We start from the raw sequence: 57,671 nt of genomic DNA on the forward strand, positions 1-57,671 counted from the left end.
CTTTCTCTCTTATGCGTCTGCATAAGCCGCCCGCTTACATCAGTGGTGGTGAGGTTATCTTCAATGGTGAGAACATCCTTGAATACAGTGATGACCGTATGCAAGCGTTCCGTTGGAGCGAGATGTCGATGGTATTCCAGAGTGCGATGAACGCACTCAATCCTGTATTACCAATGGAAGAGCAGTTCTGTGACGTAATTATGCGTCACACCAACATGACTCGTGAGCAAGCTAAGCAACGCGCAGAAGGTCTACTTGAAATCGTAGATATTCACCCGAGCCGATTGAGTGACTACCCTCACCAATTCTCTGGCGGCATGCGTCAGCGCTTGGTTATTGCTATCGCTTTAGCATTGAATCCAAAGCTTATCATTATGGATGAGCCAACGACCGCACTTGATGTGGTTGTTCAACGCGAAATCCTACAAAAGATCTATGCACTAAAAGAAGAGTTTGGCTTCTCGATTCTGTTCATCACCCATGACTTGTCATTGATGGTCGAGTTCTCTGACCGTATCGGCATCATGTACTCAGGTGAGCTCATCGAGGTTGCCAATGCTCAAGATATTCTAGAAAACCCTTACCACCCTTATACCAAAGGGCTGGGAAGTTCTTTCCCTCCACTAACAGGGCCAAAGACAAAACTAGCAGGCATTCCGGGTAACCCTCTGAACCTGTTAGAGATCCCTGAAGGGTGTCGTTTCCAAGCTCGTTGTGATCGTGTACATGAAACGTGTACCAAGGTGCCAACCAAGCTGCGTTCTATCGACCCGGGACATTTGTCTAACTGCCACCTGTACGGTGACCCAATAGTACAAAGGAAGCTATAGCTTGCACGCTGATTCAGCGTGAATAACGAATAAGGCGGCTCGACCGCCGAAATGCAAGCAAAGCGAATAAGGATTCTGGAGACAATTATGAGCAAAGATTTCGGTCAATTATTGGTAGAAGGCAAGAATGTCGTAAAAGACTTCCCAATAAGCAGTACCACAATTCAAACCCCAATGATGCGTGCGATTAACGACGTATCATTCAAGATGTATAAAAGTCGCGGCCTAGCTGTGGTTGGTGAGTCAGGTTCAGGCAAATCAACAACAGCAAAAATGATCGCAAAAATGTACGCACCTTCGGGCGGTACGATCGAATACAAAGGTCGTGATATCCAAGAGATCTCAAGCAGAAAAGATCTTATGCACTACCGTGAAGGCGTGCAGATGGTATGGCAAGACCCGTTTGGTTCTCTGAACCCAACACATAACATCTTTCACCACATAGCTCGACCATTGTTGATCCACAAAAAAGTATCTCCGGGCAACAAGAAAGAGTTACAGGAACGTGTGTACGATCTTCTAGAGCAAGTTGGCTTAGTGCCACCACAAGCAACGGCAGAGAAGTACCCTCATCAACTCTCTGGTGGTCAGCGTCAACGTGTCAACCTAGCCCGTAACATTGCAGTTGGTGCAGAAGTTGTATTAGCCGATGAACCAACATCGATGCTTGATGTATCGATTCGTGCTGGTGTTTTGAACCTGATGGAAGAAATGAAGTTTGAGAAACAAATGTCTCTACTTTACATCACTCACGATATCGCAACCGCTCGTTACATTGCTGAAGATCTTTCAGTGATGTACGTAGGACACATGGTGGAATGGGGCGATACCGATGATGTGATTGCTAACCCTCAGCATCCTTACACCCAACTGCTTGTTTCTGCGGTTCCAGATCCTAAAAAATCGATCCACGAACAACTCGCAGGCAACAAAGGTGAGATCCCTCTTTGGACACCAGTCTCAGCAGGTTGCCCATTTGCAGGCCGTTGCACTCATGCAATGGACAAGTGTAAAGAGCAGTTACCAGGGGTTACGCAGTTAGCTGATAACCACTTTGTGCGTTGTTACCTACACGAAAGCTAAGCAATAAAACCAAGTTAGGGTCTGCGGGCCCTAACTATTTATATACAAAACATTTTATATCCAAAACATTCAAGTACCTAGCCAATAGAAACTAGGACTGTCGGAGAATATTGATGCTGTTATTGACCAACCATATTGGCTACGAATCCACGGCTCCAAAGCAAGCTATTCTGCAAACGAAGAAAGCTCGCTTATCAAGTACGACTGCACTTTTGGTGTGTGCCGACAACCATATCACTGTCGGAAGTTTTGATGTGGTTAAACAAGGCCGCGTAGCAAATTGGCATCAAGGGCAATTCTTCACTATCGATTTCAGTTCATTCACTGAATCAGGTCGCTACTACCTACGTTTTGACAACCTACGCTCTGAAGTATTTGAGATTGGTAGCAACCTATTAATGAACCACACGTTTTCTGATGTGCTTCATTACTTTAAGTCACAACGCTGTGGCGGTAGTTTCGACAAAAAAGATCGACAAGCACAAATTATGGGCACTGACAGATACGTCGATGTCCACGGTGGATGGTATGACGCATCAGGTGATGTAAGTAAGTATTTTAGCCACCTGTCTTATGGTAACTACCTTAACCCACAACAAATTCCAATGGTCGTTTGGAACATGCTAAAAAGCGTGCGCTTGACTAGCAATAACTCAGACTTTCCTAAATTCTCTATGACTCGTTTAGTGGAAGAAGCCCTATTCGGTGCCGATTTCTTAGTGCGTATGCAAGACGCTGACGGATACTTTTACATGACGGTATTCGACAAGTGGAGTAAAGACATCAATCAACGTGACATCTGCGCATACGCCACTCAAGAAGGTAACAAATCAACGGACTTGCAAGCGGGCTACCGACAAGGTGCAGGTGTTGCTATCGCCGCATTAACTGCTGCATCTGAACTTGAAACCTCGGGCAGTTACTCGAGCCAAACTTATCTTGAAACTGCCGTTAGCGGTTATTGGCACCTAAAAGAACATAACCTGCAGTACCTAAACGATGGCGAAGAAAACATCATCGATGAATATTGTGCCCTACTCGCTGCCAATGAACTGTACCGAGTAACAGAGGACGATCAATACCTATTAGAAGCAAGAACTTGGGCTAGTCGCTTGATCGCACGTCAGCAATCTGATGATTCAGTTGAGCACTTTTGGTCAGCTAATGCTGATGGCTCTCGCCCCTATTTCCATGCAGCTGAAGCTGGCCTTCCTGTAATTGCTCTGTGCGAGTACATCGATAATGAAACTGACACTGAGTTGAAAGAACAAGCACGTGTGGTTGTTGAGCAAGCTTGTCAGTTCGAAATCAACATTACCGACAAAGTCATCAACCCATTTGGCTACCCAAGACAATACGTAAAATCTGTCGATGGTGATAAACGTGATGCCTTCTTCGTCGCTCAACAAAACGAAACTGGCTACTGGTGGCAAGGCGAAAACGCGCGTCTTGGCTCAATTGCGACCATGGCTTACCTAGTTCAACCGCACATTAAAGATAATGACCTTCAGCAGCGTCTAATCCAACTTTCACAAAATAGCCTTGACTGGATTTTGGGCCTCAACCCATACCACATGTGCATGCTTGATGGCCACGGTCATAACAACCCAGACTATCTACCACAACTTGGTTTCTTCAATGCCAAAGGCGGGATTTGCAATGGCATCACGGCAGGGTTCGAAGACGAACAAGACATCGCATTCAACCCACCAGCACAGAAAGACGACATGCTTCAAAACTGGCGCTGGGGTGAACAATGGATCCCTCATGGGGCGTGGTACTTACTGGCGACTGCAGCACAGTTCAATCATTTAGCACAGTGTAAGGAGCAATAATCATGACGCTTTACTACGTAGGTATTGATGGTGGCGGTACATCTTGCCGTGCTCGCATTCGTGATAACCAAGGCAAACTCATTGGTGAAGCGAAAAGTGGCAGTGCCAACATCCTTTTGGGTGTCGATGTTGCAATGAGTTCAATTGTTGATGCGATTACTAAAGCCGCACAACAAGGGCAACTCAACTCTAACGATTTTTCTAATATGCATGTTGGTTTGGCGCTAGCTGGTGCTGAACAGAAGTCAGCATGGCTCGACTTCATGGCACAAGCACACCCTTTCGCAAGTATGACACTCAATACAGACGCCTATGGTGCATGTATTGGTGCACATAATGGCCAAGATGGCGCGATCATGATTGGTGGTACAGGTTCATGTGGTATCTACCTAAACAACGGCGAACAACATGTGGTTGGCGGTCGTGAATTTCCAATTTCTGACCAAGGCGGCGGCGCAGTGATGGGCCTTCGTTTAATTCAGCAAGTCCTACTCGCTGAAGATGGTATTCGCAGTAAAACCCCATTAACTCAACATGTTATGAATCAATTTAATAATGATGTGGATGCGATTGTGGCGTGGTCAAAAGGCGCGATTCCAAAGGATTACGGTCAATTCTCACCCGTCATTTTTCAACTGGCAAATGAAGGCGATGAACTGGCTATAGAGATGCTTAAGCAGACTGCAGCCGATATCGAAATGTTTGTATTAGCGCTGCATCGAAAAGGCGCTGACAAGGTGTGCTTAATGGGAAGTATCGCTGAGCGTATTCTCAACTGGCTATCACCACCAGTACAACAATGGATCGTTAAACCTCAATTTGACGCTATCGAAGGCGCATTGATGTTTGCCGGCAAGTCACAACACAACTTGTATCAACAGGCTTAGCAGGGAAGTTATATGAATTATCGCATCGACTTAGCTGTTCTTTCTGAACAAAAAAATAACTGCCGATTTGGCCTTACGGTACATAATTTAAGTGACCTCGACGTAAAAGATTGGTCTCTGCATTTTGCATTTGACCGATTCATCCTTCCTGAGAGTCTATCGCAAGGTGAACTGACTCAAGTTGGAAGCTATTGCACGTTCAAACCAAGTGCGCCCGTGTTAAAGGCCAATAACCATTACTACCTTGAATTCAGTATTCAAAGCGCCCCATTCCGCTTCTATTCTGATGGCCTTAATGATGCCTTTATCCAATCACATCATGATGGAGAAACATCGGTACTGCCTGTCGCGATATCACCCATAGTACTGGCTTCGCCGTACCGTGAACGTAATCAAATGCCTGAAGTTAACGCTGCTGAAATTGCATTGATTCCTCAACCAAATCAGATCGAACTCAAGCAAGGTAGCTTCGCGCTAAGCTGTGAATGCAAGGTTGAGGTTCAATCTCACCTTGCAGATAAAGCCGTCTCTTGGTTGCAGCAAGAGTTACTTTCTACCTTTGAAATATCTCTTTCGAATGAGCTTTCAACTGAACTTTCAAAAAACGAAAGCGGCGACATTCTATTTCGCAGCAATCCAACATTAGACGAAGCAGAATACAAACTCCGCATTACTGAACAACAAATAATTGTTGAATCAGGTAGCCAGTCTGGGTTTACACACGCCGTGGCAAGTCTGATTCAATTGGTTCAACAACTGGATGTCGAAAATTTTTCTATTCCATGCTGCAAAATCGCCGATCACCCTCGCTTTAAGTACCGAGGCATGATGTTGGATTGCGCGCGCCACTTCCATTCAGTAGAGCAAGTGAAGCGCTTAATCAATCAACTAGCGCACTACAAATTCAACGTTTTTCATTGGCACCTAACCGATGATGAAGGTTGGAGAATCGAGATCAAGAGCCTACCTCAGCTAACTGAAGTCGGCGCATGGCGCGGTCCTGATCATGCATTAGAACCGCAATACACCCACATTGCGGATAACTATGGCGGTTTCTACACGCAACAACAGGTTCGTGAAGTCATTGAATACGCAGAGCAGCGTAGCATCACGGTGATCCCAGAGATCGATATCCCGGGACACTGCCGCGCCGCAATAAAGTCACTGCCTGACATGCTAGTTGAGCAAGCAGACACCACACAATACAAGAGTATTCAGCACTACAACGACAACGTACTAAATCCAGGCTTGCCAGGTACTTATCAGTTCCTAGATGCCGTTATTGAAGAAGTTGCAGAGCTTTTCCCTAGCGAATTGATCCACATGGGCGCAGACGAAGTACCACCCGGTGTGTGGACCAACAGCCCTGCTGCTCAAGCTCTGATGAAAGAACATCAATATCAAGACAGCAAAGATTTACAAGGCCACCTATTCCGTTATGCCGAAAACAAACTCAAACAACTCGGTAAGCGCATGGTGGGCTGGGAAGAAGCACAGCACGGCGACAAGGTGAGCAAAGAGACCATCATCTATTCATGGCTCAGTGAAGAAGCTGCTATCAATTGCGCTCGCCAAGGCTTTGATGTGGTGCTGCAACCAGCACAGTTTACCTATCTCGACATGACCCAAGATTATGCACCGGAAGAACCGGGCGTAGATTGGGCTGCCGTTATCCCCTTAGAACAAGCTTATACCTACGAAGCCCTCGCTGAGATATCCGACACCGATCCAATTCGTAAGCGGATCCGCGGAATTCAGTGTGCTCTATGGTGTGAGATCGTTACCAATCAAAAGCGCATGGATTACATGGTATTTCCAAGAATTAGCGCTTTAGCTGAAGGATGTTGGACACATAAAAACAACCGAAACTGGCTAGATTACCTATCTCGCCTAAAGGGTCACCTGCCATTACTCGACAGACTCAATGTTGATTATCGCAACCCTTGGAAAGCTGAATAAAACGAAGCCAAAGCACACTCAAGTCGAGTGCTTGCTTCCCTGATTAAGGTGCTCAGTCAGATTCGACTCAGCATCATTATTTAAAAATTAGCTGCATAGATGCAGTTTGTTAAAAAGGAAATGACAATGAAATACGGCTATTTCGATAACGATAATCGCGAATACGTCATCACTCGCCCTGATGTACCAGCACCTTGGACCAACTACCTAGGTACTGAAAAGTTTTGTACCGTAATTTCGCACAATGCTGGCGGCTACTCGTTCTACAATTCTCCGGAATACAACCGTGTTACTAAATTCCGTCCAAACGGCACCTTCGACCGTCCAGGACACTATGTTTACCTGCGTGATGATGAGACGGGCGATTACTGGTCTATCTCTTGGCAGCCAGTGGCAAAGAACCTAGATGAAGCGAACTACGAAGTTCGTCACGGCCTGTCATACTCAAAATTCAAGTGTGAATACAGTGGTATTACAGCAACCAAAACGTTATTCGTTCCTAAGGGTGAAGATGCGGAAGTTTGGGACGTCGTGCTGAAAAACAACACTGACAAACCAAGAACCATCAGTACTTTCTCATTTGTTGAGTTCTCGTTCAGCCATATTCAATCGGATAACCAGAACCATCAGATGTCTTTGTACTCTGCGGGGACGTCTTACCAAGAAGGTGTTCTTGAATACGACCTGTACTACAACACTAACGACTTTGAAGGTTTCTACTACCTAGCTTCAACTTTCTCACCAGACAGCTACGACGGCCAACGTGATAACTTCCTTGGCATGTACCGTGATGAAGCGAACCCAATTGCCGTTGAGAACGGTAAATGTTCTAACAGCGCTCAAACCTGTTACAACCACTGTGGTTCTCTGCACAAGCAATTTACGATTCAGCCGGGTGAAGAAGTTCGCTTTGCTTATGTACTCGGTATCGGTAAAGGAAACGGCGAGCGCCTACGTGAAAAGTACCAAGACACAGCCAACGTCGATGCCGCTTTCCAAGGCATCAAAGATCACTGGGACGAGCGTTGCAACAAATTCCAAGTTAAGTCTCCAAACGAAGGCTTAGACACCATGATCAACACATGGACGCTATACCAAGCGGAAACCTGTGTTGTTTGGTCTCGCTTTGCATCCTTCATTGAAGTGGGTGGTCGTACTGGCCTTGGTTACCGTGATACTGCGCAAGACGCAATCTCAGTACCTCATGCCAACCCACAAATGACCAAGAAACGTATTATCGACCTGCTTCGCGGCCAAGTGAAAGCGGGCTATGGTCTACACTTGTTCGATCCAGACTGGTTCGATCCAGAAAAAGCAGACATTGAACCTTCAAAATCACCAACGGTTGTTCCAACACCGTCAGATGACGACAAGATCCACGGCATTGAAGACACCTGTTCTGATGATCACTTATGGATCGTTCCGACTATCATCAAGTATGTAATGGAAACCGGTGAACACGACTTCTTTGATGAAGTAATTCCATACGCAGACGGTGGCGAAGCGACCGTTTATGAACACATGAAAGCGGCACTGAACTTCTCTGCAGAATACGTGGGGCAAACCGGTATCTGTAAGGGTCTTCGTGCAGACTGGAATGACTGTTTAAACCTTGGTGGCGGTGAATCTTCAATGGTTTCATTCTTGCACTTCTGGGCTCTACAAGAATTCCTAGATCTTGCTAAGTTCCGTAATAACGATGCTGACGTTGCTAAATACACAGAAATGGCCGCGAACGTACGTGAAGCGTGTGAAACACACCTATGGGATGACGAAGGTGGCTGGTACATCCGTGGTCTAACAAAAAATGGCGACAAGATCGGTACCGCTCAACAAGCTGAAGGTCGTGTACACCTTGAGTCAAACACGCTAGCGGTTCTATCTGGCGCGGTTTCTCAAGAGCGTGGCGAGAAAGCGATGGACGCTGTTGATGAGAACCTATTCTCTGAATACGGCTTGCACCTAAATTCTCCTTCATTCGCAACACCAAACGATGATATCGGCTTTGTGACTCGCGTTTATCAAGGCGTAAAAGAGAATGGCGCAATCTTCTCTCACCCGAACCCATGGGCTTGGGTAGCAGAAGCGAAGCTAGGTCGTGGTGACCGTGCGATGAAGTTCTACGACGCACTGAACCCGTACAACCAAAACGACATGATTGAAACACGTTACGCAGAACCATACTCGTACGTGCAGTTCATCATGGGTAAAGATCATCAAGACCATGGTCGTGCAAACCACCCTTGGTTAACGGGTACCTCTGGTTGGGCTTACTTCGCGGTAACCAACTTTATTCTTGGTGTTCGCACAGGCTTTGAAGGATTAACAGTCGATCCTTGTATCCCGACTGATTGGCCGGAATTCGAGGTTACTCGTCAATGGCGTGGCGCGACTTACAACATCACAGTGCAAAACCCGAATGCAGTAAGCAAAGGGGTTACCTCTATCACTATCAACGGTGAGTCAGTTGAAGGTGCAATCCCAGTACAAGCAGAAGGCAGCGTGAACGATGTTGTCGTTGTTCTAGGCTAGTCACTTAATTTAACGAACAGCTCTTGCCTCAAGTCTTTATCGACTTGAGGCAATGAGACTAAAAGGATTTTCTAATGATTAAATTTGGTACAGGTGGCTGGCGCGCTTTCATTGGTGAAGAGTTCACCAGAGACAATGTTCGCCTTGTAGCGCAAGCGCTCGCTAACATCATCAATAATGAAGATGCAGCCAAGAATGGCTTCGTTATTGGCTATGACCGTCGCTTCCTTTCAGATAAAGCGGCATGCTGGTTTGCAGAAGTACTTGCGGCGAACAACATCAAAGTAAGCTTCATTGATAAGTTCGTTCCAACACCTATCGTGATGTTCCAAGCAAAAGAGATGGGATGTATTTACTCTGCGTGTATTACCGCTTCTCACAACCCAGCGGACTATAACGGCATAAAGATCTTCATTGAAGGTGGACGCGATGCTGACGAGATCATCACAGAGAAGATCGAACAGCAAATCGCAACACTGACCAACGAAGATGTTATACGAGTCGATTTTGAACAAGCGTTAAACGACAAAGAAATCGAGATCATCAACCCGATGAACGACTTTGTTGATTCAATCATCAACTTCATCGATATCGATTCGATTAAGAAAGCCAACCTGCGCGTACTGATTGATCCAATGTTTGGTGTTGCGAAAAATGCTCTGCAAACCGTACTGATCAACGGTCGCTGTGATGTCGACGTAATCAACGATGGTAAGAACCCAGATTTCGGGGGTCTAATGCCTTCTCCGAATGCCGCTACGCTCTATCGCTTGAAGCACTTGGTGGCAGCAGAAGGATATGACATTGGTATTGGTACTGATGGCGATGCCGACCGTTTAGGCATCATTGATGAGAAAGGTCACTTCATTCACCCTAACGAAGTGCTACTCCTACTTTACTACTACTTACTGGAATACAAAGGCTGGAAGGGCTCTGTTGTTCGTAACATCGCCACCACGCATCTACTCGACAAAGTAGCGGCAGATCATGGTGAGAAGAGCTTTGAGGTTCCTGTAGGCTTTAAGCATATCAGCTCTCAAATGGAAGCAGATGATTCACTGATTGGTGGTGAAAGTTCGGGAGGTTTAACCATTCGAGGTCATATCAAAGGTAAGGATGGCGTATTTGCTTCAAGCTTACTGGTTGAGATGATCAGTGTAACAGGTAAAAAATTATCTGAGTTACTTGATGAAATCTACTCTAAGTATGGCTATGCCTACACGGCAGAAGGAGATTGCCAGTTTAAGCCTTCAGAGAAAGAAGCGCTCTACACCAAGATTTACGTAGAGAAACAACTGCCTGAATTTGAATACGAAATTGAAAAAGTTAGCTATGAAGATGGTGCCAAGGTGTACTTCAAGAATGGCGGCTGGGTGATCGCTCGTTTCTCAGGAACAGAGCCGTTACTACGAATCTTCGCAGAAATGGAAGATAAAGACACTGCAGAACGTGTTCTTCAAAAAGTGAAAGACTTCCTCTCTCTATAGACTTATAGAGTGCAGCAGTTTTGAATGGGACTTAACAAACCACTGCCTTGTTAAAGCCTATAGGTGAAGAACTCTTGCCCAGTACTCTGTATCAAAGTGCTGGGCTTTTTTACGAATGCATTTTACTTTTCGGCAGAACGATACTTACTGCGTATCATTAAAACGCCAACACACCTTTGGTATCTACTTTGACGGTGACTGGCATACCAACACCTAGAGCCTCAGAAGACGTTGCTAACAGTTTCTGACCGTTAGCTTCAATCACATAGCGACAGTGGTCGCCCATAAATTGTTGTTCCAACACTGACAGGTTACTGTCGACATCATGACTCGCCACTATATGCTGTGGTCTTAGTAACAACGCACATTCCGCTCCCACTTCGATCTGAGTTTGTGCTTTCGCTTCTATCAGACCCAAGCTCGTTTCAAATTCATTATCTGAAATACGCTTTGCATTCAAGTAGCTACCACCACCTAAGAAATCAGCAACAAACTTACTCGATGGGTGGAAGTACAACTCAGATGCAGAACCATATTGCTCAATCACACCATGGTTCATTACCGCCATTTTATCTGAAAAAGCGAATGCTTCTTCACGGCTGTGCGTTACAAAAATAGCAGTAACACCCTGCTTTTTAAATATTTTACGAATCTGAGAGATCAACTCATGGCGAACTTGAGTATCAATATTTGAGAAGGGTTCATCCAATAACAATAAGTCCGGCTTGTACGCTAAAGAACGAGCAATCGCTACGCGCTGCTGTTGACCACCAGAAAGTTGATGTGGGTATCGGTCACCGAATTCATCTAAGTGAACTAGCTCCAACATCTCTTGAACTTTCTCTTTCTTTTGCTGTTCAGAAAGACCTTTGAGGCCAAAGCAGATATTCTGGTTTACCGTCAAGTGCGGAAACAGGGCGTAATCTTGAAAGATCATTCCGATGTTTCTCTGCTCAGGTGGTAACCAGTTGTCTCCATCGTCGATGGTTTGACAGTTCAAGCTCATGACGCCACTACTCAATGGAAGCAAGCCGGCAATCGCTTTCAGCAGCGTAGTCTTACCACAACCACTGGCACCAAGCAGACAAACAATTTCACCATGCTCAACTTCTAAAGAAAGAGATTCCAAAATAGTTTGGGACTCGTACTTACAAGTCAGATCTTTAATTGATAATGCACAACTCATTAGTGTTTCTGCTCCAAGGAACGGTTTACGATAATCAGAGGAATTAAGCCCACTAACACCAATAATACAGCAGGCATCGCCGCCAACTCTAGGTGCTCATCTGAGGCATAGTTATAAACATAAGTCGCCAATGTTTCGAAATTGAAAGGGCGTAGCAGTAATGCTGCATTTAACTCTTTCATTGATTCGATAAATACCAATAATCCGGCGATCAATGCGCCTCGTTTAATCAAAGGTAAATGAACATGACGTAACATCTGGTTGGTATTGCAGCCCATTGTTTTAGATGCCATATCCAATGAAGGAGAAACTTTACTCAAGCTACTTTCAATGCTGCCAATTGCAACCGCTGAAAAACGCACGACCATGGCAAAGATAAGTGCAAACATAGAACCAGAGAAGATCAAACCTGGTCCTGTCCATTCCATCACTTTTGCAATATCGTTGACTAAGTGATCCATAAACAAAACTGGGACCATCACACCAATGGCTAACACGGTGCCTGGAACGGCATAGCCCATGGAAGCGATACGCATATAAGCCTGATTTTTCTTACTTGGGCTAACACGTTGATTGAAGTTCACAATCAAAGCAATAACGACACCAATAATTGCAGCAACTACCGAAACATAAAGGCTATTAACGGCATACTCTCTAAATTCAGGGGTCCAGCTTTGAGCAAAATATTTGTAGGCATAAATCATTAACTGGGCAAGAGGGAACAAGAATGCGACACACACCAACCCCCAACACCAAAACAATGCTAACCACTTCTTCCAACCGGAAAGGTCGTAACGAAAATCTTCACGACTACTGAATTGATTCTGGAATAATTTCTGTTTGCGACGGCTATAGCGCTCTGAACTCAATAGTAGGATCACGATAATCAGCATAATCGCCGATATTTTCGCAGCAGCCGTTAAGCTTGAGTAACCTAACCAAGTATCGTAAACCGCAGTCGTTAAGGTATTGACTGCAAAGTAACTTACGGTACCAAAGTCACCAATGGTTTCCATTGCAACCAGTGATAGCCCGACCGCCATTGATGGACGAACAAGCGGCAAGGAAATACGACGAAAGCTTTCCCAAGGTGAACACTTTAACAACCGAGCGGATTGCAATAAGGAGACGTTTTGCTCCATAAAAGCCGCGCGGCATAGCAAATAAACATAGGGGTAGAGAACAAGTGACAGAACAATAATAGCTCCGAACAAGGTTCTAATGTCTGGGAACCAGTACTCTCCGGGCCCCCAACCTGTTAAATCTCGTAGCAGAATTTGAACAGGACCTGCAAAGTCGAACCAATCGGTAAAGATATACCCGACAATATAGCCTGGCATTGCTAATGGCAGCACTAACGCCCACTGTAAAACGCGCTCTCCTGGAACACGGCACATTGCCATAATCCAAGCTGACGGAATACCAAAAGCCAAAGACAGGAATAAGGTTCCTATGACTAAAACCACCGTATTATAAGTATAGGTGGGCATTACTGTGGACATAAGATGAGAAAATAGCTCATCAGTTTCTCCAACAGCAGTCGTAAAAATCGCTAAAATCGGTAAAACCAGCAATACAGCAATGATGCAGCTACTGGTGTTCCATAAATAATTCTTTTCTTTCATCGCCTAACTACAACGAGGCTTAATGAAACACAAATGCATTTGCAAATACATCTCATGTCCTTTTAATGGGGGGTTATTTATACCCATATACTGTAATGACTTCAAGGTGAGATGCTCATAACTCTGGGGATTAACGGGGAGCTTTGTATCAAAAAGTGATTTTCCAAAACAAAACAACCCCAAGTTACCGAAATGGCGACTTGAGGCTGTCATTTTACTTGGGCCGAAGCCTACAGTAAAAAATTATAGATCGAACTTAACTTCGTCTAGTAGCTTGATTGCAGCTGCGTGGTGGTCAGCAATCTGGTCTAGAGAAATTGTATCAGCTTTGAATTCACCCCAAGAAGCAACAAGCTCTGAAGGTTTAACATCAGCTTTAACTGGGTATTCGTAGTTCACTTCTGCGTACATGCCTTGCGCCACGTCACCAGATAGGAATTCCATTAGCTTAACCGCGTTCTCTTTATTTGGAGAGAATTTAGCCATTGCCATACCAGAGATATTTACGTGAGTACCAGTTGTCTCTTGGTTAGGGAAGTTAAGGTAAACAGCGTCAGCCCAAGCTTTTTGCTCTTTATCGTTAACCATCTTACCTAGGTAGTAGCTGTTACCAAGAGAAACGTCACATAGACCTTCTTTGATCGCTTTAACTTGTGCACGGTCATTACCTTGAGGCTTACGTGCTAGGTTTGCTTTTACGCCTTCTAGCCATTCTTTCGTTTCAGCTTCACCTTTGTGAGCAATCATCGAAGATACTAGAGAAACGTTGTATGGGTGCTTACCACTACGTGTACAGATTTTACCTTTGAATTCTGGCTTAGCTAGATCAGCGTAAGTGAAATCTTCACCTAGACGACCAACACGGTCACGAGAAGAGTATACGCTACGTGTACGAGTTGTTAGAGCGAACCACTCGTTAGCTGTGTCTTGGTACTGAGCTGGGATATTCTTTTCTAGAACATCACTTTCTACAGCTTGAACTAAACCTTTTTCAGTTAGCTCAGATAGACGGCTGATATCAACAGTTAATACCACATCTGCTGGGCTGTATTCGCCCTCTTGAGCTAGCTTCTCTGCTAAACCTTTCTTAGCAAACTTAACATTCACCTCGATGCCTGTCTCTTTTGTGAACTCATCAAACATAGGTTCAACAAGGAAAGGTTGACGGTAAGAGTATACGTTTACTTCTTCAGCAGCGATTGCAGCCGTTGGTGCGATTGCGCTACATGCTAGAGCTGAAAGAGTTAGCAATTTTTTCATTGGTAAAGTCCTTTATATCGAAATGATAATCTATATCAGTTGCGTTATTATATTTATTAAAATATTAATTTCAATGATAGAGCACAAAAAAACCTGCTCATGAGAGCAGGTTTCAAGTGGGTAATATGTAAATATTTGTAAATTATGGATTAATACATAATGTTCTATTTTACAGACACAAACTCTGGATAGGCGCCGACACCACAATCGTGCATGTCCATACCTTCAAGTTCTTCATCTTCAGTTACTCGGATACCGATTGTTGCTTTAAGCACTGCCCATACCGCTAGGCTAGCACCGAATACCCATGCAAAGATTACTGCTGCACCCAATAGTTGAGCACCAAACGTTGCATCAGCATTGCTTAGTGGCACAGCCATTAGACCGAAGAAACCACACACACCGTGTACCGATATAGCACCTACTGGATCATCAATCTTAGCTTTGTCTAGAGCGATGATGCTGAATACAGCCAATGCACCAGATACCGAACCAATCGCTACAGCAAATAAAGGTGATGGTGATAAAGGATCTGCAGTGATTGCTACTAGGCCAGCTAACGCGCCGTTAAGAATCATTGTTAGGTCAGCTTTACCCCAAGTCGTTTTACATACTAGTAGTGCTGCGATAGCACCTGCTGCTGCTGCTGCGTTGGTGTTAAGGAAGATTTGGCCAACCGCTGTCGCGTTCTCAAAGTCAGAAACCATAAGTTGAGAACCACCGTTGAAACCGAACCAACCAAACCAAAGGATAAATGTACCTAGCGTTGCCAGTGGCATGTTTGAACCTGGAATCGGGTAGATCTCACCGTTCTTACCATATTTACCTTTACGAGCACCCAGCAGAAGAACACCCGCTAAGGCTGCTGAAGCACCAGCCATATGTACGATACCTGAACCAGCAAAGTCACTGAAGCCGGCTTCTGATAGGAAACCACCGCCCCAAGTCCAGTAACCTTCCATTGGGTAGATGAATGCTGTTAGCACGACAGAGAAGATAAGGAATGACCAAAGTTTCATTCGCTCAGCAACCGCGCCAGATACCACAGACATTGCTGTTGCAACGAAAACGACTTGGAAGAAGAAGTCTGATTCTAATGAGTGGTCTGCACCTTCACCTTGAGTACCAATCAGAGTACCAAATGACGGTAACCAGCCACCTTCGCCGTTATCGACATACATAATGTTGTAACCAACGACTAAGAAAGTCGTACAAGCAATCGCGTACAAACAAATGTTCTTAGTTAAAATTTCTGTGGTGTTCTTTGAACGAACTAGACCAGCTTCAAGCATTGCGAAGCCTGCAGCCATCCACATGACCAACGCACCTGAGATGAGGAAGAAAAAAGTGTCTAGTGCGTAACGTAGTTCCGTTACTGTTGTTGTAAGTTCCATATTAAAGTCTCCAGTCCTTGTAATTCTTTAAAGTGCTTCAGCATCCATTTCACCAGTACGAATTCGTACGGCTTGGCTTAGGTCATACACAAAAATTTTGCCATCGCCGATTTTTCCGGTGTGCGCCGCTTGGCTAATCGCTTCAACAACTCGGTCAACATTTTCAGCTTGGGTTGCAATCTCTAGCTTTACCTTGGGTAGGAAGTCCACCTGGTACTCTGCACCACGATACAATTCAGTGTGCCCCTTCTGACGACCAAAGCCTTTCACTTCAGAAACCGTCATACCTTCAATACCCACATCAGAGAGCGCTTCGCGTACATCGTCTAATTTGAATGGCTTTACAATGGCATTTATTAATTTCATATTCTTTCCTTAAATTCTTCACTTAATCCGTTAATACTCTTATTACAATCCAAGTAGCGTGCCATAAATTTAAGTTGTTGATTTTAAATAAAATAGAAACAATACCGTTTTAGAAACGAAAAAGGCCGCACCAATGTGGTGCGGCCTTTTCACTATCTTAATGCGTTGCACTGTCGTTGCTCTAGTTTTGGGCAACGAAACTTTCACGATGCAAAATCATTAGCAACTAGTAACCTAAAAAATCAATCCAACGTTCGATGAGCAACTCGAAATCGTCAATTCCGCAGCTTGCTTCGCTTTCACAATTATAGAAATCGAACTCACTACCCTCTTCCATCTCTTGTTCGTGCCCTAGCACATTTTCTTGAATCGTTACGTCGTCTTCATTGATCGCTAGGCTGATCTCTTTGCCTAGTAGCGTCACTTCATTGCTCAGATCTTGTCGAGATTGCTCAATCAACGCCATCACATGATTCAGTTTCTGCTTATCTTTCCCGATCTCTTCTTGAAGCCAGCGGCCAACAATTTCATGACCCATGCTGCACTTTACATAGTACTCGCCCATTAAAGTGTTTCGTGTAAATTCAAATTCCATAAAGGCTCCGTGCACTAATGACAGATAGGGTAAAAAATGAGGCGAGAGTATATAGCGAAGTCATCAAGAGATCGAGTCGCTCGTAAACTAACATTCAGACATAAAAAAACGCCTACCGAAGTAGACGCTCTATCATTTGGGTTCCTCTAAATAGTTGGAGTTGCAGCTAGGCGACAAGTACGTTCATCCCTATGAGCATAGAAGCTCTATGTGACTAGGGCGGCCGGCGCTCCGGTGAACGTACGCAGTCAACAACACTGCAGCTACAAATATAACGAGGAACTAAGCTGGTTCTTGGAAGATAACTGTGTCTGCTTTATCCGTGTACTGACCCATTTTATGGAAGTTCAAGTAACGGTAAGTATCGGCAGCGGTTGCATTGATCTTCTCAGCGTACGCTAAGTACTCTTCTTTAGTTGGGATACGACCAAGAATCGCACCAACAGCAGAAAGTTCAGCAGAAGCTAGATAAACGTTCGCACCATTACCTAAACGGTTCGGGAAGTTACGAGTAGACGTAGACATAACCGTCGAAGCATCAGCAACACGAGCTTGGTTACCCATACATAATGAACAACCCGGAGTTTCAATACGAACCCCAGCACGACCGAAGATGCCGTAGTAGCCTTCTTCTGTCAGTTGGTCTTTATCCATCTTAGTTGGCGGAGCAACCCATAGGCGAGTATTTAAAGAGCCATTAAACTCTTCTAGCATCTTACCTGCAGCACGGAAGTGACCGATGTTGGTCATACAAGAACCGATGAACACTTCTTGAATCTCAGTGCCTTGAACGTCAGAAAGAAGACGAGCATCATCTGGATCGTTTGGCGCACATAGGATTGGTTGATCGATGTCAGCAAGATCAATCTCGATAACGTGCGCGTATTCCGCATCTGAATCAGCAGATAGCAACTCAGGGTTCGCTAACCACTCTTCCATTGCCGTGATACGACGCTCAATCGTACGAACATCACCGTAACCTTCAGCGATCATCCACTTAAGCATAACGATATTCGAGTTCAGGTACTCATCGATAGACTCTTGAGATAGCTTAACCGTACAACCAGCCGCAGAACGCTCAGCTGATGCATCTGAAAGTTCAAATGCTTGCTCAACAGATAGGTGCTCAACACCTTCAATTTCTAGTACACGACCAGAGAACTCATTGATCTTTCCTGCTTTCTCTACCGTTAGTAGACCTTGCTTGATGCCGTAAAGCGGAATTGCATGTACTAGGTCACGTAGTGTGATACCCGGTTGCATTTCGCCTTTAAAGCGAACCAAGATAGATTCAGGCATATCAAGAGGCATAACGCCTGTTGCCGCAGCAAATGCTACCAAACCAGAACCAGCAGGGAATGAAATACCTAGAGGGAAACGAGTATGCGAGTCACCACCTGTACCTACAGTATCAGGAAGAAGCATACGGTTTAACCATGAGTGGATAACACCATCACCCGGACGAAGTGAAACACCCGCGCGGTTCATGATGAAATCAGGCAGTGTATGGTGAGTGTTTACATCAACTGGTTTCGGGTATGCAGATGTGTGACAGAAAGACTGCATCACAAGATCCGCAGAGAAGCCAAGACAAGCCAGATCTTTCAGCTCATCACGCGTCATAGGACCCGTAGTATCTTGAGAGCCCACTGTCGTCATTTTAGGTTCGCAGTACTGACCCGCACGCACACCTTCAACGCCACACGCTTTACCTACCATCTTCTGAGCTAATGTGTAGCCTTTATCAGAAGCAGAAGGATCGATTGGTTTAGCAAACAGATCGGTTTCAGCTAGGCCTAGAGCATCACGAGCACGACCCGTTAGGCCACGACCAATGATCAGTGGAATACGGCCACCAGCACGCACTTCATCAAGAAGTACTTTGCTTAGCTCAAAGTTTGAAATCACAGAACCGTTCTTGTGAACAACACCTTCGTACGGGTAGATATCAATGACATCGCCCATGTTCATGTCTTGTACGTTCAGTTCAATGGGTAGTGCGCCTGAATCTTCCATTGTGTTGTAGAAGATTGGTGCAATTTTACCACCCAGACAAACACCGCCAGTACGCTTGTTTGGTACGAATGGGATATCTTCACCCATGAACCAAAGTACTGAGTTTGTTGCCGATTTACGTGAAGAACCTGTACCAACAACATCACCAACGTAAGCCAGTGGAATGCCGTCTTTTTGCATTTCTTCAATTTGATTGATTGGACCAACGCTACCCTGTTCATCAGGAGTAATGCCATCACGTTCCATCTTCAGCATCGCTTTCGCGTGCACTGGGATATCAGGACGTGACCATGCATCAGGCGCTGGTGATAAGTCATCAGTGTTAGTTTCACCGGTAACTTTAAATACTTTAACGGTGATCTTTTCCGCTACTTTGTTTTTCGCTGTAAACCATTCAGCATCAGCCCAAGATTGAAGTACTTGTTGTGCTGAAGCATTACCTGCTTTCGCTTTATCTTCTACATCGTAAAACGCATCGAACATCAGTAGAGTATGAGACAGGGCTGTAACTGCGATTGGAGCAAGCTCAGCATCGTCTAACAGAGACACTAGAGACTCGATGTTGTAACCACCTTGCATAGTACCAAGCAGTTGTGCAGCTTTTGCTTTGCTTACTAGTGGAGAAGCTACTTCACCTTTAGTGATAGCCGTAAGGAAGCCAGCTTTTACGTAAGCAGCTTCATCTACACCCGGTGGAATGCGATTTTCTAGTAGGTCAAGAATGATTTCTTCTTCACCTTGAGGTGGATTCTTTAGAAGTTCAACTAGGCCAGCGACTTGCTCAGCATCTAGTGGTCTTGGGACAACTCCCTCGGCAGCACGTTCTTCGACGTGTTTACGGTAGGCTTCAAGCACGACTTTTTTCCTCTCATTGCGGTTCACTTCTTACCTTCATAATTATTAGTAAAATTAAGAAGCGAACATCCTTGGAAACTTGGCTCTCCATTGCCATTTTTGTCATTCAATTTGTATTGATGAGCGGCATCATAGAGGCCAAACTGTGGGCGGTAGAATAGCAAATTTAACGTTAAATTAAAATCTTATCATTTTGACCAACATAGCAAGTTAAGACGAAAGTCCCACTATTTTTGCCTATTTACGCAGTTAAACGGTGACTCTACGCATGATTATTTGTAGGAAGTACCGACAATCAGATACACCGAATCAAAGTTATCTTCGGTTCGACCATAAGCTAATATGATCGGCCCGATGGGTGAGTCGACACCCGCAAAAACAGAGCCTGCAGTATACATTGGAGCTTCATCCAGTTTTAAGTCATTGTTCGACCAAACACCACCATGTTCAATAGAGGCGCCCACGTAGAACGGTGATTCAAAGAGGCCGAAGTCATTTTCAAACCACTTATAACGGTAGATCAAACTGGTGTAAGCTAAGTTCTGACCGATCAAACTATTTCTTGGAATACCGGATAGATTGAGGAACCCTCCTAGCTCTTTCGGATCAATCGGAAAGACTGAGTTTTTACTTTCTACGATGCCGTAATCAACCTTTGCGACTAAAGTATGCTTTTCAATGCTTTGTGCTGCCATAAAATTGGCCGAAAGTTCAAAGACTGTATCACTCTCAGAAGAGAAATCTGAACCACCATTAGAGCTTTCATTCTCAAAATCGTCATGAGAGATAAGGTACTCTAAATCGACAAAATAACCTTCGGTAGGAAGACTGAAGTTATCTAGTGTATCCAATCTATAACTGGCAAAGGCACCAATACGTTTATAGCCACCACTTCCTAGTGAAGGTAATGATGCCACCTCAATACTGCCATCTGTATAACGTGCACCAAATTTCAGTTCTTGCCACAATGTCGGTTGATAGCCCAATGCAAATTCACTCAGATACTCTTGATAAGACATTGGTAAGTAGTCTTTGGTTGCATCCAGTGTAGGTTCTCCAATCTCGCCGATTCCTGCTGGCAGGTTTCGATTCTGGTTGCTGTAAGCAATAGACACAGATGTGAACAACTTTTGACTCGAAAAGAATGGTGAGAAGAGTTCCGCCTCAATGCGTTTGTCAGTACCCATCTCGATATTAGTTCTTAGCTCTGCACCATGCTTATTAATATCGGTAAAGTTGGCAGAGACACCGAGCGAATACTGGCTGGTAGTCGAGAAATCATCTTCAAGAAAAAATCGAAAATTGAGATAGTTGGGACCCCAAGATTTTTCGTTCACATCGACCAGCAGTTGATCCTCGCCATCAACATTTTCAAATTCATAAGTAACCAACTCGAACCGATCTAAAGCATAAAGATCTTTCACTTTAGATTCGATTTCACTGGTTTTAACAACCTGACCAGAATCGAGGTTTAAACGATTTTCGATCAACTTATCTGAATAGTGGGTGTTGTTGTTAATAATAACTCTATCAACGACAGTCTGGTCGCCATGTTTTAGCTGCTTTCGAGCTTGCTGTTTATGATCGATATACTTTTGATAGTCTGCGTTAGAGAGAGCCAACTTAGAAAGCTGATCCGTATACTGCCTTGTTGCTTCGTATCCAGCATGATAAGCCGTCGGCATTTTATCGAACTCGGTGGTCTCCATTTGCCCAACATCAGGACGTAGGAAAAAATCATCGTCTGTTAACGTCGCGGCTTGCTCTTGAGTGCTGCGTTGAACAAGGTAATTAGAGAGTTGGTCTGCTGCGGCTAAAAAGTTAGTGAAGTCTTCTTTGCTTTTGTAGTTAGTACTGATATCAATCGCAATAACTATGTCAGCACCCATCGCTCTAGCAACATCAACAGGCATGTTATTAGTGACACCACCATCGACCAACATTCGCCCATCAACTTCATAAGGAGGAAGTGCTCCAGGTACTGACATACTCGCCATCATCGCATCAACAAGGTGACCATGATCGATCACGACTTCTTCAAGGTCGATAATATCGGTTGCGACAGAGCGATATGGAATAGCGAGGCTGTCGAAAGAATCGAGGGGAGATAAATTACCAGTGGTCTCGCGCAGAATACGCAACATATTCTGACCTTGAACCACACCTTTTCTGGCTTTGATTTCGCCCCAACCTAAACCGAGATCGGTATTCAGTTGATAACGGTCTTCATATTCTTTGTCTCGCACACGGCGATCACTACGGTCAACGCGATCGCGATAACCACGATTCCAATCAACCGTATAAATAAAGCTCTCGATCTCATCTGCGCTCATCCCTGTCGCATAAAGACCACCAACGTATGCGCCCATGCTGGTACCGGTAATGTAATCAACCGGAATTTGCATCTCTTCTAGGGCTTTAAGCACACCGATGTGAGCTGCACCTTTTGCCCCACCACCAGCAAGAACGACAGCAACGGTTGGCCTTTTATGAGCTTCTTTAAGTTCAACATGTTCTGATGAATCAACCTGTGCTGCAGTAGCGGCAAACAGTTGAAAACTGATCACAGTACCGACAATACCCAAGCTACTCACTAACCAACGAGAAATCATTATCTAAACTATCCTTGTCATTCTTTTCTGTTATGACTTTACCACTGAAAAAGCTTCTTTAGCCACTGTTTTGGTTGACTTTCACAGCCCTTTTTAATGCTGCCACTTTTATCCCAGACCGGCAATTTGACTGTACCACCACAATCAAACTCTAACGCCCCTTCAGAAGTTCGAGTAAAGCTAGCGGTCGCAATTCCTGTTGGCCAAGGCAGTAATAGTTGTTCAGGCGTTCTTTGCTTCAGATAATCGGCATAGACACGCAACGCACCGCTAGAACCGGTTAGTTTAGTCGGTTTATTATCATCTCGGCCTAACCAAATCGTCGTGACTTCACGACCATCAACACCAACAAACCAACTATCTCGACTGTCATTACTTGTGCCCGTTTTACCAGCTAACCCAGCCCATGCAAATTGACCTTGTAAGAAACGACCTGTACCTTCCGATACACCCCGCTTCATCGCATAGGTTGTTAACCAAGCTGCTTGCTGGTCAACGCTTTGCGATACACGAGGAATCGATTGATACAGAACCTCACCATCATTATCAATAACCGAACGAAGCGCAGACAAAGGCGCAATGCGACCAGAGTTGGTAATGGTTTGGTACATCTGAGCAACTTGGAACGGAGTCAGTGAGAACGAACCCAAAAACATCGACGGTACTGGGCGAATTTCGTTTTTATCGACACCCAGTTTTCCAATGGTATCTGAGACGCTATCAATGCCTAACTGCATCCCCAAGCGAACCGTTGGTACGTTGTAAGACTTAGAAAGCGCCACATACAAGGGTACATCGCCACGGAACTTACGATCGAAGTTTCTTGGGCTCCATACGCTACCCTTACTGCCTTTCAAGCTCAGTGGCGTGTCCTTCAATGTTGTCGCCAACGTATACTTCTGAGGTTGCTCTAATGCGGTTAAGTAGATGGCAGGCTTAACCAAAGAACCAATAGGGCGACTCGCGTTCAAAGCACGGTTAAAACCATCGTAACCGGTACGTTTACCGCCGACCATCGCTCGAATTTCACCAGTATTGCGATCCACGGCAATAGCTGCGGCTTCCAGTTTGTTACCTGCCGTTTTCGATAAATCAGGCACTTTACGAGCAATCGACTTTTCTAACTTGTCTTGGGAAACGGGATCCAGAGAGGTAAAGACTCGAATCCCTTTTTTCGCTTCAAATCGATCGCCTACATACTTCTTAAGCTCAATGTTTACTTGCTGGAAGTAAGCTGGCTGACGACTAGCAATACGTGGGTTGTCTTGAATATCCAAATCACGACTCGCCGCTTCTTCGTATTGTCGCGGAGTTAATATGTCTTGCTGCATCAATAAGCGAAGAACCAGATCGCGTCGAGTCTTAGCACGCTCAGGGTAACGAACCGGATTGTAATACGACGGTCCTTTCACCATACCCACCAGCAATGCTAGTTGATCGATGCGGAGCTCTTGAATAGGTTGACCGAAATACAAACGAGACGCTAAACCGAAGCCATGAATCGCTTGCCCACCATTTTGACCAAGGTAAACCTCGTTTAAGTAAGCCTCTAGAATACGGTCTTTGCTGTAACGATGGTCCAAGATAAGCGCAATGTAGGCTTCACGAACCTTACGCCACAATGTACGCTCACTGGACAGGAATAGGTTTTTTGCCAACTGTTGTGTCAGCGTGCTACCGCCCTGTACCGTTCGCCCAGCTTTGACGTTAACGACCATTGCACGAGCGATTGCTAATGGCGATACCCCATCGTGTTGATAGAAGCTTCGGTCTTCAGTTGCTAATAAGGCATCAACCATCACTTCTGGGAACTGATTACGTTTTAAGAACAGGCGTTGCTCATCGTTACTTTTTTCAAGCATACCCAACATTTTCGGCTCAACACGTAGATAGCCCATGTCGCCTTTCTTCTCTAGCGACTGTATACGAGTTAACTCGTTACCGTTGAAATGCAGCATTACATGACGATCCGCTTCCGGTCCATCGACAAACTCGAACGGACGACGAATCATTTCAATCTTGGTTGAAGAAGAAGAGTACTCACCTGGGTGACGAGGAGAATTCACTTTACGGTAATTCAGCACATCCAATTCATTTTTGACTTGTACCAAACTAACGGCAGTACCAGGAGACAGATCCAACACACGAGCATAAACAACGGTTGGCAGATCAAAAAGCTGACCTTCAAAACGCTGCTTAACCACTGAATCCAGATAAATACCGACGAACAACAGCAATGCGGCAAGTGCTAAGCCAGCTTTCCAAGAAATGCCCCACAGAATCTTCAACCAACCTCTCTTGCCAGACGGCTTAGCCTTAGGTTTAGTCTTTTTCGCTGACGCTCTTGGCTTTCTAGGCTTGGCTTTGGTCGTTGGTGACTTCTTTGCTGGCGCTTTTTTAGGTGGTGCCTTTTTTGGCGTTAACATTTTGGTCATCATCGGTTCAACTGTCGTTTAGTTTTAGTGGTTGCTACATGGTTAGCAGGGTCATCCGGCCAAGGATGTTTGGGGTAACGGCCTTTCATTTCTTTTTGTACTTCTTTGTACGCGCCAGCCCAAAAGCCGGCTAAATCCTGAGTAATTTGCAGTGGTCGTTGCGCAGGAGAGAGCAACTCAAGCACGACCTTTTTACGCCCTTGGGCAATCAAGGGTGAATCTTGCTCACCAAAGACTTCCTGCATTCGAACAGAGATCATTGGCTCAGATTGATATTGATATCGAATCGACTTCTTACTGCCCGTAGGCATCAGGTAATTAGTCGGTAGCCATTGATCTATTTCTTGATTCAGAGGCCAGCCAAGATAAGCCGACAATGCTTGTTCAATCGATACATTCGACAGCCCTTTGGCTGACTTAATGCCATTCAGATAGGGTGATAGCCACTCATCAAGATTTTCAACCAAACTCGCATCATCCATCGCTGGCCAATCATGCTCTGGCATCCAAAGCTGTGCGCAGCGTACACGCTCAACGAGCTGTTTAGCTGAAGACGTCCAATGTAAACGCTCCAGTCCGCAGCGAGCGATATAATTGAGTAGCGCTTGGCTCGCCTGATTCGCATCGGGTTCTGGTAAAGCTTTGGTGCTGATAATCAGCTTGCCCAAAGACACTCGCTGCTCGGCAACTAAGCGACCACGTTTCTCATCCCAATCGGCGTAATCGGAACACACAAACAGTTTTGGAAATTCAACTTCTAGCTGCGCAATATCAACCGCGGTAGCTAAGAAAACTTGACTGGCTCGCCCTGTGCTGCGCATCAAATCAATCACAACGATATAGTCATTATTCGCCAATGGATCATCATCACGAACTTCAGCACCGTGACCATTCGCCAGAAGAAAAGCACTGCTGCTCGCACTTCTCGCTTGTGCAATTCGGTCTGGGAATGCAAAACAAAGCACTAATGGTAGCAATGATTCGTCAACTTGTGACAAATCTAAGTGATGATTGAGTTTGCTGGCGAGACTTTTCGCTCGCTGCATCACAACACTGTTTTTCGAGTGCTTTCTTTGCTTAAGTCGATGTAGCGAGTGTTGAATATCCGTCACATTGCGTTCCGGATCTTCGAGTAAAGCGGCAGCGACAATCGCGACATTCAACAAGGCTGGACTGTTTTGCTGAGCTTTGATCAGCATACTAGCGATACGCGGCTCAATGCCTAGGCGCTGAGCTTGCTTACCGATCGAAGTGAACTGCCCATTAGCGTCTAACAGTTCCAGATTTTGTAAGAGTTGCTTACCTTGTTCTGTTGAAGCTTTTGGTGGAACGTCTAACCATTGCAGTTCATCAGCACTCGCAGCGCCCCATTGCGTCAATTCAGACACCAACGAAGACAAATCAGAATGAAGAATTTCAGGTTCTGGTACAGCAGGTTGCTGCATAAGCTGTGTTTCGCTGTACAAGCGAACACATAAGCCTTCTTCGATTCGCCCAGCACGACCCGCTCTTTGCTCAGCAGAAGACTGCGAAATTTTCACTTGTTCAAGCTTGGTAATACCGGTTTTCAAATCAAACTTTGCAACTCGTTCTAACCCCGAATCAACCACTAAACGAATCCCCTCAATCGTCAAAGAAGTTTCCGCAATGTTAGTGGCTAATACCACTTTTCGACGCCCTTTCACCGATGGCGCGATCGCTCTCTGCTGCTGTTCAAAACTCAATTGGCCATACAACGGACACACGTCAATATCACTGACAAGTTGCCCAAGTTGTGATTCCACTTGTTTTATCGCCGAGACACCCGGTAAGAAAGCCAAAAGTGAACCCGATTCTTTCTCCATCAGAGAACGAATCACGTTGGCCATCTTAGGTGCTAAATATTCATTCGAGCCTAATGGCTGATAGCGGAAGTCGACAGGGAAAGTTCGGCCTTGCGATTCAACATACTTGGCATCAGGTAACAAAGATTGCAGAGCGTGTTGATCTAAGGTTGCCGACATCACCACCACTTTTAGATCGTCACGCAGCGCATCTTGGATCTCCAAGCTAAACGCCAATGCAGTATCTGCGTGAATGCTGCGTTCATGAAATTCATCAAAGATCACCATATCAACCCCTGTCAATTCAGGGTCGGTTTGGATCATTCTCGTCATGATCCCTTCAGTCACGATTTCCAAGCGAGTCGCACTACTGGTTTTAGATTCACCACGAACCCTATAACCTATGCTCTCTCCCACTTTCTCTCCTAGTTGGCTCGCTAAGTAAGTAGCAATATTCCTTGCAGCCAAACGCCTTGGTTCAAGCATAATGATTTTGCCTTGAACAGCATTAGTTTTAACCAACTGTAAAGGGAAGAATGTTGACTTACCGGCACCGGGAGCGGCCTTTAGAATAAGTTGAGTGTGTGTTTGTACGCCAGCGAGCAGATCTGGCATCACAGCTTCTATGGGCAGTTGTGGCAATGGGTGAACCTTGTGGTGTAATGTTGGCAACATTGTACATAAAAACCTACCTCTCTAAATAAGTAATATGCACTTCAATCCTCCATTAGAGCCAGCGACTCTTATTAAACGCTATAAACGCTTTCTCACTGACATCCAACTTCCAGACGGCAGCGAGCGTACTATCCACTGCGCTAACACCGGAGCGATGACAGGATGTGCGACTCCTGGCAATACGGTGTGGTACTCAACGTCAGACAATGCAAAAAGAAAGTACCCAAACAGCTGGGAGATCTCAGAAACAGACAAAGGTCACCGTATTTGTGTAAATACTGCGCGGGCAAACCAGCTAGCGGTGGAAGCAATTGAAAATGGGACTATAGTTGAACTCTTAGGTTATAACGCGTTACGAACCGAAGTGAAATATGGCAGTGAGAATAGTCGCATTGATATTCTGCTTGAAGATAACGAAAAGCCGCCTTGCTATATCGAAGTAAAAAGCGTCACTTTGCTCGACGAAGAAGTGTCAACTAAGCAACAAATATCAACTAAACAACAAGCGTCGACCGAAGGGCAAGGTTTTTTCCCTGATGCAGTGACAACTAGAGGCCAAAAACATCTGCGAGAACTCACAGAAATGGTCGAATCTGGAAGTAGAGCCGTACTTTTATTCACTGTTTTACATTCAGGCATTGAAAAAGTGTCTGCGGCACACCATATAGACGCCAAATATTCGTTATTACTAAAACAAGCACAAGACGCTGGAGTTGAAGTGCTTTGCTATAAAGCAGAGCTCAGCAGTACTCAAATACAACTAAAACAAGCCGTTGAATTTATCAATAGCTAAGCAAAAATGCTGAACTATTCACATTGATTGCAAGTTTTAACAAGAGTATTTGCCACCATTCGTTCTTTCTGCTATAGATACCCGCCTTAAAATTAGCTGCTTTGCAGTTGACTAGGTGTAAATAGGAGATGCTGTATGCCAGAATCTAAGAAAAAAGCGCTAGGCATCCTAGCCATCGCAGGTGTTGAACCGTACCAAGCAAAGACAGGTGAAGAGTACATGTCACCTGAGCAAACGGAACATTTTACAAAAATTTTATCAGCTTGGCGCAACCAGCTCAGGGAAGAAGTTGATCGTACTGTGCACCACATGCAGGACGAAGCAGCGAATTTTCCAGATCCTGTTGACCGAGCTTCTCAAGAAGAAGAATTCAGCCTAGAGTTACGTAACCGTGACCGTGAGCGCCGTCTTATCAAGAAAATTGAGAAGACACTAGATAAGATCGAAGAAGACGATTTCGGCTTCTGCGACTCTTGCGGTGTCGAGATTGGTATTCGTCGTCTTGAAGCTCGTCCAACTGCTGACCTTTGTATTGACTGTAAAACACTTGCAGAGATCAAAGAGAAACAGATGCAAGGTTAATTCTTGCGGATGTAAAGAAAGGGAGCTTTGGCTCCCTTTTTTGTTTGTTTTAAAAAGTGGTTTATATCGTTGTTGATAGCGATAAACTAATCACCAAACGTCTTAAGAATCGGCTACTGCGGTACCATCAAGATTAGGTTTCTCACTCATGAATTATATCGGACGCTTTGCACCATCACCGTCAGGTCCTCTTCATTTTGGCTCACTGGTTGCTGCTCTTGGTAGCTACTTTCAAGCGAAATCTAACCAAGGACAATGGTTAGTTCGTATGGAAGACCTCGATCCGCCAAGAGAAATGGCTGGCGCTGCAGACCTCATTCTTAAGACGCTTGAGGCTTACCACCTGTATTGGGACGGTGAAGTCGTTTATCAAAGCCAGCGTCATGACCTATATCAAGCTCAAATTGATCAATGGGTCACTGACAATCAGGCCTACTACTGTCAATGTACCCGTAAGCAAATAAAGTCCTTGGGTGGGTTTTATAGTGGCCACTGCCGAGACAAAGGTTTGGTTGATTCAGGCGAACAGGCGGTGCGCTTGTGTATGGACTTTCCCATCGAGTCCTTTGACGATGTTCGTCACGGCACGATTCAAATTCCCAAAGCATTGGCTGAAGAAGATTTTATTATCAAGCGCAGAGATGGGTTGTTTGCCTATAACTTGGCAGTTGTCCTTGATGACATCGAACAAGGGGTAACAGAAGTCGTTAGAGGTGCAGATCTGATAGAACCAACAGGTCGACAAATCAGTTTGTATAAGACGCTCAAGCAAAAAAACGTGAGCTACTTGCACTTACCATTGGCAACCGATGGCTTGGGGAATAAACTGTCAAAACAAAATCATGCCACCGCGATAGATCTCGACAACCCAAAACCGACGTTAATCAATGCGATGCGATTCTTAGGTTTTAATATCCCGAATGCTCTTTTCGAGGCGTCAATAGATGAAATTTTATTGTGGGGCTGCCAGCAATGGAACGTCTATCAGTTACCTGATAGTTTACAAAAAGAGCACAGCAATGAGTTCGAAACTAACGGCAAATCGCAATAACGATACATAAAAATACCGTAACAAATACCTGTGACTAAGCAGACGATGTTCTCAAATGGCTCGCGCTAAGCTATTATTAGCCGCAATTAAACTCTGCACTACCACTTTGGACTAAGAGAAAAACAAAGCTGGCGATACCTACTTTGTTATAAACTAATGAATACAAACGACAATACCCCAAGCGAACAACGCGGATTCCACGAATTAGCTCTGAATATTTATACTCGTCAAGAGCACAATATTTCACGCAAGCAGATCAGCGACAATGCACTTAAAGTGTTATATCGCCTGAATGGTGCGGGTTTTGACGCATTTCTAGTCGGTGGTGGTGTACGCGACATCTTATTGGGCTCTCAGCCAAAAGATTTTGATATCGCGACCAACGCAACGCCAGAGCAAATCAAGCACCTATTCAGAAACTGTCGCCTTATCGGTCGACGTTTTCGCTTGGCACATATCATGTTTGGTCGTGACATCATTGAAGTAGCAACTTTCCGTGGCCACCACCAAGAGCCATCGAAAAACGTTTCTGCGCAATCTGAAGAAGGTATGTTGCTACGCGATAACGTGTACGGCAATGTTGATGAAGATGCAGAACGTCGTGACTTCACAATCAATGCGATGTACTACAACATTGCAGACTATAGCATCCACGATTACGCGGGTGGTGTAGAAGATTTAGAAGATAAGCTGATCCGCCTGATTGGCGATCCAGAAACGCGTTACCGCGAAGACCCAGTACGCATGCTACGTGCAATGCGCTTCGCCGCTAAACTGGATTTTGATATTGAGGAAGATACAGCCGACCCAATTGAAGAGTTAGCACACCTTCTAAAAGATATCCCAGCAGCGCGCCTTTACGAAGAGTCTCTAAAATTACTGCAATCAGGTCACGGTTTAGAAACCTACCACTTGATGCGTGAGTACAACCTGTTCCAGCAGATGTTCCCTTCAGTAGCGGAACACTTCACAGAAGGCTACGACTCACATACCGAGCAGATGCTTGATTTGGTACTCGACTCGACTGACCTTCGCATCGAAGATGGCAAGCGAGTAAACCCCGCGTTTATGTTTGCTGCAATGCTTTGGTACCCAATGAACAAGTTGGCAGACAAGCTTGTCGCTGAACAGGGTATGGCGCACTACGATGCGATCATGGAAGCAAGTAACATCATTCTTGATCGACAAGTAAAATCAATTGCGATTCCTCGTCGCCATACCGCAACCATTCGCGAAGTTTGGCAACTGCAACTACGACTGCCTCGCCGCAACGGTAAACGTGCCGTTCGCCTGATGGAACTCAATAAGTTCCGTGCTGGCTACGATTTCCTAGAAATGCGTGGCGAAATTGAAGGTGGCGAAACCAAAGAACTAGCAAAATGGTGGGAGCGTTATCAGACAGCAGGACGCAATATGCGTCAAGCGATGGCTAATGACGTAGCAGCACCATCAAAGTCGGGTCATCGCCGCCGTAAGACTTACAGGAACAAAAAGAGTAAGCAATCAGAATGATAACGGCTTACATTGCGGTCGGCAGTAATCTTGCCGACCCTGTTAGCCAAGCAAACTTGGCTATCGAAACGCTAAAGAATCTTCCGCGAACAACGTTTGTTGCGACCTCACAGCTATATAGTAGCACTCCAATGGGGCCGCAAAACCAACCCGACTACATCAACGCGGTAGTAGCAATTAAAACAGAATTAACGCCAATTGAACTGCTTGATTGCACTCAAAAGATCGAGCAAGAGCAAGGGCGCGTCCGTAAAGACGAGCGTTGGGGTCCAAGAACCTTGGATCTCGATATCGTGTTATACGGCAATGAGGTGATCGATTCAGAGCGCTTAACCGTTCCTCATTACGGAATGAAAGAAAGAGAGTTTGTGCTCTACCCGCTTGCTGAAATCGCACCAAGTTTACAACTCCCTGATGGGACTGAGCTGACAGAACTACTAAAAATAGTAGATAAGAACGGGCTCAATGTTTGGCAGCAATAGCCAAGCGCATTAAGGAAAATCAATGAAAAAAGTAACCATTAACGACCTAATCAAGTGCAAACAAGAAGGCCGTAAATTCGCGACGTCGACAGCTTATGATGCGAGTTTTGCTCAATTATTCGAAAGCCAAGATATGCCAGTTCTACTTGTCGGTGACTCACTTGGCATGGTTCTACAAGGTCGTAACGATACATTACCAGTAACCGTTGAAGATATTGCTTACCATACTCGCTCAGTGCGTGCCGGTAGCCCAAACTGTCTTCTTATGGCTGACATGCCATTCATGAGTTACGCCACACCAGAGCAAGCCTGTGAGAACGCAGCAACCTTAATGCGCGCTGGTGCGAATATGGTGAAAATCGAAGGCGGAAGCTGGTTGATTGAAACTGTGAAGATGCTAACAGAACGTGCTGTACCAGTATGTGCACACTTAGGCTTAACGCCTCAATCGGTAAACATTTTTGGTGGTTACAAAGTTCAAGGTCGTGACAACGAGCAAGCCGATAAAATGGTTGCTGATGCGCTAGCACTACAAAATGCAGGTGCTCAAATCGTTCTTCTTGAATGTGTACCAGCTTCATTAGCAAAAAGAATTACAGAAGCTTGTGACGTACCGGTTATCGGCATCGGCGCAGGTAATGTTACCGATGGTCAGATCTTGGTTATGCATGACATGTTCGGTATTTCTGCGAACTACATGCCGAAATTCTCTAAGAATTTCCTAGCTGAAACAGGTGATATGCGTAAAGCCGTCGCTCTATACAAAGAAGAAGTAGAGAGCGCACGTTTCCCTGATGATGCTCATACAATCGCTTAGGAGTAACTATGCAAACTTTTGCTGAAATAGCGGCTCTTCGTGAGCAGATTAAACAGTTTAAGCGTGATGGACGTACGGTTGCTTTTGTCCCAACAATGGGAAACCTACATGAAGGTCACCTAACTCTGGTCAAGAAAGCTCGTGAACTGGCTGACATTGTTGTTGTAAGCATTTTTGTTAACCCAATGCAGTTTGATCGCGCCGACGACCTAAATAACTACCCTCGTACGTTAGAAGCCGATTTAAACAAACTAACAGGCGAAGGTGTTGAGTTAGTCTTTACGCCAACACCAGAGGTTATGTACCCAGATGGATTGGACAAACAGACGTTTGTTGAAGTCCCTGGTATATCTCATATGCTTGAAGGTGCCTCTCGCCCAGGTCATTTCCGCGGTGTATCAACAATTGTCACGAAACTGTTTAATATCGTTCAGCCAGACTTTGCATGCTTCGGTGAGAAAGATTTCCAACAACTTGCTGTGATTCGCCAGATGACAACTGACTTAGCGCTAGACATTGAAGTTGTGGGCGTAGCGACTGTTCGTGAAATGGATGGTTTAGCCATGAGCTCTCGCAATAGCAACCTAACGATTGATGAACGTCAGCGAGCTCCAGTTCTAGCGCGCACTATGCGTTGGATCAGCAGTGCTATTCGTGGTGGTCGTGATGATTACGCGTCTGTCATTGAAGATGCAACAGACCAACTGCGCGCAGCAGACCTACAACCGGATGAAATATTCATTTGTGATGTAAAAACGTTACAAGCGATCACTTCAGAATCGACTCAAGCAGTGATTCTAATGTCGGCTTTCCTAGGTAAGACTCGTCTTATCGACAACCAAGTTTTAGATTTGGTCACGGAAACGAAAGAAGAAGTGAAAGAAGAAACTGCTGAGTAATCGCTTTCTTCTCTTTACGTAAACCAGGTTATACCGCAAAGCACAAATGAAAAACATAAAAAAGGTCGATGTAATATCGACCTTTTTCTTTGCCTGCGATTCAGGATAATTAATAGCTCCTAGATAACTAATAGATCCTGGATAACTAATAGCTCTTGGATAACTAAAAGTTAACTACGTAAGCCGATCCCCTTTGTAACTAAGTAATGTGCAATGCCATACAGCACGACAATAAACACACCTAGTACGCCAAACGACGTCACAATACCCACATCAGACACACCCAAAAAACCATATCTAAACGCGTTTACCATATACACGATAGGGTTCAACTTCGATACACCTTGCCAGAATTCAGGCAATAGACTGATCGAGTAGAACACACCACCGAGATACGTCAGCGGCGTTAAAATGAAGGTTGGGATAATAGAAATATCATCAAACGTGCGTGCGAATACCGCGTTGATCAAGCCACCCAGAGCAAACACAACCGACGTGAGAAATACCGTCGCAATGATCACGCCCCAGTGGTCGACTTGAAGGTCAACAAAGAACAGCGATACAAAGGTGACGATAGTGCCCACTAACAAGCCACGCACCACGCCGCCCATTACGAAGCCGGCGATAATCACGTAGTTAGGAACAGGTGCTACAAGCAGCTCTTCAATGTTCTTCTGGAATTTGGCACTAAAGAACGATGAAGCAACGTTGGAATATGAGTTGGTGATCACCGACATCATGATCAGACCGGGCACAATGTATTCCATGTAGCTAAAGCCATTCATTTCACCAATACGCGCACCAATCAGGTTACCGAAGATGATGAAGTAAAGCGTCATGGTAATCGCTGGCGGCACCAGAGTTTGCACCCAGATACGCGTGAAGCGATTGATCTCTTTGGTCAACAAGCTGCAGAAAGCGGTCCAATATAGGCTGTACATATTATTTATTCCCCTCACGGACGATACTCACAAATAGCTCTTCTAGGCGGTTTGCTTTGTTACGCATAGAGAGAACTTTTACCTGCTGCTCACTCAATTGATCAAAGATGGTATTCAAACCTCGATTCTTGTCGATTTCGATTTCTAGCGAGCCATTAACCATCACTTGGCTATTCACACCTTCAAGTTTAGGTTCAGTCGCACCCTCTTCAAGATCAAGAATAAAGGTCTCGGCACTCAACTTACCCAACAGCGACTTCATTGTGGTGTTCTCAATCAACTCACCACGATTGATGATACCAATGTTACGACACAGCATTTCCGCTTCTTCTAGATAGTGCGTAGTTAAAATAATGGTGATGCCCTGCTTCTCGTTGATCTCCTTGAGGAATTCCCACATTGAACGACGCAATTCAATATCAACACCCGCCGTTGGTTCATCAAGAATTAACAAATGAGGCTCATGCATCAGTGCACGCGCGATCATCAAACGACGCTTCATACCACCAGATAAGTTACGCGCACGTTCGCCACGCTTTTCCCACAAATCGAGCTGAGATAAGTACTTTTTAGCGCGTTCTTTAGCAAGAGCTTTCGGTACACCGTAGTAACCGGCTTGTTGTAGCACGATCTGCTCAACCGTTTCGAACGGGTTAAAGTTAAACTCTTGCGGGACTAAACCTAAGTTCAACTTCGCTAACTCCAGATCGGTATCAATGTCGTAGCCAAACACTTTCACCTTGCCTGACGTTTTATTAACCAGTGAAGAGATAACACCAATGGTGGTGGATTTACCCGCACCATTTGGGCCAAGTAGTGCGTAAAAGTCGCCTTTTTCTACTTGTAAACTCACGCCCTTAAGAGCCTCAAAGCCCCCTGCATAAGTTTTTCTTAGTTGCTCAATTTCTAATGCATACATAGAGATAGACTGCCATTTGCTATAGATAAGATGTTGATGGCCGAATTTGAGGAAGAGAGTAATGCTTAATACGAGCTAGCAGAAAACTAACTCAAACTTGTTTACTCGGCCATTTTGCAAACAAGTTTATCGTTGATTAACGATTAATACAAATACCGAGTGAGGCTTTCTTTCGAAAGCGAACAAGAATATTAGGTACGTAAAGAGCTATTCAGTGTTCAGTAAACATAAAAAATGCCGTTAAGTTATTAACTTAACGGCATTAATCACAAATACTATATTTGGCGTCTATAACTGATTCATGTGAAATTATTGCTGAAGATTAAACTGACTCAAATTGATGTTCATCTCTATCAACATAGCTTGTTGCAGCTGTCAGGGCTTCATATCTGAATCGATAAGTATTGGATTCAGGTACAAGGTCAATCACATGGAATTTTTCTAATTGCTGACGAGTATTCTCATTAGGACACAATAAGTACACTTCACACTGCGCATCTAGGGCATCTTTAATCGCATTTTCTAGCGCTAAACCAACGGTAACATCAATCATAGGCACATCAGTTAGATCTAAGATCATCGCTTCATAATCAGAAATACTCGAGTGTTGACGTGAAATCGCTTTTGAAACACTGAATATCATCGGCCCAGAAAGGTAGAAGAACAGCACTTTACCATTGGCACTATCCAGTAACTGACGTTCACTGTCAGTTAATGGGATATCGTCTTCATCATCGCCATCACTGATCGCCTTAACTTGTCTAGCTTGCTCTCGACTCAGCCTTTCAATGATCAGAATGTTTGAGATAAAAACGCCCAGCCCGACCGCAATAATTAAATCAACGAATACGGTTAATAACATCACACCGTACATGACACCCATGCCGGCATAACTCACCTTGTGTGCGCGCTGAATAAAACTCCAATCAAGGATGTTGAAACCGACATACATCGCGATACCAGCCAACACCGCCATAGGGATCGGTTCTGTTAAGCCTCCCGCAACCAATACCACTAGCGCAAGCACCAAAGCACGAATAACACCAGAAAGCGGAGAACGAGCCCCTACCTGAATGTTGGTCACGGTGCCCATGGTTGCGCCCGCACCGGGTAGCGCACCAAACAGACCAGAAATCATATTCGCAATGCCTTGGCCACGAAGTTCTTTGTCTGAATCATGCTCTTTACGAGTCAATGAATCTCCGATAACCGCAGTCAAAAGCGTATCAATACAACCAAGAGTACCTAGCACCAAAGCATCGATAACCATTGTGGTGAATTGCTCAGAGCTGATAGTCGGAATAACAAGAGAAGGTAAGCCTGCGGGAATTTCACCAATACGGCGAATAGAATCGGTATCAAAGATAATAACGGATAAGAGCGTTACAGCCACTAAAGCGACCAATTGAGCGGGCACATACTTACGATATTTAGCAGGAAAACCGAAAAGGATACCAAGCGTTAACACCCCCAAAAACAGCTCACTGACTTTCAGATTTGCTAGCGTATCAGGAAGTGCCGAAAGTGTGCCCATCACTCCGCCAGAAGGGGCTGCGTGCCCTAGCAAAGGAGAAAGTTGCAGAATGACAAGAATCACGCCGATACCGGACATAAAGCCAGATATCACGCTATATGGCATCAAAGTGACGTACTTTCCTAGTTTTAATGTACCGAGTAATATCTGAAAAGCACCCGCCATCATTACCACGGTAAAGGTCATTGCCATCCCGGTTTCAGGGTACTTGGCCACCATGCTGGTCATTACTGCCGTCATGATCACTGTCATCGGCCCGGTAGGCTCTGATATCAAGCTGCTTGAGCCACCAAACAATGCCGCAAATAGGCCCACCATGATGGCGCCCCAAAGGCCAGCTTCCGCGCCCGCACCAGAAGCGACACCAAATGCCAACGCTAAAGGCAATGAGATGATGGCTGTAGTTACACCGCCAAACATATCTCCTTTGAGATTGATATCCGTAAAACGACTTCCAAACAAAACACACCTTCCTGATGATGAAATGACAAACCTTATCACTTTAACAAATGTATCAACGGTTCAGAAAGTGTTAATTTAATCACACTATTCGTCTCTTATATTCGGATTATGCCTTTTACGCTAAGTTAATGATTTTAACGACTAGTACACGTCAGATGAGTACTATTTGACACAGTTTTTACAAGATTGAATTTGTAACATTGTGTATAGTTAGAGTTCTTAATTAAGGGATGTAAGACGCAAAATGCCAGAGATTAAACAGCTTTTTGAAAACAACTCTAAATGGTCAGAAGAAATTCGCTCTCAACGACCAGAGTATTTTACAACGCTTGAAGAGGGTCAAAGCCCTGGTTTTCTATGGATAGGCTGCTCAGATAGCCGCGTTCCAGCCGAGCGTCTCACTGGTTTGTATTCTGGCGAACTGTTTGTTCACCGAAATGTCGCTAATCAAGTAGTTCATACCGACCTAAACTGCTTATCAGTAGTGCAATACGCTGTCGATGTACTCAAAGTGAAACACGTTATTGTTTGTGGTCACTACGGCTGTGGCGGTGTTAACGCAGCGATAGATAACCCTAAACTGGGTCTTATCAACAACTGGCTACTCCACATACGCGATAACTATCTTAAGTACCGTAAGCAAATTGAATCTCTGCCTCGTGAACAATGGGGTGACAAGTTATGCGAAATTAACGTTGCAGAACAAGTCTACAATCTTGGTAACTCGACCATCATGCAAAGCGCATGGGAACGTGGACAAGATATTGAAATCCACGGTGTGGTTTATGGTATTGGTAATGGCAAGCTGCAAGATCTTGGTGTTCGTTGCTCAAGTAATGATACTTTAGAAAACAGCCATTTAGCGGCGCTTGATAAAATCCTATCGTCTCCAATCCTAGGTTAATTCTTAACGTCTAACCAATAGATATAAGAAAGAATAGATATAAAAAAGGCTCGCGTTTTGCGAGCCTTTTTTGTTTGTGTTCAACAGAGTCGTTATTACTCTTGAGGTACAACTTTACCGATGTACGGTAGGTGACGATATTTTTGTGCGTAGTCGATACCCACACCAACAACGAATTCATCTGGGATTTCAAAACCAATCCACTTTGTGTCTACAATGACTTCACGACGAGAAGGCTTGTCTAATAACGTACAAATTTCGATAGATTTAGGACCACGCAGGCTCAGAATTTCTTTTACTTTAGTCAGCGTGTTACCAGTATCGATAATGTCTTCTACAAGTAGAACATCTTTACCTTGGATGTCATCATCAAGGTCTTTCAAAATACGAACATCACGTGAGCTTTCCATGCCGTTGCCGTAGCTAGACGCAGTCATGAAATCCACTTGGTGAGTTAAATCGATAGCACGAGCAAGATCCGCCATAAAGACAAAAGATCCGCGCAATAAGCCAACTAAAACTAGATCTTCGCTACCTTGGTAGTGCTCCGTGATCTGCTTGCCTAGTTCGTTCACTCGATCCTGAACTTCTTGCTCAGAGATCATGACTTCAACTGTATGCTTCATACTGCTCTCATTTTATTTGGTGATTGCGACGAATGTTGACACTTTCGTCAGTTGTGTCGCTCAATTTTGTGCGTAAGTCTAGCACTGCTCAAATACCCACACCACCTTATGCTTCGAATTTACTGTTAGATTCTCAATGAAATGTGCATTGGTGCGTTATCCAATACTCGCATCCTTTCACATCAACACTGATCACGCTTTATGTATCAAGTTTGATGTAACTGTCTATAAAACAAGCACAAGGGATTGACCATTCACATATGCACCATTACACTCATCTTGGCTTAAATAATAATAAAATCATTAATATAAAAATTCGTTGGCAAGGAAAAACAATATGGACTCAATAACGAAGAGACCTAGAACTAGGCTTTCACCCTTAAAAAGAAAACTTCAATTGATGGAAATCGCACTTGAAGTATTCTCTCGCCGTGGCATTGGCCGCGGTGGACACGCTGATATTGCCGACATCGCTCAGGTGTCAGTAGCAACAGTATTTAACTACTTCCCTACCCGTGAAGATCTGGTTGATGAAGTACTTAACCACGTTGTTCGTCAATTCTCGAACTTCCTTTCAGACAACATTGACCTAGATATTCACGCAAAAGAAAATCTACATAATATTGCGACTGAAATGGTGACGTTAGTGGCTCAAGATAGCAATTGGTTAAATGTATGGTTCGAATGGAGTGCATCAACTCGCGATGAAGTGTGGCCTCTGTTTGTAACCACTAACCGCACTAACCAGATGTTAGTACAAAACATGTTTAGCAAGGCGATTGAACGCGGCGAAGTCTGTGACGATCACGATCCTAAACACCTAGCAAATCTATTCCACGGCATTTGCTACTCTCTATTCATCCAAGCGAAACGTGTAGATACGCAAGAAGAACTTTCGACCTTGACGGATAGCTACTTGAACATGCTGTGCATTTATAAGTAGATTCGATCTTCGAACAAAACTAAAGGGTTGGCTTTTACGCTAACCCTTTTTTATTTCCTCTCACCTAATCAGATTCCCTATTCCTTCCTTCGTCACTCTAGAGAATGACGGATATAAAGAACCACTACGCTTCACTTCGTCATCCTCAAGAGCGAGGGACGAGCGAGTTGGGGATCTCTTACAAGCATGACGACCATCTTTTCTTCAGACATTAAAAAGCCGCTGACGAATCAGCGGCTTTTAAAAACATTAGCGAGTGGCTAAAAAAAGAATTACTTCTTCTTTTTCACTGCTTTCTTATTTGGAAGGTCAGTGATTGAACCTTCGAATACTTCCGCAGCAAGACCAACAGACTCGTGTAGAGTTGGGTGAGCGTGGATAGTCAGTGCGATATCTTCTGCATCGCAACCCATTTCGATTGCTAGGCCGATTTCGCCAAGAAGTTCACCACCGTTAGTACCAACAACAGCACCACCGATTACACGATGAGTCTCTTTATCGAAGATCATCTTAGTCATACCGTCAGCACAGTCTGAAGCGATTGCACGACCAGAAGCAGCCCAAGGGAAAGTAGCAACTTCGTAGTTCAGGCCTTCCGCTTTCGCTTCTTTCTCAGTCTTACCTACCCAAGCTACTTCTGGCTCAGTGTACGCAATTGATGGAATTACTTTAGGATCGAAGTAGTGCTTCTTACCAGAGATAACTTCAGCAGCTACGTGACCTTCATGCACACCTTTGTGAGCAAGCATTGGTTGACCAACAACATCACCGATCGCGTGGATGTGAGGAACGTTAGTACGCATTTGCTTATCAACGTTGATGAAACCGCGCTCATCAACTTCGATACCCGCTTTTTCAGCGTCGATAAGTGCACCGTTTGGAACACGACCGATAGCAACAAGAACAGCATCGTAGCGCTCAGCTTCTGCTGGTGCTTTCTTGCCTTCCATTGAAACGTAGATACCGTCTTCTTTCGCTTCAACCGCTGTCACTTTAGTTTCAAGCATTAGCTTGAACTTATCTTTAATGCGCTTAGTGAATACTTTAACGATGTCTTTATCCGCAGCAGGGATAACTTGATCGAACATCTCAACAACTTCAACTTTAGAACCTAGAGAGTGGTAAACCGTACCCATCTCAAGACCGATGATACCACCGCCCATGATAAGCAGTTTTTCTGGCACTTCGTTTAGCTCTAGTGCATCCGTAGAGTCCCAAATACGTGGGTCTTCATGTGGGATGAACGGAAGTTTGATTGGGCGAGAACCCGCAGCAATGATTGCGTTGTCGAAGTTAACTGTCGTTGCTTCGCCTTCGCCTTCAACAAGAATGCTGTTAGGACCAGTGAACTTACCAAAACCGTTAACAACTGTAACGTTACGCATCTTAGCCATACCGCCAAGACCGCCAGTCAGTTGATCAACTACTTTTTCTTTCCAGATACGGATCTTGCTGATGTCCGTCTGTGGCTCGCCGAATACAACGCCGTGCTCTGCCATCGCTTTTGCTTCTTCAATTACTTTAGATACGTGAAGAAGTGCTTTTGATGGAATACAACCAACGTTTAGACATACACCACCAAGAGTGCTGTAACGTTCAACTAGTACTGTTTCTAGACCTAAATCCGCACAACGGAATGCCGCTGAGTAACCAGCAGGACCTGAACCAAGTACAACAACTTGGGCTTTAATTTCTTTGCTCATTGTGACCTCTTGTAGTCATTATCCCTAACAGGCTGAGTAGATGTTCTTAAAATTATTGGGCTTTCAAACAGGAAACATTTTACAGAGATGTTAACAGTGTGAAAGTAGCTTTAAGTTAGCCTGTGAGCTAGACAACAATTCCCCCGCAGTTTATGAGAAATGCCGGAAACTGTTCTCTAAAAATAGTCTTTATATAAAGAATTAAGGTGACCCGAAAGTCACCTTAATAATTACTTTCTCAATTACAGTACTAGACGACGAATGTCAGATAGTGCGCTGTTTAGGAAAGTAATGAAGCGTGCACCTTCAGCACCATCGATCACACGGTGATCGTATGATAGAGACAGTGGAAGCTGTAGACGTGGTTGGAACTCTTTGCCATTCCAAACAGGCTTAATTTCAGACTTAGATACACCTAGGATACCTACTTCTGGAGCATTTACGATTGGAGTAAATGCAGTACCGCCAATACCACCAAGGCTAGAGATTGTGAAACAACCGCCTTGCATGTCTGCCGCTGTTAGCTTACCAGAACGTGCTTTCTTAGAAACAGCCATTAGCTCTTCAGATAGCTCGTAAATGCCTTTCTTGTTCACGTCTTTGAAAACAGGAACAACTAGGCCGTTTGGTGTATCAACAGCGATACCCACGTTTACGTACTTCTTAAGAATGATGCTTTCGCCATCTTCAGAAAGAGAAGAGTTAAACGCTGGGAATGCTTCTAACGCTTTAGCAACAGCTTTCATGATGAACACAAGTGGAGTGATCTTCATGCCAGTGTCTTTCTTCGCTTCGATTGCGTTCTGTTCTTTACGGAATGCTTCTAGCTCAGTGATGTCTGCGTTGTCCCACTGTGTAACGTGCGGGATCATTACCCAGTTACGGTGTAGGTTAGCGCCAGAGATCTTCTTAATCTTAGAAAGCTTCTGAACTTCAGTTTCGCCGAACTTGCTGAAGTCAACTTTTGGCCATGGTAGTAGACCAAGAGCAGAACCATCGCCGCCTTTGCCAGATGCTGCTGCACCAGACTCAAGACGCTTAAGTGCATCTTTAACGTAAGACTGAACGTCTTCTTTAAGTACGCGACTCTTACGACCAGTACCTTTAACTTTCGCTAGGTTTACACCGAATTCACGAGCTAGACGACGAACAACTGGAGATGCGTGAGCGTACTCGCCGTTCTCTTGGAAGTCGCCAGCTGCTGGAGCTACTGCTTCAGCTTTAGGTGCAGGTGCTGCTGCCGGAGCTGCTGCTTGTGCTGGAGCTGGAGCCGCTACTGCTACTGGAGCTGCGCCTTCAACAACGAAAGTCATGATTGAAGAGCCTGTTGACACTTTGTCGCCAGCTGCAATCTTGATTTCTTTTACTGTACCAGCGAATGGTGCAGGCACTTCCATTGAAGCTTTGTCGCCTTCAACAGTAATTAGAGATTGCTCTTCTTCTACTGTATCGCCAACCGCTACCATGATCTCAGTAACTTCTACTTCGTCACCACCGATATCAGGAACGTTCACTTCTTTCTCAGCAGATGCTGCTGGAGCCGCTGCAGCTGGTGCCGCCGCTGGAGCAGGAGCTGCTGCAACTGGAGCACCAGAACCCGCTACTTCAAATACCATCACTAGAGAACCAGTAGATACTGAATCACCAGAAGCGATCTTGATTTCTTTAACGATACCAGCGAATGGTGCAGGAACTTCCATTGAAGCCTTGTCACCTTCAACAGTAAGAAGAGATTGCTCTTCTTCTACTGCGTCGCCAATAGCTACCATGATTTCAGTTACTTCAACTTCATCACCGCCGATATCAGGAACGTGAACTTCTTTAAGCTCGTTCGCAACAGAAGGGGCCGCAGCTGCAGGAGCAGCTGCAACCGGTGCCGCCGCTTCAACTGCTGGCGCTGCTGCACCTTCCGCTTCGAAGATCATGATAAGAGAGCCAGTAGAAACAGAATCACCTTCTGCTATTTTGATTTCTTTAACGATACCCGCTTGAGACGCAGGAACTTCCATTGAAGCTTTGTCGCCTTCAACAGTGATCAGTGACTGTTCTTCTTCAACCTTGTCGCCAACGTTTACAAGAATCTCAGTTACTTCAACCTCGTCAGCACCGATGTCTGGTACATTAATTTCGATTGTCATTGTATTTACCTACCTTAATGCCAGTCTTATGCGTATTGCGGGTTAATTTTGTCTGCGTCGATGCCGAATTTAGCAATTGCTTCAGCAACTACTGATTTCTCAACATCACCACGTTTAGCCAGTTCAGTAAGTGCTGCAACAACAACGTAGCCTGCATTTACTTCGAAGTGACGACGTAGGTTTTCACGGCTGTCTGAGCGACCGAAACCGTCAGTACCAAGTACTTTGTAAGACTCAGAAGGCATGAATGCACGTACTTGCTCAGCGTAGTTCTTCATGTAATCCGTAACTGCGATTGCAGGTTCGTTACCAAGAACAGTTGTGATGTACGGTACTTTCTCTTCAGCTTCTGGGTGAAGCATGTTGTCACGCTCTACCGCTTGGCCGTCACGAGTCAATTCGTTGAACGACGTTACAGAGAATACATCAGATGCTACGCCGTACTCTTCGCTCAGGATCTTAGCGGCTTTACGCGCTTCGTTCATGATAGTACCAGAGCTCATTAATTGAACCTTAGACTTAGAACCTGCGTAAGACTCAAGCTTGTAAATACCCTTACGGATGCCTTCTTCAGCGCCTTCTGGCATTGCTGGCATTGCGTAGTTTTCGTTCATTACTGTTAGGTAGTAGTAAACATTCTCTTGGTTCTCACCGTACATGCGACGGATACCGTCTTGCATGATTACCGCTAGCTCGTAAGCAAACGTTGGGTCGTAAGAGATACAGTTAGGTACAGTGTTCGCCATGATGTGCGAGTGGCCATCTTCGTGCTGTAGACCTTCGCCGTTTAGAGTTGTACGGCCTGCAGTTGCACCAAGTAGGAAACCACGAGCTTGTTGGTCACCTGCTAACCAAGCCATGTCACCAATACGTTGGAAACCGAACATTGAGTAGTAGATGTAGAACGGAATCATCGGTAGATCGTTTGTGCTGTATGAAGTTGCAGCTGCAACCCATGAAGCCATAGAACCTAGTTCGTTGATACCTTCTTGAAGAACTTGACCAGACGTTGCTTCTTTGTAGTAAGAAACGATGCCTTTATCTTCAGGCGTGTAGTCTTGACCGTGTGGGTTGTAGATACCAACCTGACGGAATAGACCTTCCATACCGAATGTACGAGCTTCATCACAGATGATAGGAACAATGTTCTTACCAATGTTCTTATCTTTAAGAAGGATGTTAAGCGTACGTACATAAGCCATCGTTGTAGAGATATCACGCTTCTGTTCACCCAGTAGAGGTGCGAATGCGTCTAGCTCAGGAACTTTGAACTCTTGAGTGAATTTTGGCAGACGCTGAGGAGTGTAACCTTGTAGTGCTTTACGACGAGCATGTAGGTATTCGTACTCAGCTGAACCTTCTTCCAGTGTTAGGTAAGGAAGCTCAGATACTTTCTCATCAGAAAGGATGTCTTGTAGGCCTAGACGGTCACGTAGGTATTGTACGTGAGTCATGTCCATCTTCTTAACACCGTGAGCGATGTTCTTACCTTCTGCAGCTTCACCCATACCGTAACCTTTAACTGTCTTAGCTAGGATTACTGTTGGTTTGCCACCTGTCTCTTTTGCATTGTTGAATGCAGCGAACAGTTTAGAAGAATCGTGACCACCACGTTTCAGTTCGAAGATTTGGTCGTCAGTCATGTCTGCAACTAGTGCAGCTGTTTCTGGGTACTTACCAAAGAAGTGCTCACGTACGTATGCGCCATCTTTAGATTTGAATGTTTGGTAGTCACCATCGATAGTTTCATTCATTAGTTGAAGAAGCTTACCAGTCGTGTCTTTAGCTAGTAGAGAATCCCAGTTGCTACCCCAGATAACTTTAACAACGTTCCAACCTGCGCCTTTAAATAGGCCTTCAAGTTCTTGGATGATGCTACCGTTACCCATTACAGGGCCGTCTAGACGCTGTAGGTTACAGTTGATTAGGAAACATAGGTTGTCTAGCTTCTCACGCGCAGCGAAAGAGATAGCACCACGTGATTCTGGCTCATCCATCTCACCGTCACCTAGGAACGCGTATACACGCTGACCTGAAGTATCTTTCATGCCACGACCTTCAAGGTACTTAAGGAAGCGCGCTTGGTAGATAGCAGAGATAGGGCCTAGACCCATAGATACTGTTGGGAACTGCCAGAATTCAGGCATTAGTTTAGGGTGCGGGTATGAAGGGATACCTTTACCATCAACTTCTTGACGGAAGTTATCTAGCTGTTCTTCAGTTAGACGACCTTCAACGAATGCACGAGAGTAGATACCAGGAGAGATGTGACCTTGGTAGTAAACTAGATCGCCACCGTCTGTCTCGTTTGGAGCACGGAAGAAGTGGTTAAAACATACTTCGTAGAACGCAGCAGCTGACTGGTAAGAAGCCATGTGACCACCAAGGTCTAGGTCTTTCTTAGAAGCACGCAATACAATCATGATTGCGTTCCAGCGAATAATCGAACGAATACGACGCTCAAGAGTTACGTCACCAGGGTAAGCTGGCTCTTGTGCTGCTGGAATTGTGTTGATGTAGTTCGTGTTGATGCCTGTAGCCATATCAACACCATCTAAACGCGCTTTATCTAGAACTTGTTCTAGTAAAAACTGTGCACGTTCTACACCTTCTTCACGTACTACTGACTCAAGAGCTTCTAACCAATCTTGAGTTTCCAGAGCATCAACGTCATGCTTCATGTCAGACATGGCGATCTATCCTTTTTGTTAGTTGGATTCTACTAAACACGTAAAAAGCCGAAGTATTACGACTATTTACCCTGTTGGATTCGACGTAAAGAACGTTCGCGGCGCGACTCTTCTTTGGTCAAATCCATCAATGTTTCTTCGATGTAAGCTAAATGAGAGTGTGACATTTCACGCGCCTGTTCTGGCTGTCCTGAAACGATCGCATCTACAATATTAGCTCGATGTATACTCACTTTCTCCACAACGTCTTTACGACGATGCAACAGTTTTAAATTTTCTAAGACGTTTTGTTCGAGTAACGGAGCCAAACTACGAACAATGTGCAATAACACCACATTGTGCGCTGCCTCTGTTAAAGCAATAAGAAAAGCCATCACAGCTGCAGACTCGGCTTCAATATCACCCTTATCTTGCGCACCGCGAATTTTTTCTTGGCATGCTTGAATTCGAGCAAAGTCTTCATCAGTACCACGTAATGCCGCGAAGTAAGCCGAAATCCCTTCCATCGCATGACGCGATTCCAACAAGTCTAGTTGGGTTTCAGAATGGGAGGACAACAAATTAAGCAAAGGATCTGAAAAGCTTTTCCAGATATTTTCGCTAACAAACGTACCTCCACCTTGACGGCGAGTAAGCAAGCGTTTTGCTTCTAAACGTTGTATCGCTTCTCGGATTGAAGGACGAGACACATCGAACTGTTTCGCCAGTTCACGCTCAGGCGGCAGCTGCTGCCCTGGAGCCAGTGTTCCTTCCACTATCAACCTTTCTAACTCTTGTTCGATAACGTCCGAGAGTTTTGGCTGACGAATCCTTTGATAAGCCATAGTTTGTTGTTCTTCTTTTTCTTCGCTGACAATTGGTATTACCAATTTTAAGTTGGGCAGAAATTAACATAATTAAAACGCCACTGTCCAGACTAAAATTGACCTGAATCATAGAACACAGCACGAATTAACCATGATTTAACAAATGAAATTTAAAACAGCAACCAATTTGGTCTTACCATTTACAGGGGTAATACTTTTGGGGAGTATCCGTGCTAGAAAGTTTCAGGATAAAAATGGATTGTTTCAGAAAGATGAGTGCCACTTGATTAAAAATCAAACCAAGCGCACATTAGAGGTAGAAATCCTGTTCATAAGTTTTAATATTAGATCGTTTGATAAGCTCGTCACACTCTCGATTTATTGACGCCCTCCCCCTAACCACTTTATTTACATCGCAACAACAAAAATTCACAAGTCATTATGCTAGGCGTTGACTATTCAACCACCAGCAACAATAAGAGCATCTTCGATAATGAGGCTTAAACCTTGAGTTCGCCTTTAAACTTCTGCCAGTCGAAAACCAAACCAGGGTCAGTTTTGCGTAGCGGGGCTATATATTGATGACCAGTGATACGCTCGGTGGTTATTTGAGGGAAAGTCGATACGATCGTTTCTGTTAATCGAGAAAGCGCTTGGTACTGCTGCTCTGTATAAGCGATAAAGTCGCTTCCTTCCAGCTCAATACCAATCGAGTAATCATTACACCTTTTACGCCCCGAAAAGCTCGACTGGCCTGCGTGCCAAGCTCGGTCAAGAAATGACACAAACTGTACCACCTCACCATCACGGCGAATCAAGCAATGTGCCGAAACGCCCATTTGATGAATCACTTTAAAAAATGGATGATCTGCCGGATCAAGTTTGCCCGTGAAAAACTGTTCAATGTAAGGGCCGCCAAATTGGCCCGGTGGTAAACTAATGTTATGAACCACCAGCAGAGAGATATCGTCGGTGCTGGGTCTAGCATCAAAATACGGAGAAGGAACATGCCGAGCATTGTCGTACCATCCGTTGGAGCTCATCGTCATCTTAGTCTCGCTTTCTTTTCTACTAGCGCAATAAGATTGTGACTTTGCCCATAGAGCAGTCGCGCTAGCCTCTTTAATTTGAAGTTAAGCAAGAGTATCATTCCATTCCCACTCCCTTTCAAGATTAGATTTGCGATGAAAAACACACATAACAGCCACCAACGCCTTGATTACTTAAAAGAGCAACTGCCGCTAGAGATCACTCGCGCAGTCGCTGAGACCATCAAAGAAGATCTAGGTGGAACGTTAGATCCAGCGGCTGATATTACGGCAAGTCTAATCCCTGCAGACGCAATCAACAGCGCAACCATCATTACCCGTGAGCGCGGTGTGTTCTGTGGTAAAGCTTGGGCTGATGAAGTGTTTAAGCAATTGGGCGGTGAAGTCACTGTCGAGTGGAACGTAGAAGACGGTGACAAAGTTGAACCAAACCAAACACTTTGCACGCTAACAGGACCTGCTCGCGCACTTTTAACCGGTGAGCGTAACGCAATGAACTTCATTCAAACACTATCTGGTTGTGCGACGGCGACAGCAATCTACGCTGACAAAATCAAACACACAGAATGCCGCCTATTAGACACGCGTAAAACAATTCCAGGCCTTCGCAGCGCACTAAAATACGCTGTGGCTTGTGGTGGTGGCTTCAACCACCGTATTGGTGTTTTCGATGCCTACCTAATCAAAGAAAACCATATCATCGCATGTGGTGGCATTGAGAAAGCGATCTCGACAGCAAAAGAGCTGAACCCGGGTAAGCCAGTGGAAGTGGAAACAGAAAGCCTAGCAGAGCTTGAGCAAGCGATCAGCGCCGGTGCAGACATCATCATGCTAGACAACTTCACCACAGACATGATGCGTGAAGCCGTTAAAATTAACGCAGGTCGTGCAGCACTAGAAAACTCAGGTAACGTGACTTTAGATACGATTGCAGAATTCGCTGAAACGGGTGTCGATTACATCTCTGTGGGAGCACTTACTAAGCATCTAAAAGCAATGGACCTTTCAATGCGATTCAAAGCTTAATCTCATCGTTCTATCAATCACTTAACTTCAAGGCATGGCAATCAGCCATGCCTTTTTATTGCTTTTATTATCAGTATATCAATCAGTTAACTAAGCTGATCGCATAATTTTGCGCTCCATATGAAACAACACACCAATAAATACAAAACCACTCGCGCCTGCATCTGAACACCATTCCACTTCTAAATCTCAACTTCTATTCTTTCCATCAACGGGTGCTTGCACTGAAACAAACTAACGAATGGAATAGAACTATGAAAAACAAAAGAAAAAACCAGAAAGGCTTTACGCTGATTGAATTGATGATTGTGGTTGCGATCATTGGTGTGCTGTCTGCAATTGCAATTCCGGCTTATAAAGATTATGTATCTAAAAGTGAACTATCCTCTGGTTTAGCCACAATGAGAGCACTAATTACACCAGCAGAATTAATCCATCAAGAAAAGGGCGTGATCGTTCAAGCTACCGCTTTGGGCGATCTAGGAACAGCTACAGATGCAAATTCACTTGGTAAAATAACAGTTTCAGCTGACGACACACTGTTATTCACTTTTGGAGCAACTAGCTCAATAAGTGCAGCAACCTTAACATTTGCTAGAGGTAACTCTGGGTGGGTTTGTACTAACAGTAAACAAGCAACGATCCCTCTAGATGGCTGTGTGTAGTGCTAACCAACCTCCCAACAGTTCTCCGTCAGGCTAACTTACTTAGCCTGACTCAAGAACAAGCCGTTGCGGAACATGTACAAGCTTCAGGTATTTCTACACCTGAAGCTTTGCTCACTCTGGGCTTATTCACCGGCGAGAGCCTCGCTAATAACATCAAAACCATTTTCGGTTTGCCGTTAGTGCAACTGGCCAATACTGACTATGAAATCTTGTGTGACCAATTGGGACTTCGAGAATTGATCACTAAGTATCGTGCTATCCCAGTTGTTCTCACTAACTCTACTCTCACGCTCGCCTCTGCCGATCCAACCGACTTGCAAGCTGAAGACGATTTTAGATTCGCGACTGGATTGCAGATAGAACTCGTTGTCGCTAACTATTCAGAATTAGAAGGCGCCATACGAAAGCTGTATGGTCGCTCTATTTCCGGGCAAGACTCTAAGCGCAAAGAGATCACCCAAGATGAGCTCGCCAATCTTGTTGAAGTCTCTGACGATGAAATGAGTTCAATTGAAGATCTCAGTCAAGACGATTCCCCTGTCAGTCGATTTATCAATCAGATACTGGTTGATGCGGTGCGTAAAGGTGCATCAGACATCCACTTCGAACCTTATGAAGAAAACTACCGAGTGCGTCTGCGTTGCGATGGCATTCTTGTTGAGGTCCAACAGCCCGCGTCTCATTTAAGCCGTCGGTTATCCGCTCGTTTAAAGATTCTCGCCAAACTTGATATCGCTGAACGTCGCTTACCTCAAGACGGCCGTATTAAGCTGCGTTTGAACGACGAGCTGGCGATCGATATGCGTGTGTCGACTCTACCGACATTGTGGGGAGAAAAGATCGTACTGCGTCTTCTAGACAGCAGCGCAGCCAATTTAGATATCGATAAATTAGGTTACAGCGAGGATCAAAAAGCGCTCTATCTCAATGCCCTAAAACGCCCGCAAGGGATGATCTTAATGACTGGGCCCACAGGCAGTGGCAAAACGGTCTCTCTTTACACTGGACTTCGCATGCTTAACACCTCTGAGCGTAATATCTCAACAGCTGAAGATCCGGCGGAGATCAACCTGTGTGGTATCAATCAGGTACAGGTGACGCCAAAGATCGGTTTTGGGTTTGCCGAAGCACTACGATCGTTCTTGCGACAAGATCCTGATGTAGTGATGGTCGGTGAGATCCGTGATTTAGAAACCGCAGAGATCGCGATCAAAGCGTCGCAAACGGGTCACTTAGTCCTCTCGACACTCCATACTAACTCAGCTTCGGAAACCGTGACTCGGCTCGCCCATATGGGGATAGAACCCTTTAACCTCGCTTCGTCATTGAGCCTGATTATCGCGCAGCGACTGGCAAGGCGGCTGTGTAACCACTGTAAAGCAGCTGACAACTCGCCGGACATATTTCTACGTCACTCTATTCCTAACAATCAAACACTCTACAAAGCCACCCCACAAGGGTGCAATGAGTGTAATCAGGGCTATTCCGGTCGAGTAGGTATCTACGAAGTAATGCCGTTCACCGACAAACTAAAAAATAGTCTGATCAATAAACCTAACGCGTTAGAGATTGAAGATCTCGCGCGTAGAGAAGGAATGAGAACACTGCAAGAATCCGGTATCGATAAGTTGCTTGAAGGCACCACCAGCTATCAAGAACTGCAACGTGTTCTGTATCTATAATCCATCGGAGCACTCATGAGCACTAAACTGCAGTCACAATTAAAAAACTACCACTGGAAAGGCATAAACAGCTCAGGCAAAAAGGTGTCAGGGCAAACCTTGGCACTCGCTGAATTAGAAGTACGAGAAAAGCTCAAAGATCAGCATATTCAGATTAAGAAAATCAAAAAGAAAAGCATCTCAGCAGTCACTCGTTTAACACACCGAGTCAAAGCCAAAGACATCACCATTTTGACTCGACAACTTGCGACCATGCTTGCCACTGGCGTGCCTATCGTTCAGGCCATTAAGCTAGTGTCAGACAATCACCGTAAAGCTGAAATGAAATCAATTCTATTGCACATCTGTCGAGGTGTCGAAGCGGGAACCCCTATATCAAAAGCGATGCGGACGGCAAGCTCTCACTTTGACGACCTGTACACCGACTTGGTCGCTACTGGCGAGCTTTCCGGAAACCTAGCGCAAGTCTTTGAGCGCTTAGCAACCTATAGAGAAAAGAGTGAGCAGCTAAAGTCTAAGGTCATAAAAGCACTGATTTACCCCACAATGGTGGTCGCTGTCGCTTTGACTGTCTCTTACTTAATGCTCACCATGGTCATTCCTGAATTTGAATCGATGTTTTCAGGCTTCGGGGCAGATCTCCCTTGGTTTACTCAACAAGTACTCTCCCTTTCGCATTGGGTACAGGCTTACAGTCTTTATGCTGCTGTTGGCATATGGTTAGTCACATTATTTACCTACCAACTACGTCAACGGTCTTATTCCATTCGTTTATCATTCAGCCGTCTAGGCTTGCGATTCCCTATTCTTGGCGGAGTATTGGCCAAAGCCTCAATCGCCAAATTCAGCCGAACCTTATCAACCAGTTTTAGTTCAGGGATTCCTATTTTAACCAGCCTGAAGACCACAGCCAAAACCGCAGGTAACTTGCATTATGAATCGGCCATCATCGAGGTTCATCGTGAAACTGCCGCTGGCATGCCGATGTATATCGCGATGCGCAATACCGATGCCTTTCCTGAGATGGTTTTGCAGATGGTCATGATAGGAGAAGAGTCCGGTAACCTTGATGACATGCTCAATAAAATCGCATCTATTTATGAATTTGAAGTCGACAACACCGTCGATAATTTAGGTAAGATTCTAGAGCCACTGATCATCGTATTTTTAGGCACCGCTATTGGTGGGCTTGTTGTCGCGATGTACTTACCGATCTTTAATCTTATGAGTGTGTTAGGATAGCTAAAAGCAACCAAACACCCCTCAAGCAGAGAACCACTGCTTGTATTGATTAAGTGGTAAAGGACACTATGGAAGTATTTCACTACTATCCTTGGCTATTCCCCGTATTAGCTTTCATTTTTAGCCTTCTTATTGGCAGTTTCCTCAACGTAGTCATACACCGTTTACCGATTATGATGGAACGAGAGTGGCAACAAGAGTGCTCGGAGTATTTCTCTCAATATAAAATTCCAGCGCCAGAGGGGAAGTTCAATCTCAGTATCCCTCGTTCGGCTTGCCCGAAATGTAAAACCCAATTAAGAATCGTCGACAATGTTCCAGTATTAAGCTGGTTGTTCTTGAAAGGTAAGTGTCATAGCTGTGCTAACCCAATCAGTGCTCGCTATCCATTGGTCGAACTGCTGACTGCAATACTATGCACCGTAGTGGCTAGCCACTTTGGTTTCAGTTACTACGCCATTGCTTTGATTTTTTTCACCTTTGCATTGATTGCCGCAACCTTTATCGACCTAGATACCATGCTGTTACCTGATCAAATCACCTTACCTTTGGTTTGGTCTGGTATCGCTTTGGCACTGTTTAACATCAGTCCTGTATCGCTTCAAGATTCCGTCGTTGGCGCAATGGCTGGCTATCTAGCTTTGTGGTCTGTTTATTGGTTGTTCAAGCTACTAACAGGCAAAGAAGGCATGGGATATGGAGACTTCAAACTCCTAGCCGCATTAGGTGCATGGCTGGGGTGGCAACATCTGCCGATGATCATCCTTTTATCTTCGCTTGTCGGCCTTGTTTTCGGATTAACTCAGCTTCGCCTGAAACAGCAAGGTATAGATAAAGCGTTCCCATTTGGACCTTACCTGGCGATTGCGGGTTGGGTAAGTTTGATGTGGGGCAATGACATCATGGGTTGGTATTTCACTTCTGTACTAGGGATTTAATCATGGCAATCATTATCGGATTAAGCGGTGGGATCGCCAGTGGTAAAACGACGGTAGCTAATCTCTTCAGCGAACATTTTCACATTGATATTGTCGATGCTGATATCGTGGCACGTGAAGTGGTGGCGTTGGGCAGTGAAGGTCTAAAACAGATTGCGACTCATTTTGGTGAAGAGGTATTGCTCGAAGATGGGGCGCTAAACCGAGCTAAACTGCGCGAAGTGATCTTTTCTGATCCCACAGAGAAACAATGGCTCAATGAACTGCTTCACCCTATGATCCGCGACAAAATTGACAGTGACCTGTCTAAAATCACATCCCCATATGGTTTATTAGTCGCACCGCTATTGGTTGAAAACCAAATGCAAGGCATGACCGATCGCGTATTAATCGTTGATGTGCCGGTAGAAGTGCAAATAGAACGTACGATGAGTCGCGATAATGTTTCTAGGGAACAAGTTGAATCAATATTAAAATCACAGGTATCAAGAGAACAGCGCTTAGCAGTTGCAGATGACGTGATTAAAAACCATACTAAAAACCAAGAACTTTTGCCTCAAATCACAGATTTACATCAAAAGTATCTGGCAATCAGTGCTGTAGATGGGTCAGAATAGAACAATGTTGAATGAAGGTTTGCTCGATGATCACCCATAAATTTGAACATCCTCTAAATGAGAAAACACGCATCTACTTAAGAGTTGAATCACTCTTGAGGCAGTTACACCTGTCTTCTGCATTTTCCGATGCTCAACAGTATCAACTCTTTTTCCGTTCTATCTTTGATCTGATTGAAATATTCGAACAGATACAACTTAAGAGCGAACTCGCAAAAGATATTGAGAAACAGCGTGTAACCTATAAAAGTTGGTTAGATGTTGAAGGTGTCGATCAAGAGATGCTGACATCATTGCTCAATGATATTAGTCATATCTATCGTGAACTGATGCAGGCGGAACGTTTTGGGCAATCATTAAAAGAGGACCGCTTCCTTAGCGCCATTCGTCAACGCTTTAACTTGCCAGGTGGCTCATGTTGCTTTGATTTACCGGCTCTACATTATTGGCTTCATCTTCCTCTTGATAAGAGAGTTAGAGATGCTGAGACATGGATGAATAGCCTACAGCCTCTGTATGAAGCACTAACACTATGGTTGAAGCTCACCAGAGAGACTGGTCACTTTAAGGATCAGATCGCTCGTACAGGTTTCTTCCAAAGCGATGCTGATGAAGCGAATATCCTTCGCCTTTCAATTCCAATGCAGTACGGTGCCTACCCGATGATCTCGGGACATAAAAACCGTTTCGCTATTAAATTTATGAGCTTTGAAACTGGGCAAGCCTGTACTCAAGATATTGAATTTGAGTTGGCTATCTGCAGCTAATTCATTTCCTTTATTGTTTGGCTTGAGTCCTCACTCGAGCCTAAACTCACTATTATTACACCTTCAAATTAAGAATCACTATGTCGAAGAAAATCACCATCGTTAAATGCCCTCAATGTAACACTGACGTTGAATGGGGCGAACAAAGCCCGCACCGCCCGTTTTGCAGCAAGCAATGTCAGATGATTGATTTCGGGGAATGGGCTGACGAAGAGAACAGCATCGCTGGTGCTCCAGACATGTCGGATAGCGATGGTTGGTCGGAAGACCCACACTAGGCGCGAGTAGCGAGTAGCGAGTAGCGAGTAAATTTTGAAGGGTTGGCGTTTTACGGCAATCCTTTTTTATTGCCTATAACACGGCACTAATGGGGATTCCCTACTCCTTCCTTCGTCAGTCTAGGGAATGACAGCTCCTGTTGATTCAAAAACTCCCTCAGCGGTTCGACAGCCTATCAAGGTATCAAGGCTTGTCATTCGTCATCCTCAAGAGTGAGGAACGAGCAAGTTGGAGATCTCTTACCTGTGAGACTCTAAATAGCAGACACAAAAAAGCGGAGCCAAATGGCTCCGCTTTTATCGATAGAATGCAAAAAGAATTACTTCTTAGTAAGCTTCTCTTTAATACGAGCTGACTTACCAGAACGCTCACGTAGGTAGTACAACTTGGCACGACGTACTGCACCACGGCGTTTAACTTCGATGCTATCAACCATTGGAGAGTGAGTTTGGAACGCACGCTCTACGCCTTCACCGTTCGAGATCTTACGAACTGTGAATGCAGAGTGTAGACCACGGTTACGAATAGCGATTACAACGCCTTCGAAAGCCTGTAGACGCTCACGGTCACCTTCTTTTACCTTAACCTTAACTACAACAGTGTCACCTGGTGCGAATTTAGGAAGGTCTGATTTTAGTTGCTCTTCTTCAAGAGCCTTGATGATGTTGCTCATTTGTATAAATTCCTAGAATAAACTGATACTAAATTTAATAGGTTACTGCTTGCTTTTCGTTAAGAGCGTTGCTCTTTAATGAATTCAGCCAGTAATTGTTCCTGTTCGTCAGTCAGAGCTAGGTTTTCCAGGAGTTCTGGTCTTCTTAGCCAAGTTCGGCCCAACGATTGTTTCAATCGCCAGCGACGAATGTCCTTATGGTTTCCAGACTTGAGTACCGATGGCACATCTTTATCGTCTAGCACCTCAGGGCGCGTATAATGGGGACAATCTAGCAAACCATTTGCAAAAGAATCTTCTTCTGCTGATGCGAAATCTCCAAGTACACCCGGAACAAACCGAGATACTGAATCAATCAACGTCATGGCTGGCAGCTCGCCACCCGTCATCACAAAATCTCCAATCGACCATTCTTCGTCGACTTCAGATTGAATGATGCGCTCATCTACCCCTTCATAGCGACCACAAATAAGAAGCAAGTTCTCGTTTGTTGCCAGCTCTTCAACACCTTGTTGGTCGAGTTTACGACCTTGAGGTGAAAGGTAAATAACCTTCGTCTTTCCCGGTGCTGCCTGTTTGGCTGTTTGGATAGCATCGCGCAAAGGCTGAACCATCATTAACATGCCAGGACCACCACCGTAAGGTCTGTCATCAACAGTGCGATGTTTATCATGAGTGAAATCACGAGGATTCCATGTTTCAATAGATAAAAGACCTTTTTTAACCGCTTGACCTGTTACTCCAAAATCAGTAACAGAACGGAACATTTCAGGAAAAAGGCTAATAATGCCAACCCACATGTGTTCTCTCGCTCTGTAATTTGGAGTTAGAATCCAGGATCCCAGTCAACTTCGATCCGGCGAGCTTCGCGATCAACTTTCTTGATCACTTGCTCTTCAAGGTACGGGATTAACCGTTCCTTTTGGCCAAAAGCATCTTTAAGATTTGCTTTGATTACTAGAACATCGTTCGAGCCAGTTTCTAATAGGTCAGTGACCTCACCAAGGTTGTAACCTTTAGTGGTAAAAACTTGCATACCGAACAATTCGCGCCAGTAGAATTCATCTTCTGACAATTCAGGTAATGAAGCAGGGTCAATAGCAATTTCAAAGTTGGTCATCAGTTGCGCGTCTTCACGTACATCTAATCCCGCTAGCTTACATACATAGCCTTGACCATGACGTTTCCAGCTTTCAACTTTATACTCAACCCACTCGCCCTTTAGCTTTAAATACCAAGGACTGTAATCAAATATGCTTTCAGCATTGTCTGTGTAGGAGAACACTTTAAGCCAGCCACGAATACCATAGGTAGACCCAAGTTTACCCATAACAATTCTTTCGTTTTGCTCGCTCATCGTTTCTTTACCCTTCATCGACATAAGCTATTTCTCTTTTTAAAAAAGAATTAAGCCGCTTTTTGAGCGTCTTTAACTAGCTTAGCTACGCGGTCAGATAGAGATGCGCCTTGACC

The 57,671-nt window shown here is 44.7% G+C and carries 46 protein-coding genes and 1 pseudogene (2 of these 47 only partly in view); 24 read left to right on the forward strand and 23 right to left on the reverse strand.

All coding sequences use genetic code 11. The features are described from left to right. The 7 genes from AB4513_RS03940 to AB4513_RS03970 all read left to right on the forward strand — a co-directional run. Positions 1-830, forward strand: partial view of an ABC transporter ATP-binding protein gene (locus tag AB4513_RS03940; protein ID WP_009847564.1) — the 3' portion only. Its footprint begins 154 nt before the window's first position; 830 of the gene's 984 nt are visible here — the last part of the coding sequence; its start codon lies off the left edge, out of view; its stop codon occupies positions 828-830. An 87-nt stretch (positions 831-917) separates the two neighbouring features. Next, positions 918-1,913 carry an ABC transporter ATP-binding protein gene (locus tag AB4513_RS03945; RefSeq protein ID WP_009847565.1) on the forward strand — a complete coding sequence of 332 codons (996 nt, stop codon included), beginning with the start codon at positions 918-920 and terminating at the stop codon, positions 1,911-1,913. 113 nt (positions 1,914-2,026) lie between these two features. Then, the gene (locus AB4513_RS03950) at positions 2,027-3,748 is read left to right on the forward strand and encodes a glycoside hydrolase family 9 protein (protein WP_009847566.1); all 1,722 of its coding nucleotides are present in this window, start codon (positions 2,027-2,029) and stop codon (positions 3,746-3,748) included. A 2-nt stretch (positions 3,749-3,750) separates the two neighbouring features. Next, positions 3,751-4,635 (forward strand): N-acetylglucosamine kinase, encoded by an 885-nt coding sequence (locus AB4513_RS03955; protein ID WP_009847567.1) that lies wholly within the window; start codon positions 3,751-3,753, stop codon positions 4,633-4,635. A gap of 12 nt (positions 4,636-4,647) precedes the next feature. Beyond that, positions 4,648-6,594, forward strand: a complete 1,947-nt coding sequence (locus tag AB4513_RS03960) for a beta-N-acetylhexosaminidase (protein ID WP_009847568.1) — start codon at positions 4,648-4,650, stop codon at positions 6,592-6,594. A gap of 126 nt (positions 6,595-6,720) precedes the next feature. Continuing rightward, positions 6,721-9,126: a GH36-type glycosyl hydrolase domain-containing protein gene (locus tag AB4513_RS03965; protein WP_102257746.1), complete on the forward strand. Its 2,406-nt coding sequence runs from the start codon at positions 6,721-6,723 to the stop codon at positions 9,124-9,126. A 74-nt stretch (positions 9,127-9,200) separates the two neighbouring features. Beyond that, a complete protein-coding gene (locus AB4513_RS03970) occupies positions 9,201-10,613 on the forward strand; it encodes a phosphoglucomutase/phosphomannomutase family protein (RefSeq protein ID WP_009847570.1) in 1,413 nt (470 codons plus the stop codon). Positions 10,614-10,770: 157 nt separating this feature from the next. Here the strand turns inward: AB4513_RS03970 and AB4513_RS03975 are convergent, their stop codons facing one another. The 10 genes from AB4513_RS03975 to hrpB form a co-directional block, all read right to left on the reverse strand. After that, positions 10,771-11,799, reverse strand: coding sequence for an ABC transporter ATP-binding protein (locus AB4513_RS03975; protein WP_009847571.1), 1,029 nt, complete (start codon positions 11,797-11,799; stop codon positions 10,771-10,773). Then, complete coding sequence (locus AB4513_RS03980; RefSeq protein ID WP_009847572.1) at positions 11,799-13,424, reverse strand: iron ABC transporter permease; 1,626 nt, start codon at positions 13,422-13,424, stop codon at positions 11,799-11,801. The genes AB4513_RS03975 and AB4513_RS03980 overlap by 1 nt, the downstream gene beginning before the upstream one ends. 243 nt (positions 13,425-13,667) lie before the next feature. Continuing rightward, complete coding sequence (locus AB4513_RS03985; RefSeq protein WP_012604721.1) at positions 13,668-14,684, reverse strand: Fe(3+) ABC transporter substrate-binding protein; 1,017 nt, start codon at positions 14,682-14,684, stop codon at positions 13,668-13,670. Positions 14,685-14,848: 164 nt separating this feature from the next. Further along, positions 14,849-16,078, reverse strand: coding sequence for an ammonium transporter (locus AB4513_RS03990; protein WP_102257745.1), 1,230 nt, complete (start codon positions 16,076-16,078; stop codon positions 14,849-14,851). Between the two features lie 27 nt (positions 16,079-16,105). After that, on the reverse strand, positions 16,106-16,444 hold the full coding sequence (gene glnK / locus AB4513_RS03995) for a P-II family nitrogen regulator (RefSeq protein ID WP_004738200.1): 339 nt from the start codon (positions 16,442-16,444) through the stop codon (positions 16,106-16,108). 226 nt (positions 16,445-16,670) lie between these two features. Then, positions 16,671-17,039, reverse strand: coding sequence for a YacL family protein (locus AB4513_RS04000; protein ID WP_009847575.1), 369 nt, complete (start codon positions 17,037-17,039; stop codon positions 16,671-16,673). A gap of 282 nt (positions 17,040-17,321) precedes the next feature. Next, positions 17,322-19,910, reverse strand: coding sequence for a bifunctional aconitate hydratase 2/2-methylisocitrate dehydratase (acnB, locus tag AB4513_RS04005; protein ID WP_009847576.1), 2,589 nt, complete (start codon positions 19,908-19,910; stop codon positions 17,322-17,324). A 272-nt stretch (positions 19,911-20,182) separates the two neighbouring features. Beyond that, on the reverse strand, positions 20,183-22,522 hold the full coding sequence (locus tag AB4513_RS04010; RefSeq protein ID WP_009847577.1) for a patatin-like phospholipase family protein: 2,340 nt from the start codon (positions 22,520-22,522) through the stop codon (positions 20,183-20,185). A 38-nt stretch (positions 22,523-22,560) separates the two neighbouring features. Then, the gene (mrcB, locus tag AB4513_RS04015; RefSeq protein ID WP_032555268.1) at positions 22,561-24,960 is read right to left on the reverse strand and encodes a penicillin-binding protein 1B; all 2,400 of its coding nucleotides are present in this window, start codon (positions 24,958-24,960) and stop codon (positions 22,561-22,563) included. Next, positions 24,957-27,395: an ATP-dependent helicase HrpB gene (hrpB, locus tag AB4513_RS04020; protein WP_032555279.1), complete on the reverse strand. Its 2,439-nt coding sequence runs from the start codon at positions 27,393-27,395 to the stop codon at positions 24,957-24,959. Before hrpB ends, mrcB begins: the two co-directional genes overlap by 4 nt. A gap of 94 nt (positions 27,396-27,489) precedes the next feature. Here hrpB and sfsA point away from each other — a divergent pair, with 94 nt between their 5' ends. The 7 genes from sfsA to panC all read left to right on the forward strand — a co-directional run bounded on the left by sfsA (position 27,490) and on the right by panC (position 33,591). Beyond that, the gene (gene sfsA, locus AB4513_RS04025) at positions 27,490-28,248 is read left to right on the forward strand and encodes a DNA/RNA nuclease SfsA (RefSeq protein WP_009847580.1); all 759 of its coding nucleotides are present in this window, start codon (positions 27,490-27,492) and stop codon (positions 28,246-28,248) included. Between the two features lie 135 nt (positions 28,249-28,383). Beyond that, positions 28,384-28,830 carry an RNA polymerase-binding protein DksA gene (dksA, locus tag AB4513_RS04030; RefSeq protein WP_009847581.1) on the forward strand — a complete coding sequence of 149 codons (447 nt, stop codon included), beginning with the start codon at positions 28,384-28,386 and terminating at the stop codon, positions 28,828-28,830. A gap of 148 nt (positions 28,831-28,978) precedes the next feature. After that, positions 28,979-29,881 carry a tRNA glutamyl-Q(34) synthetase GluQRS gene (gene gluQRS / locus AB4513_RS04035; protein WP_009847582.1) on the forward strand — a complete coding sequence of 301 codons (903 nt, stop codon included), beginning with the start codon at positions 28,979-28,981 and terminating at the stop codon, positions 29,879-29,881. Between the two features lie 156 nt (positions 29,882-30,037). Next, positions 30,038-31,393, forward strand: a complete 1,356-nt coding sequence (gene pcnB / locus AB4513_RS04040) for a polynucleotide adenylyltransferase PcnB (protein WP_009847583.1) — start codon at positions 30,038-30,040, stop codon at positions 31,391-31,393. Continuing rightward, on the forward strand, positions 31,390-31,875 hold the full coding sequence (folK, locus tag AB4513_RS04045; RefSeq protein ID WP_009847584.1) for a 2-amino-4-hydroxy-6-hydroxymethyldihydropteridine diphosphokinase: 486 nt from the start codon (positions 31,390-31,392) through the stop codon (positions 31,873-31,875). The genes pcnB and folK overlap by 4 nt, the downstream gene beginning before the upstream one ends. A 22-nt stretch (positions 31,876-31,897) precedes the next feature. Then, positions 31,898-32,692 carry a 3-methyl-2-oxobutanoate hydroxymethyltransferase gene (gene panB, locus AB4513_RS04050; RefSeq protein WP_009847585.1) on the forward strand — a complete coding sequence of 265 codons (795 nt, stop codon included), beginning with the start codon at positions 31,898-31,900 and terminating at the stop codon, positions 32,690-32,692. Between the two features lie 8 nt (positions 32,693-32,700). Continuing rightward, positions 32,701-33,591, forward strand: a complete 891-nt coding sequence (gene panC, locus AB4513_RS04055) for a pantoate--beta-alanine ligase (protein WP_009847586.1) — start codon at positions 32,701-32,703, stop codon at positions 33,589-33,591. 170 nt (positions 33,592-33,761) lie between these two features. Here panC and AB4513_RS04060 read toward each other — a convergent pair whose 3' ends face one another. The 3 genes from AB4513_RS04060 to AB4513_RS04070 form a co-directional block, all read right to left on the reverse strand. Continuing rightward, positions 33,762-34,532: an ABC transporter permease gene (locus AB4513_RS04060; protein WP_009847587.1), complete on the reverse strand. Its 771-nt coding sequence runs from the start codon at positions 34,530-34,532 to the stop codon at positions 33,762-33,764. A 1-nt stretch (position 34,533) separates the two neighbouring features. Continuing rightward, positions 34,534-35,451 (reverse strand): ABC transporter ATP-binding protein, encoded by a 918-nt coding sequence (locus AB4513_RS04065; protein ID WP_009847588.1) that lies wholly within the window; start codon positions 35,449-35,451, stop codon positions 34,534-34,536. Positions 35,452-35,773: 322 nt separating this feature from the next. Further along, entirely contained in the window at positions 35,774-37,405 is a 1,632-nt protein-coding gene (locus tag AB4513_RS04070) for a SulP family inorganic anion transporter (protein WP_029225614.1), read from the reverse strand. A gap of 286 nt (positions 37,406-37,691) precedes the next feature. Here AB4513_RS04070 and can point away from each other — a divergent pair, with 286 nt between their 5' ends. Beyond that, a complete protein-coding gene (gene can, locus AB4513_RS04075; RefSeq protein WP_009847590.1) occupies positions 37,692-38,351 on the forward strand; it encodes a carbonate dehydratase in 660 nt (219 codons plus the stop codon). Between the two features lie 95 nt (positions 38,352-38,446). Here the strand turns inward: can and hpt are convergent, their stop codons facing one another. After that, complete coding sequence (gene hpt / locus AB4513_RS04080; protein ID WP_009847591.1) at positions 38,447-38,977, reverse strand: hypoxanthine phosphoribosyltransferase; 531 nt, start codon at positions 38,975-38,977, stop codon at positions 38,447-38,449. Positions 38,978-39,314: 337 nt separating this feature from the next. On the opposite strand from hpt, the gene AB4513_RS04085 reads away from it, so the two are divergent. After that, positions 39,315-39,920, forward strand: coding sequence for a LuxR/HapR/OpaR family quorum-sensing transcriptional regulator (locus AB4513_RS04085; protein WP_012604737.1), 606 nt, complete (start codon positions 39,315-39,317; stop codon positions 39,918-39,920). 272 nt (positions 39,921-40,192) lie between these two features. Here the strand turns inward: AB4513_RS04085 and lpdA are convergent, their stop codons facing one another. From lpdA to ampD, 5 genes and pseudogenes are all read right to left on the reverse strand, one after another. Beyond that, entirely contained in the window at positions 40,193-41,623 is a 1,431-nt protein-coding gene (gene lpdA / locus AB4513_RS04090; protein WP_009847593.1) for a dihydrolipoyl dehydrogenase, read from the reverse strand. A 242-nt stretch (positions 41,624-41,865) separates the two neighbouring features. Continuing rightward, complete coding sequence (gene aceF, locus AB4513_RS04095; protein ID WP_009847594.1) at positions 41,866-43,761, reverse strand: pyruvate dehydrogenase complex dihydrolipoyllysine-residue acetyltransferase; 1,896 nt, start codon at positions 43,759-43,761, stop codon at positions 41,866-41,868. Between the two features lie 26 nt (positions 43,762-43,787). Continuing rightward, the gene (gene aceE, locus AB4513_RS04100; RefSeq protein ID WP_009847595.1) at positions 43,788-46,451 is read right to left on the reverse strand and encodes a pyruvate dehydrogenase (acetyl-transferring), homodimeric type; all 2,664 of its coding nucleotides are present in this window, start codon (positions 46,449-46,451) and stop codon (positions 43,788-43,790) included. A 62-nt stretch (positions 46,452-46,513) separates the two neighbouring features. After that, positions 46,514-47,275, reverse strand: coding sequence for a pyruvate dehydrogenase complex transcriptional repressor PdhR (gene pdhR / locus AB4513_RS04105; protein WP_009847596.1), 762 nt, complete (start codon positions 47,273-47,275; stop codon positions 46,514-46,516). Positions 47,276-47,757: 482 nt separating this feature from the next. Continuing rightward, positions 47,758-48,358, reverse strand: a pseudogene (ampD, locus tag AB4513_RS04110) (1,6-anhydro-N-acetylmuramyl-L-alanine amidase AmpD). Between the two features lie 83 nt (positions 48,359-48,441). On the opposite strand from ampD, the gene nadC reads away from it, so the two are divergent. The 8 genes from nadC to yacG all read left to right on the forward strand — a co-directional run bounded on the left by nadC (position 48,442) and on the right by yacG (position 55,524). Further along, positions 48,442-49,332, forward strand: coding sequence for a carboxylating nicotinate-nucleotide diphosphorylase (nadC, locus tag AB4513_RS04115; protein WP_009847600.1), 891 nt, complete (start codon positions 48,442-48,444; stop codon positions 49,330-49,332). Between the two features lie 254 nt (positions 49,333-49,586). Next, positions 49,587-49,997 carry a prepilin-type N-terminal cleavage/methylation domain-containing protein gene (locus AB4513_RS04120; RefSeq protein ID WP_009847601.1) on the forward strand — a complete coding sequence of 137 codons (411 nt, stop codon included), beginning with the start codon at positions 49,587-49,589 and terminating at the stop codon, positions 49,995-49,997. Further along, on the forward strand, positions 49,997-51,682 hold the full coding sequence (gene pilB, locus AB4513_RS04125; protein ID WP_009847602.1) for a type IV-A pilus assembly ATPase PilB: 1,686 nt from the start codon (positions 49,997-49,999) through the stop codon (positions 51,680-51,682). Before AB4513_RS04120 ends, pilB begins: the two co-directional genes overlap by 1 nt. A 15-nt stretch (positions 51,683-51,697) precedes the next feature. Then, positions 51,698-52,924 (forward strand): type II secretion system F family protein, encoded by a 1,227-nt coding sequence (locus AB4513_RS04130; RefSeq protein WP_009847603.1) that lies wholly within the window; start codon positions 51,698-51,700, stop codon positions 52,922-52,924. A 68-nt stretch (positions 52,925-52,992) separates the two neighbouring features. Then, positions 52,993-53,862, forward strand: coding sequence for an A24 family peptidase (locus AB4513_RS04135; protein ID WP_009847604.1), 870 nt, complete (start codon positions 52,993-52,995; stop codon positions 53,860-53,862). Positions 53,863-53,864: 2 nt separating this feature from the next. Next, on the forward strand, positions 53,865-54,479 hold the full coding sequence (gene coaE, locus AB4513_RS04140; RefSeq protein WP_009847605.1) for a dephospho-CoA kinase: 615 nt from the start codon (positions 53,865-53,867) through the stop codon (positions 54,477-54,479). 26 nt (positions 54,480-54,505) lie between these two features. Next, a complete protein-coding gene (zapD, locus tag AB4513_RS04145) occupies positions 54,506-55,246 on the forward strand; it encodes a cell division protein ZapD (RefSeq protein WP_102257744.1) in 741 nt (246 codons plus the stop codon). A gap of 80 nt (positions 55,247-55,326) precedes the next feature. Beyond that, positions 55,327-55,524 carry a DNA gyrase inhibitor YacG gene (gene yacG, locus AB4513_RS04150; protein ID WP_017056605.1) on the forward strand — a complete coding sequence of 66 codons (198 nt, stop codon included), beginning with the start codon at positions 55,327-55,329 and terminating at the stop codon, positions 55,522-55,524. Between the two features lie 320 nt (positions 55,525-55,844). Here the strand turns inward: yacG and rplS are convergent, their stop codons facing one another. The 4 genes in view from rplS to rpsP are tightly spaced (at most 59 nt apart) and all read right to left on the reverse strand, a layout consistent with a single transcriptional unit that may run on beyond the window. Continuing rightward, on the reverse strand, positions 55,845-56,198 hold the full coding sequence (rplS, locus tag AB4513_RS04155; protein ID WP_009847607.1) for a 50S ribosomal protein L19: 354 nt from the start codon (positions 56,196-56,198) through the stop codon (positions 55,845-55,847). A 59-nt stretch (positions 56,199-56,257) separates the two neighbouring features. After that, a complete protein-coding gene (gene trmD, locus AB4513_RS04160; protein WP_009847608.1) occupies positions 56,258-56,998 on the reverse strand; it encodes a tRNA (guanosine(37)-N1)-methyltransferase TrmD in 741 nt (246 codons plus the stop codon). A 26-nt stretch (positions 56,999-57,024) separates the two neighbouring features. Then, entirely contained in the window at positions 57,025-57,579 is a 555-nt protein-coding gene (gene rimM, locus AB4513_RS04165) for a ribosome maturation factor RimM (RefSeq protein ID WP_009847609.1), read from the reverse strand. A 26-nt stretch (positions 57,580-57,605) separates the two neighbouring features. Continuing rightward, a protein-coding gene (gene rpsP / locus AB4513_RS04170; protein ID WP_004735508.1) for a 30S ribosomal protein S16 crosses the window boundary here: on the reverse strand, positions 57,606-57,671 show its final stretch. It continues 183 nt past the right edge of the window; 66 of the gene's 249 nt are visible here — the last part of the coding sequence; its start codon lies beyond the right edge, outside the window; it ends in the stop codon at positions 57,606-57,608.

The organism is Vibrio sp. 10N.222.54.E6, assembly GCF_041473955.1.
GTDB classification, from domain to species: domain Bacteria; phylum Pseudomonadota; class Gammaproteobacteria; order Enterobacterales; family Vibrionaceae; genus Vibrio; species Vibrio tasmaniensis_A.

Excerpts from the sequence above, each read along its gene's own strand:
- AB4513_RS03945 (WP_009847565.1), top strand. The coding sequence starts at position 918 with ATGAGCAAAGATTTCGGTCAATTATTGGTAGAAGGCAAGAATGTCGTA.
- AB4513_RS03950 (WP_009847566.1), top strand. The coding sequence starts at position 2,027 with ATGCTGTTATTGACCAACCATATTGGCTACGAATCCACGGCTCCAAAG.
- AB4513_RS03955 (WP_009847567.1), top strand. The coding sequence starts at position 3,751 with ATGACGCTTTACTACGTAGGTATTGATGGTGGCGGTACATCTTGCCGT.
- AB4513_RS03960 (WP_009847568.1), top strand. The coding sequence starts at position 4,648 with ATGAATTATCGCATCGACTTAGCTGTTCTTTCTGAACAAAAAAATAAC.
- AB4513_RS03965 (WP_102257746.1), top strand. The coding sequence starts at position 6,721 with ATGAAATACGGCTATTTCGATAACGATAATCGCGAATACGTCATCACT.
- AB4513_RS03970 (WP_009847570.1), top strand. The coding sequence starts at position 9,201 with ATGATTAAATTTGGTACAGGTGGCTGGCGCGCTTTCATTGGTGAAGAG.
- AB4513_RS03975 (WP_009847571.1), bottom strand. The coding sequence starts at position 11,799 with ATGAGTTGTGCATTATCAATTAAAGATCTGACTTGTAAGTACGAGTCC.
- AB4513_RS03980 (WP_009847572.1), bottom strand. The coding sequence starts at position 13,424 with ATGAAAGAAAAGAATTATTTATGGAACACCAGTAGCTGCATCATTGCT.
- AB4513_RS03985 (WP_012604721.1), bottom strand. The coding sequence starts at position 14,684 with ATGAAAAAATTGCTAACTCTTTCAGCTCTAGCATGTAGCGCAATCGCA.
- AB4513_RS03990 (WP_102257745.1), bottom strand. The coding sequence starts at position 16,078 with ATGGAACTTACAACAACAGTAACGGAACTACGTTACGCACTAGACACT.
- glnK (WP_004738200.1), bottom strand. The coding sequence starts at position 16,444 with ATGAAATTAATAAATGCCATTGTAAAGCCATTCAAATTAGACGATGTA.
- AB4513_RS04000 (WP_009847575.1), bottom strand. The coding sequence starts at position 17,039 with ATGGAATTTGAATTTACACGAAACACTTTAATGGGCGAGTACTATGTA.
- AB4513_RS04010 (WP_009847577.1), bottom strand. The coding sequence starts at position 22,522 with ATGATTTCTCGTTGGTTAGTGAGTAGCTTGGGTATTGTCGGTACTGTG.
- mrcB (WP_032555268.1), bottom strand. The coding sequence starts at position 24,960 with ATGATGACCAAAATGTTAACGCCAAAAAAGGCACCACCTAAAAAAGCG.
- hrpB (WP_032555279.1), bottom strand. The coding sequence starts at position 27,395 with ATGCCAGATCTGCTCGCTGGCGTACAAACACACACTCAACTTATTCTA.
- sfsA (WP_009847580.1), top strand. The coding sequence starts at position 27,490 with ATGCACTTCAATCCTCCATTAGAGCCAGCGACTCTTATTAAACGCTAT.
- dksA (WP_009847581.1), top strand. The coding sequence starts at position 28,384 with ATGCCAGAATCTAAGAAAAAAGCGCTAGGCATCCTAGCCATCGCAGGT.
- gluQRS (WP_009847582.1), top strand. The coding sequence starts at position 28,979 with ATGAATTATATCGGACGCTTTGCACCATCACCGTCAGGTCCTCTTCAT.
- pcnB (WP_009847583.1), top strand. The coding sequence starts at position 30,038 with ATGAATACAAACGACAATACCCCAAGCGAACAACGCGGATTCCACGAA.
- folK (WP_009847584.1), top strand. The coding sequence starts at position 31,390 with ATGATAACGGCTTACATTGCGGTCGGCAGTAATCTTGCCGACCCTGTT.
- panB (WP_009847585.1), top strand. The coding sequence starts at position 31,898 with ATGAAAAAAGTAACCATTAACGACCTAATCAAGTGCAAACAAGAAGGC.
- panC (WP_009847586.1), top strand. The coding sequence starts at position 32,701 with ATGCAAACTTTTGCTGAAATAGCGGCTCTTCGTGAGCAGATTAAACAG.
- AB4513_RS04060 (WP_009847587.1), bottom strand. The coding sequence starts at position 34,532 with ATGTACAGCCTATATTGGACCGCTTTCTGCAGCTTGTTGACCAAAGAG.
- AB4513_RS04065 (WP_009847588.1), bottom strand. The coding sequence starts at position 35,451 with ATGTATGCATTAGAAATTGAGCAACTAAGAAAAACTTATGCAGGGGGC.
- AB4513_RS04070 (WP_029225614.1), bottom strand. The coding sequence starts at position 37,405 with ATGTTTGGCGGTGTAACTACAGCCATCATCTCATTGCCTTTAGCGTTG.
- can (WP_009847590.1), top strand. The coding sequence starts at position 37,692 with ATGCCAGAGATTAAACAGCTTTTTGAAAACAACTCTAAATGGTCAGAA.
- hpt (WP_009847591.1), bottom strand. The coding sequence starts at position 38,977 with ATGAAGCATACAGTTGAAGTCATGATCTCTGAGCAAGAAGTTCAGGAT.
- AB4513_RS04085 (WP_012604737.1), top strand. The coding sequence starts at position 39,315 with ATGGACTCAATAACGAAGAGACCTAGAACTAGGCTTTCACCCTTAAAA.
- lpdA (WP_009847593.1), bottom strand. The coding sequence starts at position 41,623 with ATGAGCAAAGAAATTAAAGCCCAAGTTGTTGTACTTGGTTCAGGTCCT.
- aceF (WP_009847594.1), bottom strand. The coding sequence starts at position 43,761 with ATGACAATCGAAATTAATGTACCAGACATCGGTGCTGACGAGGTTGAA.
- aceE (WP_009847595.1), bottom strand. The coding sequence starts at position 46,451 with ATGTCTGACATGAAGCATGACGTTGATGCTCTGGAAACTCAAGATTGG.
- pdhR (WP_009847596.1), bottom strand. The coding sequence starts at position 47,275 with ATGGCTTATCAAAGGATTCGTCAGCCAAAACTCTCGGACGTTATCGAA.
- nadC (WP_009847600.1), top strand. The coding sequence starts at position 48,442 with ATGAAAAACACACATAACAGCCACCAACGCCTTGATTACTTAAAAGAG.
- AB4513_RS04120 (WP_009847601.1), top strand. The coding sequence starts at position 49,587 with ATGAAAAACAAAAGAAAAAACCAGAAAGGCTTTACGCTGATTGAATTG.
- AB4513_RS04130 (WP_009847603.1), top strand. The coding sequence starts at position 51,698 with ATGAGCACTAAACTGCAGTCACAATTAAAAAACTACCACTGGAAAGGC.
- AB4513_RS04135 (WP_009847604.1), top strand. The coding sequence starts at position 52,993 with ATGGAAGTATTTCACTACTATCCTTGGCTATTCCCCGTATTAGCTTTC.
- coaE (WP_009847605.1), top strand. The coding sequence starts at position 53,865 with ATGGCAATCATTATCGGATTAAGCGGTGGGATCGCCAGTGGTAAAACG.
- zapD (WP_102257744.1), top strand. The coding sequence starts at position 54,506 with ATGATCACCCATAAATTTGAACATCCTCTAAATGAGAAAACACGCATC.
- yacG (WP_017056605.1), top strand. The coding sequence starts at position 55,327 with ATGTCGAAGAAAATCACCATCGTTAAATGCCCTCAATGTAACACTGAC.
- rplS (WP_009847607.1), bottom strand. The coding sequence starts at position 56,198 with ATGAGCAACATCATCAAGGCTCTTGAAGAAGAGCAACTAAAATCAGAC.
- trmD (WP_009847608.1), bottom strand. The coding sequence starts at position 56,998 with ATGTGGGTTGGCATTATTAGCCTTTTTCCTGAAATGTTCCGTTCTGTT.
- rimM (WP_009847609.1), bottom strand. The coding sequence starts at position 57,579 with ATGTCGATGAAGGGTAAAGAAACGATGAGCGAGCAAAACGAAAGAATT.